55 protein-coding genes, 1 tRNA gene and 2 pseudogenes (2 of these 58 running past the window's edge) are annotated in these 54,442 nt (G+C 68.5%); 23 read left to right on the plus strand and 35 right to left on the minus strand.

The genetic code is table 11. From position 1 onward, the window contains the following. Positions 1–512: the 3' portion of an alpha/beta fold hydrolase gene (locus tag DFR50_RS08660; protein WP_113888804.1), read on the plus strand. The gene continues 304 nt to the left of window position 1, outside the view; only the last 512 of its 816 coding nucleotides appear in the window; its start codon lies off the left edge, out of view; it ends in the stop codon at positions 510–512. Positions 513–573: 61 nt separating this feature from the next. Here the strand turns inward: DFR50_RS08660 and DFR50_RS08665 are convergent, their stop codons facing one another. The 4 genes from DFR50_RS08665 to DFR50_RS08680 all read right to left on the minus strand — a co-directional run bounded on the left by DFR50_RS08665 (position 574) and on the right by DFR50_RS08680 (position 3,658). Next, positions 574–1,131 (minus strand): Uma2 family endonuclease, encoded by a 558-nt coding sequence (locus tag DFR50_RS08665; protein ID WP_113888805.1) that lies wholly within the window; start codon positions 1,129–1,131, stop codon positions 574–576. Positions 1,132–1,249: 118 nt separating this feature from the next. Beyond that, a complete protein-coding gene (locus DFR50_RS08670) occupies positions 1,250–2,746 on the minus strand; it encodes a CoA-acylating methylmalonate-semialdehyde dehydrogenase (RefSeq protein WP_113888806.1) in 1,497 nt (498 codons plus the stop codon). Between the two features lie 117 nt (positions 2,747–2,863). Beyond that, a complete protein-coding gene (locus tag DFR50_RS08675) occupies positions 2,864–3,379 on the minus strand; it encodes a GNAT family N-acetyltransferase (RefSeq protein WP_113888807.1) in 516 nt (171 codons plus the stop codon). Continuing rightward, complete coding sequence (locus DFR50_RS08680; protein WP_113888808.1) at positions 3,380–3,658, minus strand: type II toxin-antitoxin system TacA family antitoxin; 279 nt, start codon at positions 3,656–3,658, stop codon at positions 3,380–3,382. A gap of 47 nt (positions 3,659–3,705) precedes the next feature. Between DFR50_RS08680 and DFR50_RS08685 the strand changes: the two genes are divergently transcribed. Continuing rightward, entirely contained in the window at positions 3,706–4,587 is an 882-nt protein-coding gene (locus DFR50_RS08685) for a LysR family transcriptional regulator (RefSeq protein WP_113888809.1), read from the plus strand. Positions 4,588–4,687: 100 nt separating this feature from the next. On the opposite strand, the gene DFR50_RS31995 is transcribed toward DFR50_RS08685, so the two are convergent. Then, on the minus strand, positions 4,688–4,942 hold the full coding sequence (locus DFR50_RS31995) for a hypothetical protein (protein WP_170153113.1): 255 nt from the start codon (positions 4,940–4,942) through the stop codon (positions 4,688–4,690). On the opposite strand from DFR50_RS31995, the gene DFR50_RS33295 reads away from it, so the two are divergent. Next, the gene (locus DFR50_RS33295; RefSeq protein WP_281015948.1) at positions 4,929–5,222 is read left to right on the plus strand and encodes a PIN domain-containing protein; all 294 of its coding nucleotides are present in this window, start codon (positions 4,929–4,931) and stop codon (positions 5,220–5,222) included. The genes DFR50_RS31995 and DFR50_RS33295 overlap by 14 nt on opposite strands. Positions 5,223–5,305: 83 nt before the next feature. Here the strand turns inward: DFR50_RS33295 and DFR50_RS08695 are convergent, their stop codons facing one another. Both DFR50_RS08695 and DFR50_RS08700 read right to left on the minus strand, forming a co-directional pair. Next, a complete protein-coding gene (locus DFR50_RS08695) occupies positions 5,306–5,974 on the minus strand; it encodes a hypothetical protein (RefSeq protein ID WP_113888811.1) in 669 nt (222 codons plus the stop codon). An 8-nt stretch (positions 5,975–5,982) separates the two neighbouring features. Next, positions 5,983–6,702, minus strand: a complete 720-nt coding sequence (locus DFR50_RS08700; RefSeq protein WP_113888812.1) for a YggS family pyridoxal phosphate-dependent enzyme — start codon at positions 6,700–6,702, stop codon at positions 5,983–5,985. A gap of 204 nt (positions 6,703–6,906) precedes the next feature. On the opposite strand from DFR50_RS08700, the gene rpmB reads away from it, so the two are divergent. Beyond that, on the plus strand, positions 6,907–7,215 hold the full coding sequence (gene rpmB / locus DFR50_RS08705; protein WP_113888813.1) for a 50S ribosomal protein L28: 309 nt from the start codon (positions 6,907–6,909) through the stop codon (positions 7,213–7,215). A gap of 118 nt (positions 7,216–7,333) precedes the next feature. On the opposite strand, the gene eda is transcribed toward rpmB, so the two are convergent. Then, the gene (gene eda, locus DFR50_RS08710) at positions 7,334–7,981 is read right to left on the minus strand and encodes a bifunctional 4-hydroxy-2-oxoglutarate aldolase/2-dehydro-3-deoxy-phosphogluconate aldolase (RefSeq protein ID WP_113888814.1); all 648 of its coding nucleotides are present in this window, start codon (positions 7,979–7,981) and stop codon (positions 7,334–7,336) included. A 124-nt stretch (positions 7,982–8,105) separates the two neighbouring features. Between eda and DFR50_RS08715 the strand changes: the two genes are divergently transcribed. Next, the gene (locus tag DFR50_RS08715; RefSeq protein ID WP_245427477.1) at positions 8,106–9,884 is read left to right on the plus strand and encodes a cation:proton antiporter domain-containing protein; all 1,779 of its coding nucleotides are present in this window, start codon (positions 8,106–8,108) and stop codon (positions 9,882–9,884) included. 10 nt (positions 9,885–9,894) lie between these two features. Here DFR50_RS08715 and DFR50_RS08720 read toward each other — a convergent pair whose 3' ends face one another. Together DFR50_RS08720 and DFR50_RS08725 are read right to left on the minus strand one after the other, a co-directional pair. Beyond that, entirely contained in the window at positions 9,895–10,401 is a 507-nt protein-coding gene (locus DFR50_RS08720) for a disulfide bond formation protein B (protein WP_113888816.1), read from the minus strand. Next, positions 10,401–10,982 carry a YqaA family protein gene (locus DFR50_RS08725; protein ID WP_113888817.1) on the minus strand — a complete coding sequence of 194 codons (582 nt, stop codon included), beginning with the start codon at positions 10,980–10,982 and terminating at the stop codon, positions 10,401–10,403. The genes DFR50_RS08720 and DFR50_RS08725 overlap by 1 nt, the downstream gene beginning before the upstream one ends. A gap of 160 nt (positions 10,983–11,142) precedes the next feature. Here DFR50_RS08725 and DFR50_RS08730 point away from each other — a divergent pair. Then, positions 11,143–11,227: transfer RNA gene (locus DFR50_RS08730), tRNA-Leu, on the plus strand. Between the two features lie 127 nt (positions 11,228–11,354). Further along, a pseudogene (locus DFR50_RS08735) lies at positions 11,355–11,540 on the plus strand (IS3 family transposase); the annotation flags it as partial. A 37-nt stretch (positions 11,541–11,577) separates the two neighbouring features. Here the strand turns inward: DFR50_RS08735 and DFR50_RS08740 are convergent. The 6 genes from DFR50_RS08740 to DFR50_RS08765 form a co-directional block, all read right to left on the minus strand. Next, positions 11,578–13,044, minus strand: coding sequence for an amidohydrolase family protein (locus tag DFR50_RS08740; RefSeq protein WP_113888818.1), 1,467 nt, complete (start codon positions 13,042–13,044; stop codon positions 11,578–11,580). 108 nt (positions 13,045–13,152) lie between these two features. Then, positions 13,153–14,688, minus strand: coding sequence for a sugar ABC transporter ATP-binding protein (locus tag DFR50_RS08745; RefSeq protein ID WP_113888819.1), 1,536 nt, complete (start codon positions 14,686–14,688; stop codon positions 13,153–13,155). Next, positions 14,685–15,767: an NHL repeat-containing protein gene (locus tag DFR50_RS08750; protein ID WP_113888820.1), complete on the minus strand. Its 1,083-nt coding sequence runs from the start codon at positions 15,765–15,767 to the stop codon at positions 14,685–14,687. The genes DFR50_RS08745 and DFR50_RS08750 overlap by 4 nt, the downstream gene beginning before the upstream one ends. After that, complete coding sequence (locus DFR50_RS08755) at positions 15,767–17,965, minus strand: ABC transporter permease (protein ID WP_113888821.1); 2,199 nt, start codon at positions 17,963–17,965, stop codon at positions 15,767–15,769. The genes DFR50_RS08750 and DFR50_RS08755 overlap by 1 nt, the downstream gene beginning before the upstream one ends. A 48-nt stretch (positions 17,966–18,013) precedes the next feature. Then, complete coding sequence (locus tag DFR50_RS08760; protein WP_113888822.1) at positions 18,014–19,021, minus strand: sugar ABC transporter substrate-binding protein; 1,008 nt, start codon at positions 19,019–19,021, stop codon at positions 18,014–18,016. Positions 19,022–19,059: 38 nt separating this feature from the next. Further along, entirely contained in the window at positions 19,060–20,067 is a 1,008-nt protein-coding gene (locus DFR50_RS08765) for an ABC transporter permease (protein ID WP_113888823.1), read from the minus strand. A 102-nt stretch (positions 20,068–20,169) separates the two neighbouring features. On the opposite strand from DFR50_RS08765, the gene DFR50_RS08770 reads away from it, so the two are divergent. The 3 genes from DFR50_RS08770 (at position 20,170) to DFR50_RS08780 (ending at position 22,749) form a co-directional block, all read left to right on the plus strand. Next, positions 20,170–21,165, plus strand: a complete 996-nt coding sequence (locus DFR50_RS08770; RefSeq protein WP_113888824.1) for a fumarylacetoacetate hydrolase family protein — start codon at positions 20,170–20,172, stop codon at positions 21,163–21,165. Positions 21,166–21,194: 29 nt separating this feature from the next. Then, positions 21,195–21,971 carry a cyclase family protein gene (locus tag DFR50_RS08775; RefSeq protein ID WP_113888825.1) on the plus strand — a complete coding sequence of 259 codons (777 nt, stop codon included), beginning with the start codon at positions 21,195–21,197 and terminating at the stop codon, positions 21,969–21,971. Positions 21,972–22,071: 100 nt separating this feature from the next. Continuing rightward, positions 22,072–22,749, plus strand: coding sequence for a GntR family transcriptional regulator (locus DFR50_RS08780; RefSeq protein ID WP_113888826.1), 678 nt, complete (start codon positions 22,072–22,074; stop codon positions 22,747–22,749). A gap of 250 nt (positions 22,750–22,999) precedes the next feature. Here the strand turns inward: DFR50_RS08780 and DFR50_RS08785 are convergent, their stop codons facing one another. Next, on the minus strand, positions 23,000–23,578 hold the full coding sequence (locus DFR50_RS08785; protein WP_113888827.1) for a TetR/AcrR family transcriptional regulator: 579 nt from the start codon (positions 23,576–23,578) through the stop codon (positions 23,000–23,002). 122 nt (positions 23,579–23,700) lie between these two features. After that, positions 23,701–24,000, minus strand: a complete 300-nt coding sequence (locus DFR50_RS32855; protein ID WP_245427480.1) for a helix-turn-helix domain-containing protein — start codon at positions 23,998–24,000, stop codon at positions 23,701–23,703. Between the two features lie 237 nt (positions 24,001–24,237). Between DFR50_RS32855 and DFR50_RS32860 the strand changes: the two genes are divergently transcribed. The 4 genes from DFR50_RS32860 (at position 24,238) to DFR50_RS08800 (ending at position 28,736) form a co-directional block, all read left to right on the plus strand. Further along, on the plus strand, positions 24,238–24,501 hold the full coding sequence (locus tag DFR50_RS32860; protein WP_245427493.1) for a hypothetical protein: 264 nt from the start codon (positions 24,238–24,240) through the stop codon (positions 24,499–24,501). 76 nt (positions 24,502–24,577) lie between these two features. Beyond that, positions 24,578–24,826: an LPS translocon maturation chaperone LptM gene (gene lptM, locus DFR50_RS31310; RefSeq protein ID WP_147262704.1), complete on the plus strand. Its 249-nt coding sequence runs from the start codon at positions 24,578–24,580 to the stop codon at positions 24,824–24,826. A gap of 6 nt (positions 24,827–24,832) precedes the next feature. Beyond that, positions 24,833–26,104: a diaminopimelate decarboxylase gene (gene lysA, locus DFR50_RS08795; RefSeq protein WP_113888828.1), complete on the plus strand. Its 1,272-nt coding sequence runs from the start codon at positions 24,833–24,835 to the stop codon at positions 26,102–26,104. 34 nt (positions 26,105–26,138) lie between these two features. Then, on the plus strand, positions 26,139–28,736 hold the full coding sequence (locus tag DFR50_RS08800) for a TIGR02302 family protein (RefSeq protein WP_170153117.1): 2,598 nt from the start codon (positions 26,139–26,141) through the stop codon (positions 28,734–28,736). Positions 28,737–28,915: 179 nt separating this feature from the next. Here the strand turns inward: DFR50_RS08800 and DFR50_RS08805 are convergent, their stop codons facing one another. Then, positions 28,916–29,914, minus strand: coding sequence for an adenosine kinase (locus DFR50_RS08805; protein ID WP_113888830.1), 999 nt, complete (start codon positions 29,912–29,914; stop codon positions 28,916–28,918). Between the two features lie 332 nt (positions 29,915–30,246). On the opposite strand from DFR50_RS08805, the gene DFR50_RS08810 reads away from it, so the two are divergent. Together DFR50_RS08810 and DFR50_RS08815 are read left to right on the plus strand one after the other, a co-directional pair. Continuing rightward, positions 30,247–31,725: an ATPase domain-containing protein gene (locus DFR50_RS08810; RefSeq protein WP_113888831.1), complete on the plus strand. Its 1,479-nt coding sequence runs from the start codon at positions 30,247–30,249 to the stop codon at positions 31,723–31,725. A gap of 15 nt (positions 31,726–31,740) precedes the next feature. Beyond that, positions 31,741–33,807, plus strand: coding sequence for a hybrid sensor histidine kinase/response regulator (locus DFR50_RS08815; protein WP_113888832.1), 2,067 nt, complete (start codon positions 31,741–31,743; stop codon positions 33,805–33,807). Positions 33,808–33,899: 92 nt separating this feature from the next. Here DFR50_RS08815 and DFR50_RS08820 read toward each other — a convergent pair whose 3' ends face one another. The 3 genes from DFR50_RS08820 to kce all read right to left on the minus strand — a co-directional run bounded on the left by DFR50_RS08820 (position 33,900) and on the right by kce (position 37,666). After that, entirely contained in the window at positions 33,900–34,775 is an 876-nt protein-coding gene (locus DFR50_RS08820; RefSeq protein ID WP_113888937.1) for a LysR family transcriptional regulator, read from the minus strand. A 599-nt stretch (positions 34,776–35,374) separates the two neighbouring features. Continuing rightward, a complete protein-coding gene (locus DFR50_RS08830) occupies positions 35,375–36,697 on the minus strand; it encodes an MFS transporter (RefSeq protein ID WP_245427519.1) in 1,323 nt (440 codons plus the stop codon). A 30-nt stretch (positions 36,698–36,727) separates the two neighbouring features. Continuing rightward, on the minus strand, positions 36,728–37,666 hold the full coding sequence (kce, locus tag DFR50_RS08835; protein WP_113888834.1) for a 3,5-dioxohexanoate:acetyl-CoA acetone transferase: 939 nt from the start codon (positions 37,664–37,666) through the stop codon (positions 36,728–36,730). A gap of 307 nt (positions 37,667–37,973) precedes the next feature. Between kce and DFR50_RS08840 the strand changes: the two genes are divergently transcribed. Continuing rightward, on the plus strand, positions 37,974–39,083 hold the full coding sequence (locus tag DFR50_RS08840) for an AraC family transcriptional regulator (RefSeq protein WP_113888835.1): 1,110 nt from the start codon (positions 37,974–37,976) through the stop codon (positions 39,081–39,083). 14 nt (positions 39,084–39,097) lie between these two features. Here the strand turns inward: DFR50_RS08840 and DFR50_RS08845 are convergent, their stop codons facing one another. The 6 genes from DFR50_RS08845 to DFR50_RS08870 all read right to left on the minus strand — a co-directional run bounded on the left by DFR50_RS08845 (position 39,098) and on the right by DFR50_RS08870 (position 44,575). Continuing rightward, positions 39,098–40,429: an efflux RND transporter periplasmic adaptor subunit gene (locus DFR50_RS08845; protein WP_113888836.1), complete on the minus strand. Its 1,332-nt coding sequence runs from the start codon at positions 40,427–40,429 to the stop codon at positions 39,098–39,100. Beyond that, positions 40,430–40,642, minus strand: a complete 213-nt coding sequence (locus DFR50_RS08850) for a DUF1656 domain-containing protein (protein WP_113888837.1) — start codon at positions 40,640–40,642, stop codon at positions 40,430–40,432. Positions 40,643–40,644: 2 nt separating this feature from the next. Then, entirely contained in the window at positions 40,645–42,663 is a 2,019-nt protein-coding gene (locus tag DFR50_RS08855; RefSeq protein ID WP_113888838.1) for an FUSC family protein, read from the minus strand. Between the two features lie 56 nt (positions 42,664–42,719). Continuing rightward, positions 42,720–43,139: a GlcG/HbpS family heme-binding protein gene (locus DFR50_RS08860; protein ID WP_113888839.1), complete on the minus strand. Its 420-nt coding sequence runs from the start codon at positions 43,137–43,139 to the stop codon at positions 42,720–42,722. Positions 43,140–43,205: 66 nt separating this feature from the next. Further along, positions 43,206–43,895 (minus strand): transaldolase family protein, encoded by a 690-nt coding sequence (locus DFR50_RS08865; protein WP_113888840.1) that lies wholly within the window; start codon positions 43,893–43,895, stop codon positions 43,206–43,208. Positions 43,896–44,014: 119 nt separating this feature from the next. Next, positions 44,015–44,575, minus strand: a complete 561-nt coding sequence (locus tag DFR50_RS08870; protein ID WP_245427496.1) for a hypothetical protein — start codon at positions 44,573–44,575, stop codon at positions 44,015–44,017. 183 nt (positions 44,576–44,758) lie between these two features. On the opposite strand from DFR50_RS08870, the gene DFR50_RS08875 reads away from it, so the two are divergent. Both DFR50_RS08875 and DFR50_RS08880 read left to right on the plus strand, forming a co-directional pair. Continuing rightward, positions 44,759–45,298, plus strand: coding sequence for a hypothetical protein (locus DFR50_RS08875; protein ID WP_113888841.1), 540 nt, complete (start codon positions 44,759–44,761; stop codon positions 45,296–45,298). Further along, the gene (locus DFR50_RS08880) at positions 45,295–45,882 is read left to right on the plus strand and encodes an RES family NAD+ phosphorylase (protein WP_113888842.1); all 588 of its coding nucleotides are present in this window, start codon (positions 45,295–45,297) and stop codon (positions 45,880–45,882) included. The genes DFR50_RS08875 and DFR50_RS08880 overlap by 4 nt, the downstream gene beginning before the upstream one ends. 127 nt (positions 45,883–46,009) lie before the next feature. Here the strand turns inward: DFR50_RS08880 and DFR50_RS08885 are convergent, their stop codons facing one another. The 4 genes from DFR50_RS08885 to DFR50_RS08900 form a co-directional block, all read right to left on the minus strand. Next, positions 46,010–46,564 (minus strand): Smr/MutS family protein, encoded by a 555-nt coding sequence (locus tag DFR50_RS08885; RefSeq protein WP_113888843.1) that lies wholly within the window; start codon positions 46,562–46,564, stop codon positions 46,010–46,012. Then, a complete protein-coding gene (locus DFR50_RS08890; protein ID WP_113888844.1) occupies positions 46,561–47,598 on the minus strand; it encodes an MltA domain-containing protein in 1,038 nt (345 codons plus the stop codon). Before DFR50_RS08890 ends, DFR50_RS08885 begins: the two co-directional genes overlap by 4 nt. After that, on the minus strand, positions 47,595–48,287 hold the full coding sequence (locus DFR50_RS08895; RefSeq protein WP_113888845.1) for a Tim44/TimA family putative adaptor protein: 693 nt from the start codon (positions 48,285–48,287) through the stop codon (positions 47,595–47,597). Before DFR50_RS08895 ends, DFR50_RS08890 begins: the two co-directional genes overlap by 4 nt. A 289-nt stretch (positions 48,288–48,576) precedes the next feature. Continuing rightward, positions 48,577–48,834 (minus strand): type II toxin-antitoxin system ParD family antitoxin, encoded by a 258-nt coding sequence (locus DFR50_RS08900; RefSeq protein WP_113888846.1) that lies wholly within the window; start codon positions 48,832–48,834, stop codon positions 48,577–48,579. A 153-nt stretch (positions 48,835–48,987) separates the two neighbouring features. On the opposite strand from DFR50_RS08900, the gene DFR50_RS08905 reads away from it, so the two are divergent. After that, on the plus strand, positions 48,988–49,974 hold the full coding sequence (locus tag DFR50_RS08905) for an NAD(P)H-dependent glycerol-3-phosphate dehydrogenase (protein WP_281015949.1): 987 nt from the start codon (positions 48,988–48,990) through the stop codon (positions 49,972–49,974). A gap of 16 nt (positions 49,975–49,990) precedes the next feature. On the opposite strand, the gene DFR50_RS08910 is transcribed toward DFR50_RS08905, so the two are convergent. Then, entirely contained in the window at positions 49,991–50,917 is a 927-nt protein-coding gene (locus DFR50_RS08910; RefSeq protein ID WP_113888848.1) for a LysR family transcriptional regulator, read from the minus strand. A gap of 128 nt (positions 50,918–51,045) precedes the next feature. Here DFR50_RS08910 and DFR50_RS08915 point away from each other — a divergent pair, with 128 nt between their 5' ends. The 3 genes and pseudogenes from DFR50_RS08915 to DFR50_RS32870 all read left to right on the plus strand — a co-directional run bounded on the left by DFR50_RS08915 (position 51,046) and on the right by DFR50_RS32870 (position 52,783). Further along, a complete protein-coding gene (locus DFR50_RS08915; protein WP_113888849.1) occupies positions 51,046–51,597 on the plus strand; it encodes a carboxymuconolactone decarboxylase family protein in 552 nt (183 codons plus the stop codon). Positions 51,598–51,705: 108 nt separating this feature from the next. Next, positions 51,706–52,164, plus strand: a pseudogene (locus tag DFR50_RS32865) (nuclear transport factor 2 family protein); the annotation flags it as partial. A 46-nt stretch (positions 52,165–52,210) separates the two neighbouring features. Continuing rightward, entirely contained in the window at positions 52,211–52,783 is a 573-nt protein-coding gene (locus DFR50_RS32870) for a pyridoxamine 5'-phosphate oxidase family protein (protein ID WP_342634547.1), read from the plus strand. A gap of 154 nt (positions 52,784–52,937) precedes the next feature. On the opposite strand, the gene DFR50_RS08925 is transcribed toward DFR50_RS32870, so the two are convergent. Together DFR50_RS08925 and DFR50_RS08930 are read right to left on the minus strand one after the other, a co-directional pair. Continuing rightward, positions 52,938–53,735, minus strand: a complete 798-nt coding sequence (locus DFR50_RS08925; RefSeq protein ID WP_113888850.1) for a molybdopterin-binding protein — start codon at positions 53,733–53,735, stop codon at positions 52,938–52,940. Next, on the minus strand, positions 53,713–54,442 hold the 3' portion of the coding sequence (locus DFR50_RS08930) for a cytochrome b/b6 domain-containing protein (protein ID WP_113888851.1). The gene runs 152 nt beyond the window's last position; only the last 730 of its 882 coding nucleotides appear in the window; its start codon lies beyond the right edge, outside the window; its stop codon occupies positions 53,713–53,715. Before DFR50_RS08930 ends, DFR50_RS08925 begins: the two co-directional genes overlap by 23 nt.

Below are 54,442 nucleotides of genomic sequence, written 5' to 3' on the forward strand. Positions count from 1 at the left end.
GACATGTCGCGCTGGAGATGGCGCCCGATCTGCCGCTCGCAAAAGGCTTCGTCATCTACGGCACGCCGCCGCTGGCGTTTCCGCCCGCCATGGACGAGGCCTTCCTGCCGAACCCGGCGATGGGCGCCGGCTTCGCCGCGACCATCGACCGCGACCAGGCGGCGGCCTATGTCGCCGCGTTCTTCGCGCCCGGCTTTTCCGACGTTCCGGGGAGCTTCCTCGAGGACGCACTGCGCACCGACGGGCGCGCCCGCTCCGGGCTCGCGGCGAGCATCGCCCCGGACGGCTACCGTGACGAGGTCGTCGTGGTTCGCGAGCTGAAAGCGCCGCTCGCCATCCTGCACGGCGAACGGGAGCAACTGGTGAGCGGCGCCTATCTCGCCGCGCTCGACGCGCCGACGCTGTGGCGCGGCGCGGTCCAGATCGTTCCAGGAGCGGGCCATGCGCCGCATTGGGAGAGGCCGGACGCCTTCGATGCGCTGGTGACGGCGTTCGTCGCGGAGACGGCGTGAGGACGGCGGGAGGGGCGGCGTCTCGCCGCCCCTCCCGCCCGGGCGCGGACGCGGCGTCGGTCTACGCGGACGGCGGCGGAAACATCGCCTCGACCGCGACCTCGAAGCCGGGCGGGTCGAGCTTCGCGACGCCGTCCGTCAGTTCCCGCGTCTCGATCGCGTCGCCGGTCCCGCGCTTGTGGTGGATGACCACGCGGCGCTCGGGGTCGAGGATCAGGTAGTGTTCCACGCTCGGCAGCGAGAAGTAGCCGCTGAGCTTCGGGCCATGGTCGATCGAGGCCGTAGACGGCGAGAGGACTTCGACGACGATGACGGGATCGTCGATCGCCAGCGCGTCAATCGGCGGCGTCCGGCCGCAAGACACCGACGCGTCGGGCTGAAAGGTCGATTTCGCGCTGGTGCGAACGGCCACCCCGTCCGGGTAGGCTCGACAAGGAAGTTTCGCTCGTCGAATGGCCGTACGCAGGGCCGCGTAGACCTCGCCCTTCGTTGCGCCGTGCAGGACCCGTTCTGGCGACATCATCACCGGAACGCCGTCAAAGAGCTCCCAGCGGCCGTCCATGCCCTCCGCCCAAAGCAGAAATTCGTCGGCGTTGAGGTGCTTGAGCGCCGTCGCCATTGGCCTCTCCCGATCGGATAGCCGAAGACCAGCCGCATTATACGCATCCTGCGTCGCGCAGCAAAAAGGCGGCGTGAATGGCTCCACGCCGCCCTGTCCAGCGTTTGGCGCTCCTGCCTCACCCCATCGTCGGGATCGAGAACTGCGCGCCGTCCTTGATGCCGGACGGCCAGCGCGCCGTCACCGTCTTGGTGCGGGTGTAGAAGCGGATCGAATCCGGCCCGTGCTGGTTCAGGTCGCCGAAGCCCGAGCGCTTCCAGCCGCCGAAGGTGTAGTAGGCGACCGGCACCGGGATCGGCACGTTGACGCCGACCATGCCGACCTTGACCTTGCTGGCGAAATCGCGCGCCGCGTCGCCGTCGCGGGTGAAGATGGCGACGCCGTTGCCGTATTCGTGGTCGTTGCACAAGGACAGCGCCTCCGAATAGTCGTGCGCCCGCACCACCGACAGCACCGGCCCGAAGATTTCCTCCTTGTAGATGCGCATGTCTCTGGTGACGTGGTCGAACAGGCAGCCGCCCATGTAGAAGCCGTTCTCGTAGCCCTGCATGCGGAAGCCACGGCCGTCGACGACGAGCTTCGCGCCCTCGTTGACGCCGAGATCGACGTAGCCCTTGATCTTCTCGAGCGCAGCCGCCGTGACGACCGGGCCGAAATCGGCGCTGGCGTCGGTCGACGGTCCGATCTTCAGCGCTTCGACGCGCGGGATCAGGCGCCGGACGAGCTCGTCGGCCGTCTTCTGGCCGACCGGCACGGCGACCGAAATCGCCATGCAGCGCTCGCCGGCCGAGCCGTAGCCGGCCCCGATCAGCGCGTCGACCGTCTGGTCCATGTCTGCGTCGGGCATCACCACCATGTGGTTCTTGGCGCCGCCGAAGCACTGCACCCGTTTGCCGGAGGCGGTTCCGCGCGAATAGATGTAGTGGGCGATCGGGGTCGAGCCGACGAAGCCGATCGCCTGGATGTCGGGATCGTCGAGAATGGCGTCGACCGCCTCCTTGTCGCCGTTGACCACGTTGAGGATGCCGGGCGGGCCGCCGGCCTCGATGAACAATTCGCCGAGCTTCATCGGCACGCCGGGGTCGCGCTCCGAGGGCTTCAAAATGAAGGCGTTGCCGCAGGCGATCGCGGGGGCGAGCTTCCACAGCGGGATCATCGCCGGGAAGTTGAACGGGGTGATGCCGGCGACGACGCCGAGCGGCTGGCGCAGCGAATAGATGTCGATGCCGGGGCCGGCCCCATCGGTGTATTCGCCTTTCATCAGGTGGGGAACGCCGAGCGCGAACTCCACCACCTCTACGCCGCGCTGGATGTCGCCCTTGGCGTCGGCGATCGTCTTGCCGTGCTCGCGGGCGAGAATCTCTGCGAGCGCCTCGTTGTCGCGCGCGATCAGGTCGAGGAACTTCATCAGCACGCGGGCGCGGCGCTGCGGGTTGGTGGCGCCCCAGGCGGGCTGCGCCGCGGCGGCGTTCTCGACCGCGGCGCGGACTTCGGCCTTGGAAGCCAGCGCGACCCGCCCGCGCACCGTGCCGTCCATCGGCTGAAACACCTCGGCCGTGCGGCCCGACTTGCCGGCGACGTGCTGGCCGCCGATGAAATGCCCATATTCGATCATGTTCCACTCCCTGTGCGATTGCGCGGTTGCCGGTCTTATGCCGTAGGATTCTGCGCACAACAATCGCAGAGATCGCGCATCGGATGTGCAAGAATGGGCTAAGGCGATGGCGGGCGATCAGGCGCGTGCCTGCAATCGACGCCGGATATCGGCCATACGCGCGATCATCGCTCCCCGGGGATCGAAAGGCAGATCGAAGAAGCCCCAGCGCGCATAGAATCCTCGAATAGTCTCGTTGAGCGGATGGGCGATGACCGCAGTGCTGCCGACGTGCTCGGACGCCTTCAGAGCTGTCGTCAAGGCGAACAGGAGGAGCGAGATTGCATGCCCCTGACTTTGCCAATCCCGGTCGACCGCGAGTTGTCCAAGGAGCGTCACGGGGATCGGGTCAGGCTGGTTGCGCTGGTGAGCCCTCGGCAGGAAGGCGCGTTCGATTTGGGCCGAACTGAGGGTCACGTAGCCGACGATCCGGCCGGAGACGTCGTCTTCGATCACAGTGACGCGCGACGCTCCCGTGGCTTGATTGTTCCACGCATGACGCCTGAACCATTCGTTCAAGGCATGGTGACCGCAGTCGAATCGGTTACGGTCGTCGCCCCTGGCCAGGGGACGCGGCGCCGAAACCGGCGACATCTACCGTTCCCATGTCGGTTTTCTTTGGAACAGATCCACGAGACCGGGGACATCTTCGGCGGGCCGATTCAACCAGGCCTCGAACGCCTCCCACGATTCGGCGGGAATCGTGATGGTCGACCGGTTGAGGACCTCCATCTCGGCCGCCTCGATCGCGGCGCGGCGGACGAAATCGCTGATGGTCGTGTGCGAATCGGCGGCTGCGGCGTCCAAAAGCTCGCGTTCGCCGGAACTGACTCGGACGCTGAGGACGGAGGCGGATGCGCGCGCTTTCACCATGCGTATGACAATAGCATACGGAACGCTTGGTTCCCAAGGATCGCCCGATGGACTGGGACAACGTACGCGTCTTTCTCGCCGTCGCCCGCGCCGGGCAGTTCGTCGCCGCGGCGAAGCGCCTCAGGCTCGATCACGCCACCGTCAGCCGGCGGATCGCGGCGCTGGAGGCGGCGTTGGGGGCGAAGCTGCTCGACAGACGAACAACGGGCGCCGCGCTCACCGCCGCGGGCGAGCGCTTTCTGAGCGCCGCCGAGGAAATGGAGAGCGCCTTTCTGCACGCGCAGGGAGAGATTTCCGGGGTCGATCTCGAACTCGTCGGCGACGTCCGGATCGGCGCGCCCGACGGCTTTTCCACCTACTACCTCACCGGCGCGCTCAGGGACTTTTGCGACCGCCATCCGGGCGTGCGGCTGCAATTGTTGCCGCTGCCGCAACTGACCCCGCTGGCGCGGCGCGAAGTCGACGTGGTCGTCGGCCTCGACAAGCCGGAGGAGGGGCGGTTCGTCGCCCGCAAGCTGACGGACTACACGCTCGGCGTCTACGCCAGCGCCGCCTATCTCGCGCGCAACGGCCGGCCCGAAACGGTCGAAGCGTTGCGGCGCCATCGGCTGATCGGCTACGTCGCCGAGCACGCCTTCTCGACCGCGCTCGACTACGTGCGCGAACTGTTCGACGCCGCGCCGACGAGTTTCGAATGCGCGAGCACGGTGACGCAGCTCGAGGCGCTGCGCGCCGGCGTTGGCTTGTGCGTGGTGCACGACTTCATCGCCCGCCGCTTCGACGACCTCGTGCGAGTGCTGCCCGAGCGGCGGGCGATGCGCGCCTACTGGCTCGTGACCCACGAGGACACCCGCGGCCTCGGCCGCATCCGCGCCCTCGCCGAACACCTGGCCGAGGCGGTGGCGCGGGACAGGGGGCTGTTCCTGTGAGCGGCGGCCCGCGTGCGCGATTCCGGGTCGACGGGGTCGCGAAGCGCCGGCGTTGACGGCGCCCGCCCCCTCGGGCATCATGATGGCATACTCTCAAGCATCACGATGCCTCATGCGGACGACAATCACGCTCGAACCCGATGTCGAGACCCTGTTGCGCGAGGAGATGCGCCGACACGGCGGGTCGTTCAAGGATGTGCTGAACAACGCGTTGCGCGTCGGACTGCGCAGTCGCAACCGGCGCGACGAGGCCTTTGAGCCGCTCGTCTTCGACATGGGCGAGCCCCGGGTCGATCTCACCAAGGCCGCCTCCCTCGCCGCTGAACTGGAGGACGACGAGCGTGTCGGCCGGCATCGGCGCAGCCCCCGGACGCCAATACGCTTCTCTATTCCGCCAATCGTTCGAGCGAACGACACGCCGAGGCTCTCGAGGCCATGCGGCGAGGTTTCGAAGATACGCGCGGCGTCGGAAAGTTCTCGGACGCTTGCTGAAGGCCGCCGGCGCCGCCGGCAATCTGACCACCGATGCGCATCTCGCCGCCCTGGCGCTCGAACAGAACGCGACCCTCGTCAGCTTCGATCGCGATTTCGCGCGCTTTGAAGGTTTGCGCTGGACCCTCCCCAAGCCGGGTTGATGTCAGCGCGCCCTGCGCGAAGCGCAGGACCGCAGACTGCGGTTTGTCAGCGATCTCGACCGCCGGCGGCTCCGCGGCGCCCGTCACGCCTTGCTGGCGTTGCGGTCCAGAAGAAATTGCTTGAAGTCGCCCATGGTGGCGAACTTGTAGGCGCCCTCGTCGGTCTCCGCCTCGATCGTGCCGTCGGAGAAGATCATGTAGTTGGCGCCGCCCGAGGAATAGCGGCCGATCAAAGTCGGCGGCGGTTCGGGCGTCTCGATCGCCCGTTCGATCTCGTCCAGCGTCGGCAGATGGCCGGCGCGGTTCTCGTTCACCGGCTCGTCGTCGGGCGCCGGGCCTTCGACCGCTTGCGTTTCGGCGCCCGCTTCCGCCGCCCCTTCGTCGGGAGCGGCGCGCCGGTCGGGCGCGATCTCGTCTTCGTGCGCGGCCGCCGTGACCGCTCCGGCTTCCGGGTCCGGTTCCTGCGCCGCGGCCAGGCTGGCTTCGCCGGCCTGACGCGCCGCCGGCCCGGCGAGCCCGGCTGCGCTCGCGCTCGCGTTCGCGGCCTGCTCGCGCACGGCCTGCGTCAGCCGGCCGAGTTGCACCGCCACGACGCCGAGGGCGAGGACGACGACTGCGCCGACGGCGGCGACCGCTCCCGAGAAGACATAGAGGAGCCCCGGGCCGGTCGGAAGAAGATCCAGGCCCATGTAGGCGCTGGCCGCGCCGGCGGCCAGCAGGACGAGAGCGAGCAGGAAAACCAGGACGCCCATGAAACCCTTCAGCTCTTGCTATGCGCCCGCGCGCCGAAAATCGCGCTGCCGACCCGGACGGCGGTCGCGCCGAGTTGCACCGCGAGCGGCCAATCCGCGCTCATCCCCATTGATAATTCCTTAAGGCCGTTGCGCTTGGCGATCACGCCGAGCAGCGCGAAATGCGGCGAGGCCTGCTCGCCGGCCGGCGGGATCGCCATCAGGCCGTCGATCGTCAGCCCGTACGCGTCGCGGCAGAGCGCGAGGAAGGCGTCCGCGTCCTGCGGCAGGACGCCCGCCTTCTGCGGCTCGGCGCCGGTGTTGACCTCGACGTAGAGCCGGGGATGCTTGCCGGTTCGCTGGATCTCGTGGGCGAGGGCGGCGGCGATCTTCTCCCGGTCCACCGTCTCGATCACGTCGAAATGCTCGACCGCCTCGCGCGCTTTGTTGCTCTGCAGCGGCCCGATCAGGTGCAATTCGATCGTCTTGCCGAGCGCGGCGGCGCGGGCGCGCAGGTCGCGCCATTTCGGGATCGCCTCCTGCACCCGGTTCTCGCCGAACACCGTCTGTCCGCCGACCGCGATCGTCGGCCAGACCTCGTCGGCGGAATAGGTTTTCGACACCGCGACCAGCTTGATCGCGTCGGGCGCGCGGTCGCAGTCGCTGGCGCGTTGCGCGATCGCCGCGCGCAAAGCCTCGAGGTTGGCGACCGCGTCGAGCGGATCGTCGGCGTCGGCGAGGTCGGTCAAGCGTCGTCTCCTGTCTCACGCGCCCGCGCCCTTGCCAGAAGTTCGGCGGTCGCACAACTTGACGCGGAAAATCCGTTCCCCTATAGACCCGCGACCCAATAAGCCAGGGGCCGGACAGGCTGGCGGGACGCTTCCGAGCGAGGCGGCCCGTATTCTTGTTTGTCCGCGCTCCAAGTTGAAATTTTACGCGAAGGATTCCGCGCGATGTCACGCCGCTGCGAGCTGACGGGCAAGGCCGTCCAATACGGCAACAAGGTCAGCCACTCCAACCGCAAGACGCGCACCCGCTTCTTGCCCAACCTCGTCCAGGTGACGCTGCTGTCGGAATCGCTCGAGCGGGCGGTGCGCATGCGCGTCACCGCGGCGGCGCTGCGTTCGGTCGAGCACCGCGGCGGCCTCGACAACTTCCTCGCCAAGGCGCGCGACGCCGAACTCTCCGACGGCGCGTTGAGCCTCAAGCGCGAAGTCGAGAAGAAGCGCGCCGAAGCCGCGCCGGAAGCCAAGGCGGCGTAAAGCCCGTTTGTAGGGCGGGGTCGTCGACCCCGCCTTTGCGCCCTGCAGGCTGCGAGGGTCTCGCCTTCGGGCGAAGCAATCCCGTGGATCGGCCGCGGGCGCGGTCGTCGACCGCGCCCTACAGGCGCCGCAGCCCCGCCGCCTCGCGGGCCAGCGCCTCCACCCTCGCGAAGTCGCCCGCCGCCAGCGCCTCCTTCGGCAGCATCCACGAGCCGCCGACGCAGGCGACGTTGGGCAGCTTCAGGTAGTCCGCCGCCTTCACGAGATCGATGCCGCCGGTCGGGCAGAAGCGCAGGTCGGGCAGCGGCGCGGCGAGCGCGGCGAGCAGCCGCGCGCCCCCGACCGCCTCCGCCGGAAACAGCTTCAGCGTGCGAAATCCGAGTTCGCGCAGCGCCATCGCCTCCGAAGCGGTCGCGCAGCCGGGCAGGAACGGGACGGGCGCCGCCGCGGCGGCCTCGGCCAGATCGGTCGTCGCCCCCGGGCTCACCAGAAAGCGCGCCCCCGCCGCGACCGCGTCATCGATCTGGTCGGGCGAGACGATCGTGCCCGCGCCGACGACCGCGCCCGGAACCTGATCGGCGATCGCCGCGATCGCCGCGAGCGCGCTCGGCGTGCGCAGGGTGACCTCGATCGCGGTGAGGCCGCCGGCGACCAGCGCCCGCGCCTGGGCGAGGCCATCCTCGACGCTGCGAACCGTCAGCACCGGAATGATCGGCGCGAGGGCCGTGATCGCGTCGGTTTCGGCGTCGCGTGAATAAAGCGTCATGGGGCTGCTCCCGGCTGTCCGCGCCTCGATACCGCATCGGCATAGCACGCCGGCGCGCCTCGCCGCGAGGCTCGCGCCGCCGCCCGAATCGACTAAACTTCGCGCGGCGCGAAAGGCGGACCCCTTGCACGAAACCGACGACCTTTCCCTGTACCGAGAGGCGCTGCTGTTCCTGGCGACGGCCGGCGTGGTCGCGCCGCTGTTCTTCCGCCTGCGGGTCAGCCCGGTGCTCGGCTATCTGCTCGCCGGGCTGGCGCTCGGGCCGTACGGCCTCGGCGCCCTGTTCCGCAAGGCGCCGTGGCTGGAGTTCTTCTCCATCAGCAACAGCGAGACGATCGACCGCATCGCCGGTTTCGGCGTGGTCGCGCTCCTGTTCACCATGGGGCTCGAACTGTCGCTCGAGCGCATCCGGCGCATGCGCCGCCTCGTGTTCGGTCTCGGCCTCGCCCAGGTCGTCGTCACCACGCTGGCGCTGACGGCGGCGGCCATGGGTCTCGGTCTCGCGCCGGCGGCGGCGCTGATCGTGGCGGCGGCGCTCAGCGTGTCGTCGACGGCGATCGTCATTCCGATGCTGATCGAGGGCCGGCGGCTCGGCGCCACGGTTGGGCGCGCGAGCTTCGCGGTGCTCCTGTTCCAGGATATCGCGGTCGCGCCGCTCCTGGTCATGGTCGCCGCCTTTTCCCGCGGGGCCGGGAGCGGCCTCGGCGTGCTGGTGGTCGAGACGCTGGTCCCGGCGGCGGCCGGGCTCGCGGCGCTGATCGTGTTCGGCCGGCTGGCGCTCAGGCCCTTCTTCCATTTCGTCGCCGAGACGAGGAGCCCCGAGTTCTTCATGGCGGCCTGCCTTCTGGTCGTGCTCGGCGACGGCCTGCTGGCGGCCGCGAGCCATCTGTCGATGGCGCTCGGCGCCTTCATCGCCGGGCTCCTGTTGGCCGAGACCGAGTATCGGCGCGAGATCGAGGTGACGATCGAGCCGTTCAAGGGCCTGCTGCTCGGGCTCTATTTCGTCTCGGTGGGGACCGGGATCGATCCGGCGCTGATTCTGGCCAGGCCGGGCGTCATCATCGGGATCGCGGCCGGGCTCGTCGCCGTCAAGGGACTCATTCTGTTCGGCCTCGCGCGCGGCTTCCGCCTGCCGTGGCGGGCGAGCGCGGAAATGGCCCTCCTGCTCGGGCCCGGCGGCGAGTTCGGCTTCGTGATGATCGGCGCGGCGCTCGCCGGCGGGATCGTCGACCGGACGCTCGCGACGACGCTGACGACCTCGGTCGCGGTCTCGATGCTGGCGATTCCCGCGCTCGCGCGGCTCGGCGCGCTGATCGACCCGCTGGCGCGCGGGCGGTCCGACGCGCCGCCCGAGGAGGCGCCGCCGGACTCCGACGCGGCGCGCGTCATCCTCGTCGGCTACGGCCGGGTCGGCGCGCTGATCGGCGACATGCTCGATGCGCACCGGGTCCCGTTCATCGCCGTCGACGCCGACCCCCGCGTCGTCGCCAGCGCGCGGGCGGCGGGAAAGCCGGTCTATTACGGCGACGCCTCGCGCGCCGATTACCTGCGGCGCTGCGGCGTGGAGACGGCGCGCGCGGTGGTGGTGACGATGGATTCGCCCAACGCCAACGAGACGGTGGTCGAGACGACGCGAAAGCTGCGCCCGGACGTGACGCTGGTCGCGCGCGCCCGCGACGCCGACCACGCCCACACGCTCTACGACCTCGGGGTCAGCGACGCCGTCCCGGAGACGATCGAGGCGAGCCTGCAACTCGCCGAGGCGACGCTGGTCGACATCGGCGTGCCGATGGGACTGGTGATCGCCTCGATCCACGAGAAGCGCGACGAGTACCGGAAGATCCTGGCCGCCGCCGGGGCGCCCGAGCGGCCGCGGTCGGTCCGCAAGTCCAAGCGCCGCTGACCGTCCCGCGTCAGCGCCCGAGTCTCGCCGCGAGCGCCGCGTAGAGCGCCAGTCCGAGGCTCGCCACGACGTCCCAGCCGGCGAGCGACAGCCCGAGGAGGCGCAGTTGCACCTCGTCGCAATTCACCACATGCACGGAATTCAGCGACGTCATCAGGTCGCCGGCGCTCACCGGGCCGGTCAGCGCGCCGGTGCAGGCGGTCGGTCCCGGCCACCAATGCTGCTCGACGCCGACGTGATAGAAGGCGAGCGCAACGTTGGCGAGAAAGACGAGCGCGATCAGCACGAACAGGGCGCGCGCGATCCCGGGACGCGACCGGCTGGCGCTGACGGCGGCGAGGGCCGCGAGCGGCGCGGCGGCGTAGAAGGCGTTTCGCTCGGCCAGGCACAGCTCGCACGGCGCATAGCCGAGGGCCTGGAAAGTCCATGCCGCGGCCAGCACCGCCAGCGATCCGGCCAACAACCAGAGCGCGCGCCCGGCTTGCGCGCGCGGCAGGATCAGTTCGGCGAGGCCCATCAGAAGACTTTCATGGCGATGAAGAATCCGGCGGCCGTCACCGCGACGAAGGCGGCGAGGACGGCGACGAAATTGCGCTCCATCGCGTTGCGCACCGGCTCGCCGAACCAGTTGAGCGCGCCCGCCACGAGAAAGAAGCGCGCGCCGCGCGTCACCGCGGAGAGCGCGACGAACAGCGGGAAATTGTAGGCGAGCAGGCCGCTGGTGATGGTGACGAGCTTGTAGGGGATCGGCGTCACCCCCTTGACCAGGATCACCAGCCAGCCCCACTGGGCGTAGGTCGCCTTGAGCGCGTCCATTTTGGCGCCGTAGCCGTAGAGCTGGACGAGCCAGGCCCCGAGGGTATCGTAGAGCAGCGCGCCGATCGCATAGCCGAGCATGCCGCCGGCGACCGAGGCGACGGTCGCGATCAGCGCGAAGCGCCACGCCCGGCTCGGATAGGCGAGCGCCATCGGCGCGAGCAGGATGTCGGGGGGCACGGGAAAGAACGAACTCTCGGCGAAGGCCACGGCCGCAAGCGCCGCTTCGGCGTGCCGGCTTTGCGCGAGCGCCTTGACGCGGGCGTAGAGCGTGTCGACCATGTCGGGATCCTCGCGGCGGCCGACCCTTACGCGGTTCCGGCGCGCCTGTCCATGCGACCCGGCAAGAGGGGAGGGCTCCGGCGTTGGCGCGACCGCCGAGCGCGGGAGGCGTTGACCCTCCGGCGCGCCGCAGTTTATATGGCCCGTCCGCTTCGTGCGGGCCCCTATGGCGGAACTGGTAGACGCGTCCGACTCAAAATCGGATTCCGCAAGGAGTGCTGGTTCGATTCCGGCTAGGGGCACCACCTTCTGAACCGCGCCGGGTATGCCGGAGGCTCCAACTTTTGAGAGGATGGAGCCAAGACGAGCAGGACGACGAAGACGTTTTCCCGAGCGCCGTCCTGCGCGGGAAGATCCGGCGCGTGTTCGACCTACAAGACCGAGATCATCCGTCGACGCGGCCCGTGGCGCAGCCGCGAAGCCGTCGAATACGCCACCCTCGAATGGGTCGGCTGGTTCAACAATCGACGCCTTCTCGAGCCGATCGGAAATATCCCTCCCGCCGAGGCTGAAGCCCGCCGCCATGCCCAGGCCGAGGGTCACGCCATCGCTGCGTGACGGTTCAATTGGAGAGCGCGTCAGTTCGCGAGGGGCTCTATTCCGGCCACACCGTCGACCTCCGGTCAAAAGCCCACAGGGCGGTCCAGAGGTTCTGGATCTTCTCCAGCGGAATGCGCTGAGCGTTCGCCATGACGTGTTCGGTCGAGGCGACAAGCCGCCTGCGCCAGTGCGGCCAATCGACTCCCAGCAGCGCGCCGTTTCGCTTCAGGGCGCGGCCGTGAACCCAGACGCTGTCGACATTGGACGGGTTGGCGTAGAAGACCACGGTCCCGACAGGGTCGATCACCGGCGCGGTGTTGATATCGCGGCCGCTGATCAGCGCGATGTCCGCCTTCTTGCCCGGCGTGAGACTACCCGTGACGCTGTCGAGCCCCGCCGCCCGCGCCCCGCCGATGGTCGCCATTTCGAGCGCGGAGCGCGTGGCGGGGCTGACGAGGCCCGGCATCCGGCCCTCCAACTCGTCGCGGGCATTGACGCGCGCCCGTTGAGCCTGGAGCTGCAGGCGCATCTGGGAGAACATGTCGCCGGCGATGTTGGACACGATGTCGATCCCGAGCGACGCCTTTCCGCCGAGCGAGGCGAACCGGTACCCGACCGGGTGCCCCATTCCCATCTGCATTTCCGTGTCGGGCGTCGCCGACACGCTGCATCCGAACTCGGCCAGCAACCGCAGCTCCTGATCGGTGAAGCCGCCGCCGTGAACGAACAGGCACTTCTCGTCGAGAAAGCGATCCTCGGCGAAATATCTCACCATGCGCGCGTCCTTGCACAGCGCGCCCATCGCCATGTGCATCGAGATGCGGTGGGGATCCAGCAGACGGATGCGCGACAGTTCCGAACGCACCTCGTCGTAGGGCTTGAACTCGTATTCGTTGGTGGCGACGCCGAACCGCACGCGGCCGTCCTTGTGGAAGTAACGATCGCGAACACGCTCGCCGTCGTCGAAACGCCAGTCTTCGACATCGCTGAACATCTCGCCGATCAATTCGCCGACCTCGATCGGCGCCCCGATCTGATGCTTGGCGTTCCGGAACATGCCGTAGCAGAAGACGCCGCCGACGCCCGACTCGAAGATGCCGCGCACCGCCTCGTCGGCGTGGTCCGGAGAGTTGATGATGTGGCAATGGTCGACGACCGAGGTGATGCCGCCGTTCACCGCCTCCAGACAGCCGACGTAGTTGCCGAGGAAGACGTCTTCGGGCCGATAGAAGGCGGCGAAGATGGAGCGCATGTTGATGACGTAGTCGCACAGACTCCAGTCGACGGCGACCGTCCGCAACTGCGTCTGCCAGGTGTGCCGGTGCGTGTCGACGAACCCGGGAATCGCGATCATCGACTCCGCGTCGACGAGCTCGACCGCCCCGGTATCGACGGAGATCGTCGGCGCCACCGCCGCGATCGTCTCGCCTTCGATCAGGATGTCTCCCTTGCCGAAGTCGCCGATCCTGGGGTCCATCGAAAGGATAGAGGCTCCGCGAATCAGTATCCTATTTTCTGTCATTTGAGACCCTTGAGCATGTAGGAGCAGGAACGGGCGGTCCCGACGCGGCCCGCGCTCGCGACGCAGGACGCGCCCTCGCGCTTCGGCCGGACGGATCTCGAAGACGTCTCACGCCACCGCCGCATTCATGATCTTGTCCTGGGACGCTTCGTGGACTGGAAATTCCTCGACGATCTGGCCCTGACGCGCCACCAGCACGCGATCGGAAATGCTCAGGATCTCTGGAAGATAGGACGAGATGACCACCACCGCGATTCCGTCCGAGGCGAGGCTTCGAATGAAGTCGTGGATCTCGGTGATGCTGCCGACATCGACGCCGCGAGTCGGCTCGTCGAAGAAGACGATCTTCGGCTTCTGACAGAGCGACTTCGCGATGACGACCTTCTGCTGGTTTCCGCCCGACAGCTCAACCAGCCGCGATCGGGGGTCCAGCATCCGCACGTTCATTCGCTCGACCCAGGGATTGGCGACGCGCGCCGCGTCGCGGCCCGTGGCCGGCGACCAGAGGCGCCGCGCCTTTGCAAGCCAGCCGATGTGTATGTTGCGATACGGCGCCATCGTCTCGAAGAAGCCGTCGAGCTTGCGGTCCTCGGTGACGTAGACGATGCCGTCGGCGACCGCCTGCTCGGGGGTGCGGTAGCGGACCGGGCGGCCCTCGAGCAGAACGCGTCCGCCATTCGTCATGTCGCGCTTGAGCACGCCGGACACGACCTTGGCGGCTTCGGTTCGACCTGCGCCGATGAGGCCGGCGATCCCCGTCACTTCTCCTGCCCGGACCGAGAACGACATGGATCGCACCATGCCCCCCATGCGCAGGTTTTCCACCCGGAGGACGACCGGCAGCTTTTTCTCGCCCTTCCGCATCTGCTGAAAGCGGTCGCGCGAATTGAGCTGGGTCGCGTAATACGTGTCGTTGATCGTCCGGCCGACCATGTGGCGGATGATGGTCTCGCGCGTGAAGCCCGAGGCGTCGCCCGTGACGATCGGCTCGCCGTCGCGCAGCACCATCACGCGGTCTGCAATCGTCAGCGTCTCCTCGAGCGCATGCGAGATGTAGATGACCGATACGCCGTTCGCGCGGAGACTGCGCAGGAGCCGGAAGAAATTCCTCTTCTCAGCCGGAGTCAGCGTGGCGGTCGGCTCGTCGAAGATGATCAGGCGGACGTCGTTGTGGACCGCCCGCGCGATTTCGACCATCTGGCGCTGGGCCGTTCCGAGGCTCGAGACGAGCGCCGTCGGATCGACGTTGAAGTTGAGCGCCCGCAGTGTCGCCTGCGTGGTCTTGTAGAGCGTCTTCAGGCGATTGACGAGGCGCTCCTGCCCCAGCACGACGTTCTGCGCGACGGTCATCGAGGGAACGAGGCTCGACTCCTGATAGACCATGACGATCCGGTCCGCGAGCGCATCCGCCGGACGCGCGTAGTTCAGCTCCTTGCCGTCGAGCCACATCTGACCCGAGGTTAGGCGCACCGCGCCCGCGATCGCCTTGCAGAGGGTCGACTTTCCGGCGCCGTTCTCGCCGAGCAACCCGAAGATCTCGCCAGCGCGGATGTCGACGTCGATGTTGCGGATGGCGTGGACGCCGCCGTAGACCTTGCTCGCGTTGCGGACCTTCAGCCGGACGACGTCCGAGACGACGTTCATCGCAGATCTCCTGTGGACTCTTCGTCGTGGCGAAGAAGCTTGCCGTTGCCCTTCGATGTCAGGAAGACGGCGCCCGCCGCGGTCGCGACGCCTGTCACGCCGTGCCGCTTGCCGTCGACCCGACTGTGCAGGGAAGCGGCCGGCGAAAGCTCCTCGTCCAGCCGGATCACGAGCCCATAGGATCGCGCCGGAGCCCAAGGCTTGCGGACGCCGTACTGCTTGACGCCGCCGAGCTGCGTAGGCTCGTGCGGATGATCGGTCGCAGCGAGCGCGGGAGCGATCCAGAATTCCTCGTCGACCTCGCGCATCATGCGCTCGGACAATCGGCGGTCGGCGAGCACGAAGTCCACGAGTTGCGTGCGGGCGGCGAAGCAGCAAAGCCAGAAGCCGCCCCCGGCGGCGGCGCAGAGCCTGCCGGGGTAGGCCGGAATGTCGTCGTAGCCGAAACGCGGGTCGCCAAGCGCGCGGACGCGATGCGCCCAGCTCTCCGCAACAAGGACGTCGCCGTTCGGCAGCGCCGCCACGCCCTGCGGCCATGCGAGGGCGCCTGCGACGAGCCTGTCGCGGCCGGAGACGAGGTCGATCTCCACCACCCGACCGGCTCGGTTGCCCTGGAAGAGATCACGCCGCCAATGCGCCAGCGGGTTGCGGTGCGACCCTTCCGCGACGAGCATTCGGTCGCCGGCGACGGCGATCGCCGTGACGCAGGTGAAAGCCTGGCTCGCGGCCTCGCGCAGCACGCGGCCGTCGCGGCCGCCGCCGACGAAGACGATGCGATCGCCGTCGACCGCGACCGCGAGCCCGCCGTCGGGCAGCGCCGCCAGCGCCCCGCCCACGCCGTCGAGAACGGCGACCGTCGACTGGAGGGGCGCAAACCATTGGCCGGTCACCCGCACGATCCGGGCGCCGCTCGACACGACGGGATCGCCGCTCACGATCGCCACGTCGTCGGGACTTTCGAGACCGCGCGCGATCAGGCGGCAGAGGTCGAGGTCCTGGTTCGGGCGCAGCACCCCGTCGAAGACCGGAGCGGACTGTTGCTCGCCTCCGAAGAACAGGCGCCGGAAAATCGCCGCCATCAGCGGATCTCCTCGAGCTGACGGGGCGATTCCTCGCGCTGGTAGAGGAAGTTCGGGCTCTTCCACACGTCGCCGTCGCGGTCGACGACCACCCGCCCGATGCGGTTGTTGAAGATCCCCGCGAGGTAGAGATACGGGCCATATTGCCGAGCCGACGTCACCGCCGAATAGTTCTGGCCACGCCCGGCGGGATCCCAGAGCATCCGCTTGATCTCGCCGGCCTCCGTGAGCAGGAAGGCGCCGCCGGCGTTGAAATTCGGGGTCGGCCACTCGTCACGAGGGAGGCTGCGGACAATCCGGTAGCGCGCGGCCTTTTCCGACGCCATCAAGTCGAAGCTCGGCGTCCTGGCGCCGACCGCGGCGACCCAATAGCCGTCGGGAGCCTTGCTGATGTTCGCCGGATAGACCGGCAGATTCTCGATCACGGTCTCGGTCCGCCCGGCTTTCTGTCCGGAGAGCCAAAGGCGCGAGATGCGGCAAAGCCAGGTTTCCGAGAAAAGCAGCGACTGGCCGTCCGAGGCGACGCAGACGCCGCTCGGATAGACGAGATGGTTGATCAGCGTGCGGGTGCGCCCGGTCGCCGGGTCGTAGACGAGGATGCGGCCGTTCGGGCGGGCTTCGACGGCGTCATTGATCCAGGCATGAACCTCGTGCCTGTAGGACGCCTCCGAGATGTAGACCTTCTCGTCTGGTCCCACCGAAAGATTGACGAGGGCGGCGAGGCGGCTGTCGTCGCGGAATCGGAACGGGGTGCGGTTGGTCTCGTCCGAAAGGCGGTGGACGACCCGGTCGTCGCCGATCGCGACCAAGCCGACACCCGCCACGAGCGCGAGCAGCCGTCCGTCGGCGGCCCACGCCAGCCCGCGAACCTGTCCGCCGGTTCGCGCATAGGCCTCGCGAGCGCCGTAGTTGTGGCCGTAGTACCGCATGATGAGCCCGTTGGACGTCCCGGTGTAGACTCGGTCCTGCTGATCGAGCAGAACGTCTTCTGGATTGAACAGCCGCATCTCCCGGTCATCGAGGACGTAGTCTTCCTGACCGGCGAAATCCTCGCCCCTGAATCCGATCGGATAGGCGCCGCGCAGCCCGAAATTGACCGCGAAAGGCGAGCCGGATCCGGGATCGATCGCCGGCGGCGGCGGAAGCCTCAGCGCCGCGGGATCGATGTACAGGCGCGCCGCCAGCCGCGGCAGATTCTTCAGAAGCTTGCGGTCGACCGCCACGGCGAGCAGCATGAGCGCGCCCATCACCAGCGAGTTGACGCCCGAGACCACGCCCGCGCGCACCAGCCCGTTGTTGATGAGGAAAATCGTCAAGGCGCCGATCATCGCGCGCGCCGCCGATCCGCGGCCGCCCATGAGGCTGACGCCTCCGAGCACCACCGCGGTCAAGGCGTCGACCTCGAGCCCAACGCCGACGTCTCGGCCCGCGTTCATGAATCGGGCCGCGTAGAACAGCCCGCCGGTCGCTGAAAGGGCGCCGGAGATCACGTAGGTCGAGAAGACGAGCCAGTTCACCGGCAGGCCGGCGTGACGCGCCGCCAGACGCCCCGCGCCGACCGCGGCGATGTGCCATCCAAACCTCGTGCGGCTCCGAACGAGATGGACGACGACGGCGATCAGCCCCAGAACGACCAGATTGATCGGCACGCCGAGCAGGGACCCGCCGCCGATGTAGTCCCAGAGCGGGGACGCCGGATCCCCGGCGGAAAGATCTGCTGCGTATTGGTAGGTGACGAGCTCGTAGATCGAACGGAAGACGATCAGCATCGCCATGGTCGTCAGCAGCGCGCGCGCCCGCAGGAAGCCGATCAGGGCGCCGTTGACCGCGCCGAGCAGACAACCGGCGAGAGGCGTGAGGACGAGACAGGCCCAAACCGGAAGGCCGACGACCGAAACGAGGAAGAGCGAAAGGAAATTCGCCAGGGCGAAGATCGATCCGACGCTCAGATCGACCCCGCCGCCGATCAGCACGATCGCCATGGCGAGCGCAACAAATCCGAACTCCGCAAACTCCCGGCCGGTGGAAGTGAGACTGCCCAGGGTCAGGAAGTTCGGCACGAGCGCGCCGCTGACCGCGATCAGGACGACCAGCAGCGTGAAGGGGACGAGCGTCTCGAACCAGCGTTTGGCCATCGCTTCCGACAGCTGCTGCCGAGGCGCCCAGATACGCTCGAATGCGGACAGGCCAGTTGACATGATGGTCCCCCGAGCCGCGGGAGCGGCCTCGCTCCCGCGGGGAAAAAACTAGCGCCAGCAGAGGCCGTCGCCGGCGTTGTCGCGCGTGATCACTTCGAAGGGACTGTAGGCGGCGAGCTTGAAGGTCCCCGGCGGCTGCTTCATCTGCAGCAGGTACTTGATCGTCAGCATGGCGTCGCGACCCTGCTTCTCGTTGTCGACGCTCCAGTACTTGGTCAGAATGCCGTCCTTGACCGCATCGCAGATCATCTGCGGGTTCTCGCCGGTCGAGTAGGTGGACACTTTGTCGCTCAGGCCGGCCGCCTTGACGGCCTGCCCCGCGCCCATCGTCATCGGGCCCCAGTGGCCGAGGATCGCGCACAGGTCGGGATTCTGCTGCAAGACCGCGGCGGTGATTTCGCGCGCCTTGTTCGGATCCCACATCGCCGCCTGATCGGAGACGATCTTGATCTCGGGATGCTGGGAGAACACCTCCTTGGCCCCTTCCATCTCGAGGATGGACACGTCGGACGTCAGCTCGCCCTGAATGATGGCCACCTTCCCGGACTTGCCGGAGTCCTTCCCGCAGGTCTTGACGATGTCCTCGGCCATGCCGCGCGCCAGGTTCTTCCAATCCCCGCCCACGAAGGCGTCGGTCTTCTGGTTGGAGACCATGTTGAGCTGCACGACGTAGATGCCGGCGTCCTGGGCCTGCTTGAGCTGTCGGGCGAGAAGCTGGACGTTGGGGTTGTGGACGACGAGCACGTCCGGCTTCTCGGCGATCAGAGCCGTCACCGCCTGAGTCATGGCCGCGGTGCTCCAGTTGGGATCGCGGACGATCAGCTCCATTCCGAGATCGGACGCCTCGCCCTTCATCTCCTTCGTCCAACCGTCGGTCAACGGCAAGCCGAGCGCCTGTGGAACCCAGGCGATACGCTTGCCTTTGGTCGCCGAGGTGTAGGAATTGTAGAGTTCGTCGGAGCTCTTTAGCTTCGAGTCCGCCGACGCCGGCAGGCTCGCCAGACCCGCCATCAGACAGGCGAGCGCCACGACCGAACAGACTTTTCTGTTTCGCATTGGTTCCTCCCGGATTTTACGCCGCTCTTTTCATGATGTTAGAGCGTATCTCCCTGCTTTGCCGTCTCTTCGTCGACGGGGTGCAGGAAACGGTCGAGCAGAATCGCAACAACAAGCACAAGACCCTTGATCACCCCCTGGACGCTCGTATTGACGTTCAGAATGATCATTCCGTTGGTCAGAATGCCGATGAGCAGGGCGCCGGCGACGACGCTGAGCATGCCGCCCCGTCCGCCCGCGAGGCTGACGCCGCCGAGAACGACGACGAGGACGACGTCGAAGATCAGCGTCGAGTGGGTGATCTGCATGTCGATCGCGGCGGATGCGGCCGTGAACACGAATCCGGCGAGCAGAGCCGTCAGCGCCGCGATCATGTACTGAATGACGATCATGCCCCTGACCGGCGCGCCCGAATTGCGGGCCGCGGCGAAATTGTCTCCCTGAGCGTAGGTCAGGTGCCCGAAGGTCGTGGCGGTGAGAAGCAGGTGGAGAACCGCGACCACGCCCAGGAAGAGCAGCGCCGGCAACGGGACGCCGAACACCTTGGCTCCCGCCAGCGCGAGAAAGGCGGCGTGTTTGGCTGGAAGATAGAGGACCGCGCTGTTGAGAAAAAACGCGCGGCTCGCTCCGAAGAAGAGCAATCCGGAAGCCAGGGTGGCAAACAGCGCCGGCACCTCGAAGAAGGCGATCACGACGCCATTGACGCCTCCCATCAGCAGGGCGACCGCCACCACGATCGGAATGGCGGCGCTCATGGGCAGGCCGTTCGCCAGCAGTTGAACGAAGCAGGCGCCGACGACCGCCAGTTCCGACACCATCGAGAGATCGACCCCGCGGCCGATCACCACCACGGCCATCCCACAGCCCAGGATGCCGACCAGAGACATGTTGAAGACGAGCACCGACAGATTGCCGGGCGTCAGAAACCTCTGAAGCGTCAGCGCAAAAACGCCGAAGATGACCGCGGATACGAGGAAGACGACGGCTTCCTGAGAGCGCAGTGCGTGCAACCTGACCCTGCCGAGCTCCGCCGCAGCGAGCGTCATCCGCCTGTCCTCCCCCTACCAGGATGCGATCCTGTACAAACCGCTTGATTGTCGATAATTCATATGATCATATATCATCGGAGCGCGCAATAGGGAGGAGTCATGCGACTGGCGACATTTTTTGCGGATTTTGCGGATAACGTGGCGAGGGTCGGCGCCGTCGACGGCGGCGGCGCGCGCGTCTTCGACCTCGCGGCCGCGGCGACGCGCGCGAGCGCCGACGCGTCCGCCTTCGCCTCCATGCTGAGCCTGATCGACGCCGACGACGCCGGCCTCGACCTTGCCCGGACCCTGCTCGAGAAGCGCGGGGGCGAGGCCGATCTTTGGCGGCCGCTCGCGGAGGTGGTCCTGCTCGCGCCTCTGCCCGAGCCGCGCCAGATGCGCGACGGCATGTCGTTCGCCACCCACATTCTTCAGTCGGCCCGCGGCGCGAGGGCGCTGCAGGCGTTGAAGGCTGACGGCGTCGAAGCGTTCGAGGCCGCCATGGCGGCGCCGCTGGGCGACCTTCCCGCCGTGTATCGGCGGATCCCGATCTACTACATCACCAATCGTCAGACCGTCGTCGGCCCCGGCGCGACCGTGCGCTGGCCGCGCTACAGCAAGGTGATGGACTACGAGCTGGAAATCGCGGCGATCACCAAGCGCACGCGCGCGAACATTCCCGCGGCCGAAGCGTCCCGACACATCTTCGGCTATACGATCTTCAACGACTTCTCCGCCCGCGACCGGCAGACAATCGAGATGGAGGGACGCCTGGGCCCGGCCAAGGGCAAGAGCTTCGACGGTTCGAACGCCATGGGTCCATGGATCGTCACCGCCGACGAACTCGGCGACCCGCAGACCCTGAAGGTCGACGTGAAAGTCAACGGCGAGACGCGCTCGACCGGCGATACGGGCGCGATGCTGTTTTCCTTCGCCGAGTTCATCGCCGACGCGGCCCAGGACGAGACGATCCGCGCCGGCGAAGTCTTCGGCTCCGGCACGGTCGGCAATTGCTGCGGGCTCGAGATCGGCCGGTTCCTGCAAAGCGGCGACGAAATCGTTCTCGGCGTCGACCGGATCGGCGTCCTGCAAAACACAGTGATCGCGCAAGCGTGAACGACTGAGATCGAGAAAGAGAGATTGCCATGGCCCGCCGCCTGATCGACTTGTCGGTTCCCCTGCAAAACACCGTCTACGCCGACCCGCCCGGGCTCGGGCCGAGCATCGAATACATCGACCATGAGCAGAGCGCCGGCGAAATTCTCAAGTTCTTTCCCGGCCTCGCGAAAGAGGACCTGCCGGACGGCAAGGGGTGGGCGGTCGAGCGCATCCAGCTCTCCACTCACAACGGGACCCATATGGACGCCCCCTGGCACTACCATCCGACGATGAACGAAGGCGAACGCGCCGCCACCATCGACGAAATTCCGCTCGACTGGTGCCTGCAGCCGGGGGTGAAACTCGACTTCCGCCATTTCGAGGACGGCTATGTCGCGACCGCGGCCGACGTCGAGGCCGAACTCGCGCGGATCGGCCACACGCTCAAGCCGCTCGACATTGTCGTTGTGAACACGAGCGCCGGCGCCAAATACGGGCGGCCGGACTATGTCCCCTCGGGCTGCGGCATGGGCGCGGAAGCGACGCTCTACCTGCTCTCCAGGGGCGTTCGCGTCACCGGCATCGACGGCTGGAGCTGGGACGCGCCCTTTGTCCATACCGCAAGGAAATATGCCGCCACGCACGACGCGTCGCTGATCTGGGAGGGGCACAAGGCCGGGCGCCACGTCGGCTATTGCCATATCGAGAAGCTGCACAATCTCGAAGCCTTGCCGGCCGACGGATTCACGATCTCCTGCTTCCCGACCAAGATCGAGCGCGCTTCCGCGGGCTGGACCCGGGTCGTCGCGATCCTGGAGGACTAGTCAAGGCGGCGGCCGCGCGCGACCATGATTGGCGTCGCAATCGCCCGCGCACAGGCGGGTCGTGGGCGACGGCTGCGCAACATAGCTGATGGGTTGAGACTTGACCGTCGAAGAAGCCGACACCCTGGCCGAGCAGGCCGCGCAGCGGATCGAGGCCGACATTCTCGGCGGCGTGCTCGCCCCGGACAGCCGCCTCGGCATCGCGGAGACGTCGGCGCGCTACGGCGTCGGCGCGACGCCGTTGCGGGAGGCGTTGTCGCGTCTCTCCGCCCGAGGCCTCGTCAACGCGATCGGCAAGCGCGGCTTCCGGGTGCAGTCGATCTCGCGCGAGGACCTCGCTGACATCGTCCTCGTGCGCAGCGTGCTCGAGCGCCAGGCGATCCGTCTCAGCATCGCGGCCGGCGACGGCGCCTGGGAGGGCGCGATCGTCGGCGCGCTGCATCAGCTCAAGCGTTACATCGCCGAGAATCCCAGGGGATTCGGCGAGGGCGAGCCGGCCTTCGACGCTCTGCACAAGCAGTTTCACGCATCGCTGCTCGGCGCGTGCGGCTCCCCGCGGTTGCTCGCCGCCTTCTCCCGTCTTTACGACGAGGCCTATCGCTATCGCCGTCTGATGATGGCGACCTTCAAGAGCCACAGCGATTTCGTGAGAGGTCACGAGATCCTGGCCGAGGCGGCGATCGACCGCGCGACCGAGCGCGCCGAGGCTCTGGTCGAGGCGCATATCGCCTCCACTCTGGCGCTGGTGTATCCGGACAGCGCCGGCCACGACGCGTGAGCGCGACGGGTTCCGCGCCGAGGGGCGCCGCTTTCCGGGCCTGAGCAATCGGAAGCCGGCCGTGGCCGGCCTGCCGCCGCGCCTGAATCTGTCGGAAGGAGGGTTCGCCGCCGCTCGGCCGGAGCATGATGAAATCCGGGGGAGACACCGCCGTCATTGCGAGCGAAGCGAAGCAATCCCCGCCAGGGACTGCGGCGCCGGGGGTCGCTTCGCCTTCGGCTCGCAAGGACGGACGTCAATTCATCCTGCGTTAGGCCCCGGCGCGCTGGGTGTGGCGCGAGAGAATTTCGACCAGGAGCCCGGGCAGAGCCCCTTCCGAATCCGCTTCGGGCGCGACCTTGACCAGACCGAACTGCTCGAGATCGGCCATGCCGTGCACCGCCCCGAAAATGATCGCGACGATCTGCGCCGGGTCGCCCTCCCGGAGTTCGCCGGCCCGCTGCGCGTCCTCGACGAGGTCCGCCACCGTCATGAACGCCTGACGCGCCTCCGTTCCCACCGGGTTGTCGCTACGGCTCTCCTCGAGCAGCAGCCGGTATCGGGCCGGAAAGCGTCTCGCGAACTGGTAGTATTGGCCGACGACGAGACTGAGCGCGGCGAGCGGCGTCGCCGCCTGAATGCGCGCCGTGTCGACCGCGGTGCGCATCTGCTGGATGATGTGCCTGACCATGGCGTCGAGAAGCGCCCGCTTGTCGGTAAAATGCCGGTATGGCGCCGATTGCGAGATTCCCGCCGCGTCGCCGACCGCTCTCAGCGTGACCGCGCTCGGCCCCCCCGAATCGAGCAGGTTGGCGGCGGCGGCGATGATGCGTTCTTTGGTCGACAACATACGCCATGAAAATCATATCGAGTTAACGTCGTCAACCCCAGCCGTCAAGAATGTTGCTTGCCGTAAACCAGGGCGGTCGGACAAATCGACGCGGTCCGTCAATTGCAGGGAAACCCTCGACTCTACTCGTCGTTGCTGGCGTTGAGGTTCTCCAGTGCGATGGTCTCGGCCTTGCGGCCTTCACGCAGGCGCACGCCGACGCCGCCGCCGTTTTCGGGGATGAAATCGGCCCCCGCCGATTCGAGGGCGGAAACGATGCGCGAAGAGGTGTCTGGCCGGCCGCTGAGGCCGCCGGTCTTCGATTCGATTCGCTTGATCGTCGGAATCGACAGTCCCGAAGCCTTGGCCAATTCGGTCTGCGACCATCCGAGCAGCGCCCTCGCGGCCTTGATCTGCTGGGTCGTCACGCGCGGCGCCGCCAAAGAGACCTCCTCATGTCCCGATTCGACTGGACCGTCGCGCGAACTATCGCACGCCGACGGATCGTGCGCGAGTCGCCGAGGCCGCCAGCCGGAAACGCAATCCCGGACTGCCGGTTCCGTTCGCCGCCTCGCCCCGGGAAACCGGGCGCGCCGCGCCGGCGTCGCCGGGGAACACGCGAGGCCGCTTCCCGGTTGGTCCGCTGACGAGGTTTCAGCCCGTCTGATGGAGAGACCGTGATGATCAAGCCTGTCGCCCTGACCTTCGCCGCCGCCCTCGCGCTCGCGGCCCCCGGCCTCGCGCAAACGCCGCCCGCCGCGCGCGATTCGGATTCGCCCGCGTCGCAGGGCGCGGGAGCGGACCGGACGCGCGGAGCGCCGGCGCCCGGCCCCACGGCGCCGCAAACGATGGGACAGGTTCCGCACAAGCGACAGCCGGATCCCCTGTCGCGCAACCGCAACGATTGCAACAAGACGAACTGCGTCGACAACGGCGGCGGCTGAGGCGCCGCCCCGCGGGGGGCCTCGCATCGCCGCCGCGATCGGGTATAAGGACGCGTCCTCGCCGGAGTCGCGTCCCTTGCCCGCCCGTTCGCCGTCTTCCGCCCGCCGCGCGCTGGCGCTGTCCGTCCTCGCCGCCGTGGCGCTCGCGGCCTGCGGGCGCATCGGGCCGCTCGAACCGCCGCCGGACGCGAGCGCGCAGGCCAAACCGGAGATGCCGAAGCCGGGCGAGGTGAGCAGCGACACCCTCAACCCCCAGATGAAGCCGAAAATCCCGCCGATCACGCCGCCCAATCGGCCTTTCTTTCTCGACTTCCTGCTGAAATAAGGGCGCATGCGTCACTTCGCCTATCGAGACGGCGTGCTCAGCGCCGAACAGGTCCCGTTGCCCGAGATCGCCCGGGCGGTCGGCACGCCGTTCTATTGCTATTCGAGCGCCACCATCGAGCGGCATTTCCGGGTGTTCTGCGACGCCTTCGCCGGGCAGGACGCGCTCGTCGCCTATGCGATGAAGGCGAACTCGAACCAGGCGGTCCTCAAGACCCTGGCCGGGCTCGGCGCCGGGATGGACGTCGTCAGCGGGGGCGAACTGAGACGGGCGCGCGCCGCCGGCGTGCCTTCGGAAAAGATCGTCTTCTCCGGGGTCGGCAAGACCCGGGCCGAAATGACTCTCGCGCTCGACGAGCGCATCCTGTGCTTCAACATCGAATCCGAGCCCGAACTCGAGGCCCTGTCCGAGGTCGCGGCGGCGCGCGGCGAGCGGGCGCCGATCGCGATCCGGGTCAACCCGGACGTCGACGCCAGGACGCACGCCAAGATCTCGACCGGCAAGTCGGAGAACAAGTTCGGCGTGCCGATCTCGCGCGCCCGCGAGGTGTTCGCGCGCGCCCGGACGCTTCCCGGCGTCGAAGTACACGGCGTCGACATGCACATCGGCTCGCAGATCACGGATCTGACGCCGTTCGACGACGCGTTCGCGCTGCTCGCCGATTTCGTCGGGACCCTGCGCGCCGACGGTCATCGAATCGACCACGTCGATCTCGGCGGCGGGCTCGGCATTCCCTACCGCGCCGACAACGATCCGCCTCCGTTCCCCGACGACTACGCCGCCATCGTGGCGCGCCATACGCGGGCGCTCGGCTGCCGGGTGATTCTCGAGCCCGGACGGCTGATCGTCGGCAACGCCGGCGTGCTGGTCGCCTCGGTGATTTTCGTCAAGACGGGCGAGGGCAAGAGCTTCGTCATCGTCGACGCGGCGATGAACGACCTCATCCGCCCGACGCTCTACGACGCCTATCACGACATTTTGCCCGTTCGCGCGCCTGCCCCGCGCGCGGGGCGGATGATCCGCGCCGACGTGGTGGGACCGGTGTGCGAGAGCGGCGACTACCTCGCGCTCGACCGCGACATCCCGGAGGTCGCCGCAGGCGACCTGATCGCGGTGATGACGGCGGGCGCCTACGGCGCGGTGCAGGCCGGAACCTACAATACCCGCCCGCTCGCGCCCGAGGTTCTGGTCAAGGGCGCGGAATTCGCAGTCGTCCGGCCGCGGCCGAGCTACGAGGAAATGATCGCGCTCGACAAACTTCCGCCTTGGTTGGCGTAAGACTTGCTTCCTCTCTCGAACGATCGGGACGAGCTTGGCCGAGGCGCATGACGACAAAAGCGACGCGGAACTGAACGGCCGGCTCGACGGCCTGTCGCGCCGCGCCGGGCGCGCGCTGCTCGTGGAGCGGGCGTGGCCCCCGGTGGTGGCGGGCGTGGGCGTCGCGATCCTGTTCCTCGCCGTCTCGTGGCTCGGCGTCTGGCTGGTCGCTCCGCGCGCGCTGCGCATCGGCGGGGTGATGCTGTTCGCGCTCGGCCTCGTCTTCGCCCTGTGGCCGCTCTTCAGACTCCGCTGGCCGGGCGCGCGCGACATCGCGGCGAGGCTCGACCGGGATTCGGGGGCGGCGCACCGGCCGGCGACCTCGCTCGGCGATTCGCTCGCCAACGGCGACGATCCGGCGACGCGCGCCCTGTGGGCGGCGCATCAGGCCCGGCTTCGTCGCGCGGTCGAGGCGGTGCGGGTGGCGCCGCCGGCGCCCGGGCTCGCCGAGCACGACCCCTACGCTCTGCGCTTCGGCGTCGCGATGATGGCTTTCGCCGCGGCGGTGGTGGCGGGGCCGGAACTCGCCGGACGCCTCGCCGCCGCCTTCGACTGGCGCGACGGAGCGGCGCCGGCCGCCGCCGCCGGAAGCCGGATCGACGCCTGGATCGATCCTCCGCCCTATGCCGGCCGCCCGCCGGTGGTGATCGACGTCGCTTCGGGCGCGGCGCAGACGCTGACGGCGTTCGAAGGGTCGGTCCTCGTCGTGCGGGGGGAGCCGGGCGTCGTCGAGACCAAGGTCGAGGGAGCGATCGACCCGGTCGAGGGGGAGGCGAAACCGGCGGCGCAATCGGGGGTGAAGCCGCCGTCCGAGCGGCGCTGGACGATCCGCGGCCAGGGCAGGGCGACGATCTGGCGCGGCGGGTCCAGGGCGGCCGACGTCGCATTCTCGGTCATCGCGGCCGGCGCGCCCACCATCGCGCTGACGAGCGAGCCCGAGAGCAATCTCAGCGGCTCGATGACGCTCGCCTACCGGATCGAGGAGCGCTACGGCGTGACCGGCGCGCGCGCCGATTTCGCGCTGCCGCGCGATCCGACGAAGCCCGCGCCGCGCAGCCTCGCCGAACCGCCCCAGGCCGGCCTCGAGACGCCGAACTCCGCCAACGGCGCCGGCGAGGCCCGCTCCACGCTGGACCTCTCCGAACACCCCTGGGCCGGCGCGCGCGTAACGATGACGCTCGGCGCGACCAGCGTCTCCGGCAAGACGGGCAGGAGCGCGCCGGTGGAGGTGACCCTGCCGCAACGGCCGTTCCACAATCCGCTGGCCCGCGCGCTGGTCGAGGAGCGGCGCGACCTGATCCTCGATCCCGACTTCGCGCCGCGGCGGGTCGAGGCCGCGCTGACCGGGCTTTCGGTCGCGCCGGAACTGTTCGACACGCCGGCCGGCGTCTATCTCGGCCTGAAACAGGCGAGCAACGCGCTCGACGCCGCGCATACCGACGCCGATCTCCTCGGCGTCGCCCAGTTGCTGTGGACCATGGCGCTCCAGATCGAGGACGGCGACATGACGGCGGCGCAGCGCGACCTGCGCGCGGCCGAGCAGGCGCTGCGCGAGGCGCTCAAGCGCGGCGCGAGCGACGACGAGATCAGGAAGCTGACGCAGGCCCTGCGCGAGGCGGCGCAGCGCTTCGCCGCCGAAATGGCGATGAAGGCGGAAAAGAACGGCGACCAGAGCGCGCAGGACTCGAACCGGCAGGCGCAAAGCCTCGACAAGCTGATGGACCGCCTCGAACAGGCCGCGCGCGAGGGCGCGCGCGAGCAAGCCGAGGCGATGCTCGATCAGATGCAGTCCATGTTCGAGAACATGCAGAGCGCCGAGAACGACCAGGAGAGCGCGGCCGAGCGCGCGCTGCAGAAGCAGATCGACGAACTCGGCAAGCTGATGCGGGATCAGCAGGCGCTGCGCGACGACACGTTCCGCAGCGACCAGCGCGACGAGGAGCGGCGGCGCAAGGCGCGCCCGGCGCCGAACCCCGGCGCGCAAGCGGCGCCCGGCGACGACGGCCAGGCGGAGGCCGAAGAGGACGACGGCGCCAGCCGGTCCGACAAGGAGGCGAGCCCGGGCGACCAGGAACTCGCGGGGCGGCAGAAGGCGCTCGGCGACCGGCTGGCCGAGATGCAGCGCATGCTGAAGAGTCTCGGCGCCAAGGGCGAGAAGGGATTCGACGCCGCCGAAGGCGCCATGCAGGAGGCCGAGGGCGACCTCCAGGGCGGACAGGGACAGGGCGGCGAGCCGACTCCGCGCGGGTCCAGATCAGGCAAAGGCGCCGCGGTCGACGCCCAGGGGCGGGCGATCGAGGCGCTGCGCGAGGGCGCCCAGGGGCTGCAGCAGCAGATGAACGGCTCGGGCCAGGGCGGGCAGGGCCGCTATCAGGCGCGGCGGATGCGCCCGGGCGAGCAGCAGGGCGAGGATCCGCTCGGGCGCGGGCGCCGCCAGGGCGACATCGGCCGCAACGAGGGGCCGCTGCGCGACATGGGCAGCGTCGCCGAACGCGCCCGCAAGGTGATGGACGAACTGCGCCGCCGTCTCGCCGACCCCAATCGCTCCGAGGACGAACGCGACTACCTCGAACGGCTGATGAAGCGCGACTGAGGGAAAGGGCGAACCCCGACCACCGCGAATCTCGAGTCGGGACGAAGAGCCCTCATCCGGCGCTTCGCGCCGCCTTCCCCTCAGGGGGAAGGGCTGGCGCCCCTCTCCCTCAGGGAGAGGGTGTCGGCCGAAGGCCGACGGGTGAGGGGTCGCCGGCGCCTTGCACGAAGATCTCGCCTCTACAGCGTCAGCCCGTGCTCCGCCGCCAGCGCCGCGAGCGGGACTTGCGGGCGCGCGCCGAGGTGCTGGATGATCTCGGCCGCGGCCAGCGCGCCGAGGCGGCCGCAGGCGGTCATGTCGAGGTTCCGCGCCAGGCCGGCCAGGAACCCGGCGGCGAACATGTCGCCCGCGCCGGTGGTGTCGACCAGCTTCTTGATCGGGAAAGCCGGCGCTTCCCACGTACCCTCGCCCTCGATCACGATGCAGCCCTTCGCCGACCGGGTCACGACGCCGAGCACCCCCTCGGCGCGCAGCGCGTCGAGCGCCTCCTCGAAATGCGGCGTCTCGTAGAGCGAGAGCAGCTCGTCGGTGTTGGCGAAGATGGTGTCGACCGTCTTCGAGCGCATGAGCTCGATGAACTCGCCGCGGAAGCGGTCGACGCAGAAGGAATCGGACAGGGTCAGCGCGACCCGGCGCCCGGCCGCGTGAGCGATCGTTCCCGCCTTCTGGAAGGCGGACTTGGCCGCCGGCCGGTCCCACATGTAGCCTTCGAGATAGACGACCTTCGCCGCGCGGACCAGGTCCTCGTCGACGTCGGCCGGCGCGAGGTAGGTGCTGGCGCCGAGATAGGTGTTCATGGTGCGCTCGCCGTCGGGCGTGACATAGACGAAGCAGCGCCCCGTCGCCGGCCCGTGCCCGGCCGGGCTCGTGTCGAACCGGACGCCGGTCGAGCGGATGTCGGCAATGAAGGCGTCCCCGAGCGGGTCGGACTTGACCTTGCCGATATAGGCGGCCGCGACGCCGAGCGAGGCGACCCCGACGATGGTGTTGGCGGCCGAGCCGCCCGACACGACGATCGGATCGACCCGGGCGGCGTAGAGCGCCTCGGCGCGGTCCTCGTCGATCAGGGTCATCGCCCCTTTCGCCATGTCCTGCGCCTCGAGATAGGCGTCGTCGGCGTGGGCGAGAATGTCGACCAGCGAATTGCCCAGGCCCAGAACCTCGATCGTCGTCGTCATCGCCCCTCGCGTCAAAGCGCCTGCATCCGCGCGCTTTCGCACTGCCGGCGGGCGCGGTCAATTCCCGCCGCGCCGAGCGCGCCGCATCGGGCGGGGCGGGCGACGGGCGAACCGGCGGCCTCGGCGACCCGGGCGCCCAAGAGGCCAAGGCTGCAGGGCGCAGTCCGCCCGAACCACGGGGGCGTCGCCGCGCCCGATCGAACGGTCCGGCGGGCGACGGAAACGCCGCTCCGAAACCTTTGACCCGTCCGGGGGTTGGGCCGTAAACCAGACGACGCCTGGCTCCTCGTCGTGGGCGGCCGGCAGGCAGAGACGATCAGCAGGAACCGATCATGCCGTTCATTCCCGACAAGGACCAGATCGCCCACACCGGCCTGCCCGGACTCGACGAGGTGCTGGCCGGCGGCCTGGCGGCTGGGCACGTCTATCTGCTCGAAGGAAGTCCAGGAACCGGCAAAACGACGATCGCATTGCGCTTTATTCTCGAGGGAGCAAGGCTCGGCGAGCGAGGCCTCTATATCGTCTTGTCGGAGACCGAGCAGGAATTGCGGGAGACGGCCGCTTCGCATGGTTGGACGATCGACGCCAATACCCAGATTTTTGAAGCGGTTCCCCCCGAGAGTCTGCTCGATGAAGAGCAGCAGCAAACGCTGCTGTATTCCTCGGAGCTGGAGCTCGGCGAGACAATCCGCTCGATCTTCGCGGCGTTTGAAAAGATCAACGCCGATAGAGTTGTGCTGGACAGTCTTTCAGAAATTCGCCTGCTCGCGCAGAATTCGCTTCGTTATCGGCGCCAGTTGCTTGCGATCAAACACTATTTTGCGCGCCGCAAAACGACCGTGCTTTTGCTCGACGATCTGACTTCCGACAGCAACGACAAGACTGTTCACAGTGTCGCCCACGGCGTCATCCAGCTCGAGGACGTGCCGACCAACTACGGCGGCGGGCGTCGGCGGCTTCGGGTGCCAAAATTCCGCGGCCGTTCCTTTCGTCTCGGCTACCATGACTATGCGATCAGGACGGGCGGGGTCGCGGTGTTTCCCCGGCTGGTCGCCGCCGAGCACCGCACTCGATTCGACCGTTCGCAAATCTCGAGCGGCCTCGCCGAACTGGACGCGCTTCTGGGCGGCGGGGTGGAAAAGGGATCGAGCATGCTCGTTCTCGGCCCCGCCGGCGCGGGCAAGAGCACGTTCGCCATCCAGTTCCTGGCGAATGCCGTCCAGCGCGGCGAGAAGGCGGCCATGTTCGTGTTCGACGAGGAACTCGGCCTGCTGTTCGATCGCATGAAAAAACTGGGCGTCGATCTGGAACGGATGCAGGCCGACGGGTCTTTAATCATCCAGCAGGTGGACGCCGCGGAGATGTCGCCCGGAGAATTCTCATGGCTCGTTCGTTCGTTGGTCGACAGCATACAGGCGAAGACAGTCCTGGTGGATAGCCTGAACGGCTACGCAGCGGCAATGCCTGACGAAAGGGCGCTGATCCTCCACGTGCACGAGTTGCTGCAATATCTGAATCGGCAGGGCGCGAATACGTTTCTGACAGTTGCGCAGCATGGGATCGTAGGTGCGATGACAGCCCCCGTGGACATTACCTATCTTGCCGATACGGTCATCCTGCTTCGCTATTTCGAGGCTCAGGGCCACCTCCGGCGCGCTGTCTCGGTCATCAAGAAGCGAATGGGAGGCCACGAGAAGACGATCAGGGAGTTCAGCATCACCGAGAACGGCCTCAGCCTCGGCGACCCGATCACGCGGTTCGAAGGCATCCTGAGAGGCTACCCGTCGGGGGAGGCTCCTTCCGCAATTTGACCAAGCGAACTCATCATGGCGAACCTCGATCCGCACAACGTCTGCGCCCTGATCTTTGCTCCGCACGGCCGCGACTCCGGCATCGCTCAGGCGCTGCTGCGGCAATCGGACATCGAGTCGTCGATCTGTCCGGACTTTGCCGCCTTCGAGCGGGCGCTTGGCGAAACGGTCAGCTTCGTCGTCGCCACAGAGGAAGCCTTGCAGTCCTGCGATCTGGGAATCGTCACGGCGCGCCTGAGAAACCAGCCGCCGTGGTCCGACCTGCCAATCGTCGTGCTGACGCAACGCCGGTTCGACGCCGAGCCGGGTCCCGGCACGGAGCGACTGGCGAACATCCTGGGCAATCTCACATTCCTAGAGCGGCCATTTCGGGCGGCGACGTTCAAGAGCGTCGCCCGCACCGCCTACAAGGCGCGTCAAAGGCAGTTCGAAGCGCGGACGCGAATCGAGGAATTGCGCGAGGGCGAGGAACGGCTGCGAATGGCGCTGATCGCCGGTCGGCTCGGATCGTGGGAGTTGCGTCTGCCGGGGCGCGCGCTCATCGCCGGCGAGAGTTGCAGAGCCGTCCTGGGACTCGAATCCGAGGGGCCGCTTTCGGCCGACGATCTGCTGGCGGTCGTCGATCGCGACGATCGAGGACGCGTCGCGCAGGCGTTCCGCGCCGCCATCGAAACCGGGGACGACCTGGCGATCGAATATCGGCGCGTATCGGGCGAGCGTCACCATTGGGCGGAATTGCGGGCCCGGCTGGCGCGCGACCGTAACGGGGGTTCGCGGCTGGTCGGCGTCGCGTCCGACATCACCGTTCGAAAACAAGCGGAAACCGTGCTTCGGCAGGTCAACGAAACGCTCGAGCGACGCGTTTCCGAGCGGACGGCGCAACTCGAGCAGGCGCACGCGGCCGTGGTCGCCGAGATGGAGCAGCGCCGGCGCGCCGAAGCGCAGTTGCGGCAATCCCAGAAGATGGAGGCCATCGGTCAACTGACTGGCGGACTGGCGCATGATTTCAACAATCTGCTGACGGCGATCATGAGCAACCTGGAGCTGCTGCAAAAGAAGTGTTCGGGCGACGATCCGACCTTCCGGCGCCTCGTCGAGGGGGCGATGCAGGGAGCGCGGCGCGGGGCTTCCGTCACCCAGCGGTTGCTGGCTTTTGCCCGCCAGCAGACCCTCGAGCTCGAGCCGCGGAATCTGCGTGAGCTGATCCAGGGAATGACCGATCTGATCGAACGCTCGATCGGCCCGCAAATCGAGCTGCGACTCGACTATCCGCCGACGCCGCCGGTCGCCCTCGTCGACGCGAACCAGATCGAACTCGCAGTGCTCAACCTCGTGCTCAACGCGCGGGACGCCATGCCCGGAGGCGGCGTGCTGACGATCAGCGTGTCGGAGCCGACAGCCGAAAGCGGCGATGAACTGGCGGCCGGGCGCTACGTTCGACTGACGGTCAGCGACACCGGGCACGGGATGAGCGCGGAGACGCTCGCCAAGGCTGTCGATCCGTTCTTTTCCACCAAGGGGGTCGGCAAAGGCACCGGCCTCGGCCTGTCGATGGTGCATGGCCTGGCCGTTCAGCTCAAGGGCGCGTTGAGAATTTTCAGCGAAGTCGACCGCGGGACGAGAGCCGAGCTTTGGCTTCCCGAAAGCAGCGCCGCCGGCAGGACGGCGACGCCCTGCGTGTCCGGCGAGGAGCGGACGGAATCGGACAAAATCCGCATACTGGTCGTCGATGACGACTCGTTGATCGCGAGCAGCACGGCCGACATGCTGATGGATCTCGGCCACTCCGTGATCGAGGCTGGTTCCGGGGCTCAGGCGCTCGACATCTTGGAAGGCGACGAGGACATCGATCTCCTGTTCACCGACTACTCCATGCCGAAAATGAATGGAGTCGAGCTCGCAAAGGCGGCGTTGGGGGTACGGCCGCGTCTCGCGGTCGTCATGGCCACCGGGTACGCGGATCTGCCGGAGTTTTCCCAACTCTCGTTCGGGCGGATCAACAAGCCGTATCTCCAGTCTCAACTCGCGGCGGAAATCGCCCGGGCGCTCAATGCGCAGCGCGGGCGCGTCCGAGAAGCGTGAAATCCTCGGTCGAGCGCTCGGCGCGGTCGGGCGTGGGCGACGCGCCCGATGCCGCACCGCGACGACAGCGGCCCAGCCGCCTGCCCGCCTGATCACGCCGCCTTCAGTCGCCCCCGTCCGACGAAGCTGTCGCGGATGTGGCGCGCAAGGCCCTGCGCAATCGGGCTCATCTGGGCGTGCGGCAGATGCAGGTTGATCGCGAAAGTCGAGAGGTCCGGCAAGCCCGACTCCGTCGTCAGAATGTCGAGCCCCGGCGGAACCGTAGCGGCGAGCGAAGCCGTCACGGCGAGGTCCGTCAGCACGGTCGCCGTGATCGCCTCCGAGCTGCCGGTGCCGAACACCAGCCGCCAGGCGAGTCCCGCGCGACGCATGGCGTCGAACACGACCGGGCGAAACGCGCAGGTGTCGCTCACGATCGAGAGCGGCAGCGGACGCTTCAGATAGGCTTCGCCCCCCTTGCCACCGACCCAGACGAGGCGTTCGATCGCGAGGCATTCGCCCTCGGAAGGGCCAGCGGGCTCCTCGATGATCGCGAGATCGATTTCGCCGGCGGCCAGGGCCTGCGCAAGCAATGGCGAGGTCAGGCACACCAGCGCAACATCCACTTGTGGATATTCCTGGGCATAGGTTTTCAGGATCGGCGGCAGGTAAGTCGTGAGGAGATCACAGGGCATGCCGAGCCTGACTTCGCCGGTGAAGGCAGGCGTGGTGATCTCGGCCCAGATCTCGTCATTGAGCGCCAGCAGGCGGCGCGCCTTACCGAGCAGCCGCTCGCCGGCGTTGGTCAGCGCCAGCCCGCGCCGGTCGCGTTCGAACAGGGGGCAAGCGAAAGCGTCTTCAAGGCGCTTGATCTGCTGGCTCACGGCGCCCTGGGTCAGGTGCAGCGCGTTGGCCGCCGCGGTCATGCTGCTCGTTTCGGCGACCGTGACGAAGCTGCGGATCAGGGCGGTGTCGAGGTTGCGGGTCATGGTCATTCATTACCGATTGCAATGTCGGGTATCATAGACATTCGATTTCCTAATGCAAGCTGCGCGCCTAACGTGGCGGTCGAACTTCACCGGAGGCGACCATGTCCTTGCTTGCTCGTCAGTCGACCGCGCCAACGATCCAACCGGCTCGCGGGCCCTCGCGCAACCTCGTTGCATTCCTGCTCGAGCTACACGGCGAATGGCGCGTGCGACGCCACATCGCCAGCGCTCAGATGCTCGATTGCGCTTCGCTGCGCGACATCGGCCTCACGCCGAGCGGCGTCGAGAGCGCGATCCGCCATGGCCGGAGGATGTAGCTTTGGTTTCGACCGTCGGACAGGACTGTCGCGTCGCGTTCGGCTCGACCCGCAGGCGTCCGGGCGGCGAATGCGACCTCATGGGATCGTGCCGCAACGGTCGTGCTCGGCCTGCGCGCCGTCCCGAGGGGTTGGAGGCGCGATCGAAACCCGCCTTCGCGCCGCCCCGGGGTCTGGATGTCCAGGCGACGGCCCGAGGAGCTCGACTGTCTTGATGTCAGCCCCATCGAGCGTTCGCGGGCGGCGTCGAAACGGCGCGCCGCCCGCGCCGGCATGGGCAACTCAAGCCGGCTTTTCAACGGCTGGAAACGCGTGCGCATTGGCGTGAAACGCCCGTGCGAGCAGCGGGATGAGCGCCAGGCCGATCACGGCCGTGACCACGATCACGCCGAAGGCCGACAGGCTGGTGCCGGTGGATTTCTCGACCAGGCCGAAAATATAGGGTCCCGCAAAACCGCCGAGCAAACCGATCGTGTTGATCATCGCGAGGCCGGAGGCGGCCTGGACGCCATGGAGACGCTTCATCGACACCGCCCAGTAGATCGGCAGAATGCCGCCGCCGAAGAAGGCGGTGATCACGAACAGCGCGATCCGAACGGCCGGCGTCGGGATGACCATGAACACCGCAGCGCTGATCGCGAAGCCCGCCGTCAGCACCGCCAGAAAGACGAAGTCGTTGCTGACGTGACGATGAATGCGGGGCAGGATCAGGATGCCGAGGAGGAAACCGAATCCGACCGAACTCGACAGCAAGCCGACGATGAACGGGCTCGAGGCATGCATTTGGCCGACCATCGCCGGGGCGAAGAAGTACAGGCCGACGAAGCCCACCTGGTTGAAGAAGTAGACCAGGCCCATCAGAAGCGTCGTCGGTTGCTTCAATGCGGTCAGCCACGCGCCCTTGACATGATGCGGGCTCGCGCCGCCGGCCGCATAGCTTTCCAGGACGTCGGCCTCGCCCGGGGTCAGCCAGGACGCGGCTTTCGGGCGATCCGGGAACACGAAGAACAGGATCACGCCGAGCACGATGGTCGGGAGGCCCTCGAGCAGGAACATCCACTGCCAACCGGCGAGGCCCAGGAGGCCGTCGAGCTGCAACAAGGCGCCGCCGAGAATGCTGCCGACGATCAGCCCCATCGAGGGCGCGGTATAGATCCACCCGACTGCGACGGATCGGTCTTTTTGCGCGAACCAAAGCGTGGTCACGTACATGAGGGCCGGAAACAGTCCCGCTTCCGCGATTCCCAGCAGGACCCGAAGCGCTATGAACGACCAGTCGCCTTGCACGAACATCATCGCCGCCGACAGGGCGCCCCAGGTGATCGCGATCCGCGCGATCCACGTGCGAGGACCGACGCGATAGGTCATGAGGTTGCTCGGCACTTCGAGGAGCGCGTATCCCCAGAAGAAGATTCCAGCGCCGAGGCCGTAGGTTTCGGGGCCGATTCCGAGTTGATGCTGAAGCGCGGACTTGGCCATGCCGACATTCGTCCGGTCGATGAACGACAGGAAGTAGATCGCGCACATCAGCGGCAGCAACCGCTGCATCGCTTTGAGAGTCGCGAGGCGATGCGCCTCGTCCTGACCCGCTCTCGGTCTTTCCATACTCACCGTTTTTTCCTCCCAGTTGGCTATTCAGAAGTGAACTTGATCCGATCCCTTCAATCCGAGCCGCGCTCGCGCCTCGTCGGGCGTGGCGACTTCAAGTGAAAGCTCTTCGAGAATTCTGCGTATCTTTCTGACCTGCTCCGCGCTGGTCTTCGCCTTGACTCCCTTTTCCAGGTAGATGCTGTCCTCGAGTCCGACCCGGACATTGCCGCCCATGATCGCCGCCATGGTGACGAACGGAAGTTGATGGCGCCCGGCCCCGAGGACGGAGAATTCATAGTTCTCACGTCCGAACAATCGGTCGGCCGTCGTCCTCATCACGGTCAGGTTTTCAGGGTCCGTCCCGAGGCCGCCGAGGATTCCGAAGATCGCCTGGATAAAGAAGGGCGGCTTGACGAGGCCCTGATCGGCAAAATACGCGAGATTGTAGAGTTGTCCGACGTCGTAGCACTCGAATTCGAAACGCGTGCCGTCCTCGCCGAGTTCAAGTAAAATTTGCCTGATCTCCTTGAAGGTATTTCGGAAGACTCGGTCTTCCATGCCTGCCAGGTATTGCTCCTCCCAGTCGTAGCGCCAGTTTGAAATTCGTGATGCGACGTCGTGGATCGAAAAGTTCATTGAGCCCATGTTCAGCGAGCACATCTCCGGCTTGGCCTGCATTGGAAAGGCAAGCCGCTCCGTCATCGACATCTTCGTGCTCCCGCCCGTCGTGATGTTGATGACGGCGTCGCTGGCGGCGGCGATGACGGGAACGAACTGACGATAAATCTCGGGACTGGGCGTCGGGCGACCGTCAGCGGGATCGCGCGCGTGCAGGTGAATGATCGCCGCTCCGGCCGCGGCGGCCTCGATCGCCTGCGCGGCGATCTGCTCCGGGGTCAGCGGAAGGTGCTCGGACATCGACGGAACATGGGTCGCGCCGGTGATCGCGCAGGAAATGATCACTTTGCGGTTTGAGCTCTTCATGTGTGGCGGGCCTGTCAATTTTGCGATACATCGCCTGCGGTCGTCGAAGGCCGGATGGCGCGACTGTGTTGGCGCGCTTCGGCTCGCAAAGGCCGGGGCGCCGTTACGGCAAGGGAACGGGCGGTCAGCAGCCGACCTGTCACGGCGGACCTGGATCAGTCCGGAATGCGGCTGACATCAGGAGGGAGAGGCGTCCACCAAGTTCGTCCCGGCAGGTTGTCTTGTCTGGACGCTAGTTTCGTCCTGTTGAGAAGCCAAGGTTGCTTTCGGACAGAACTGGTGTGCTTGGAGGACATTCGGAGGAGCCATGGCCGCGCGACGCCCCCTGACCGGTGAGAAACTCTATGCGCCGTTCAAATTGGCCGCGCTGGTCGAGACTCTGCGAGAGCAGGGAATCGCGGCCGAGGAGTGCCTGCGCGGCACCGGAGTCCGAGCCGAAGACCTCACGGACCCGACGGTGAGAACGTCAGTCCGGCAGTACGCTCAGGCCTGCCGGAACGCTCTGCGGCTTTCGGCCGACGCCAGCACGCCCTTTCGGGTCGGCTCGCGGCTGCACCTCTACGCCTACGGGATGTACGGCTATGCGTTGATGTCAGGGCTTTCGCTCCGGGATTACTTCAGGCTCGGCGTCAAATACCATCTCCTGGCTGCGCCCATGCTCACGATCGAATGGCGGGAGTTTCCGGATGCGGCCATGTGGACGTTTCCCGACGAATTTACCTTTGCGCCCTCGGCGGAGCTGCGCCGTTTCCTGATCGAGCAGCAGTACACCCAGCAGGTTATCCATCTTCAGGACGTCGCCGGGCACGACGTGCGGCCGCTGAAGGCCTGCTTTTCCTATCCCGCGCCGCCCCACGCCGCGATTTATGAGGACTATCTTTGCTGCCGGTGCGTTTTCGACCAATCGCGCAGCGAATTGCACTACGATAGGGCGATTCTCGACGAGAGACCGCCGCTCGCCCATCCGCTGACCTCGGCCATGTTTCAGGAAACCTGCGAAGGCCTCATCGACAAGGCCCGGGCTTCGGCCGGACTATCGGGCCAGATCTACGAGATCCTGATCAGGCGGCCCGGCCATTTTCCCGGCATGGAGGACGTCGCCCGGACGCTCAACATGACGTCTCGAACCCTGCGACGCCGCCTGAAGGAAGAGGAATTGTCATTCTCCGAGATTCTGGACGACGTCTATCGTTCGTTGGCCGTCGAATATCTGAAGACGACGCACATGAGCGTGGACGACATCGGCATGCTGGTGGGGTTCAACGACGTCGCGAATTTTCGCAAGGCTTTCCGACGCTGGACCGGGCAGACCCCGTCCGAAATCCGGCGGGAGACCGCCCGGGAATGGACCAGCCCGGTTCGGTTCTCGAGGCGGACGCCGGAGTCGGAAGCCGTTCGCGGGCTTTCGAGCGACTGACGTCCGCCTGCGGCTTACGGACGCTCGCGATGGCGACGGCCCTGGCTTCCGCGGCGGCGCAGCGTCTCCGGCGCGCGCGGCGGCGGCTGCACGGCCGTTGGCCGTCCCTCGATGTCGAGCGTGCGGTCGAAGGCTTCTTCGGAAGCAATTTCCGTGGCTTCCTCTCGCGCGACGCTCGCCGGCGGCGTCGGGCGGGCGGATGACCCGCCGGCTTCCCCGTGATTGATGGCGCCGGCCGGCGGCGGGGCGCCGGGCCCGCTCGTCGCGCCCGCGGCGATCGCCAGCGCGGGCAGGATGGCGGCCGCGCTGGCATCCGCGGCCGCGAGCGAGGTCGACGCGACCGCAGGCGTCGGCGGGCCGGCGACGGGGACAGGCGCGATCGGGGAAGCGCCCGCGCCGGGAGCGCTGGCAATCCCGGATCTCGTCGCATCCGCTGCCCGCGCCGGCGAGGGATCGATCGCGACAGTCGCAGTCGTGCCCGCCACGAGCCGCAGGTCGGCGGGGACGGCGTCGAGATGGATGCGGACCGGGACTCGCTGGGCGAGCCGGACGAAGGCGAAGATCGGGTTGACCGTCGCGAGGCCCAGGCCGGAGGGCGCGGCGTTCGGCACGCTGATGCCGCGCGCCAGGCTTTCGACATGGCCCCGGAGGTCCCGAGGATCGCTCATCAGCTTGACCGTCGCCGCGTCGCCGTCGTGGATCGTAGCGAGAAAGGTCTCCTCGAAATAGGCGTCGACCCAGAACGAATCGGCGTCGATCAGAGACACCTCGCGCTGCCCGACATTGGCGTAGTCGCCCGTGCGCGCCAGAAGGTTGGTGACGTAGCCGTTCACCGGCGACACGACGCGCGTGCGCGCGAGATCGAGCCGGGCGTTGTCGAGCTCGGCGAGCGCGATCTGCAATTGCGCGTTGGCGCTCAGCGACTTGGCGGCGTAGATCTGCTGCTCCTCGAGGGTCACGGCGAGATCGTTCAGCTTTTGCCGACGCGTCCACTCGGCCGCGGCGTTCTGCGCCACCGCCTTCGCCTGGTCGACCTGAGCCTCGGCTCGCCGCGCCGCGATCGCGTAGCTCGACGGGTCGATCTGGAACAGGAGGTCGCCCTTGCGAACGAGCTGATTGTCGCGCGTCGGCAGCGCGACAATCTGCCCTGCGACCTGGGGATCGATCGTGACGATGTAGGCGCGCACGGTTCCGTCGCGCGTCCAGGGCGATCCCATATAGGCGCGCCACGCGAACCAGGCGAGCGCGGCCGCGATCGCCACGGCGGCGAGCGTGGCGAACGCGCGCAGCGCGCCGCGCGGCCATGACCGCGCGGCGACGCCCGCGTCTGTTCCGGCGCTCGCCATTCAGCCGCCCTCCCGCGCCAGCCAGAGGGTGAGGCTGGACACGAGAATGACGTAGACGGCGAATTCGAACAGCGCCGGATGCCAAACCCGCCGCAAGACGCCGAGACGGTCCGTCGCCCGGCGCAGGATCAGGAAGGCGAGGGCGGCGGCCACGAGAATGGGCGCCGCCGGCGCGACAAAGACGCCGAGGAGATCGACCTCGCTGAAACGCATGCTCAGCCCCGCTCCTCGTAGAACTCCGGATGCGCCGTCAGTTCCTCGGTCATGGCGAGGATGGCGGCGCGCAGCGTCAGCGCGATCCTCGCGTCGCCGCCGTCGACCGTCAATGCGCGATCGAGCGCCGCGAGGCCATCGAGCGCCGCGGCGACGCGCCCCGCGGCGATCGGTTCGAGCGCGGCGTCAAGCGCCGTGTCGGACAGGAATTGCGGTGCGGCGCCGCGCAGGCGGATGATTCGCGATCCCACCGTCAGCGTCGAGGCCATGCAGGCGCGCTCGATCGGCGCGGCCTCGTCCGGCAACGCCTTGATCCGCGCGGCGGCGCGGCCTTCCCATGCTCGCAGCGTCCGCGGCCCGCGCCCTCGCGCCAGCCGCCGCAGATCGGAAAGCCCGAAGCGCAGGAGCCGGCGCGTCCGGGCCGCAGGGGTGAGCGGCGGGACGATCAGGATCATGACCGCGCCGGCCGCGATGCCGGCGAGAATGGCGAGCACGGTATTGCCGAATTGCGCCGCGTCGTAGGCCATGACGTTCTTGAGCGAGGCGAGCGGCATGATGAAGACTGTGACCGAAGTCAGGACTTTCGGCTGAATTGGCCAGGCCGCCAGGACGCCGAGCGGCACGAACAGGAGTCCGAGCGCAAGGCAGAGACCGGGGAATCCCGCGACGCCCGGCAGAATTCCGAAGACGAGGATCGCGGAGAGGACGGCGCTCAGCGCGCAGCCGACGAACATCGACGCCGCAGCCGAGTAGGCCTGGTCGCCCTGCAGCGGGAAGATCACCACGGCCACGGTTGCAAAGGTGATGGCGACCGGCCCGCTCGGCCATGCGGTCACCACCCAGAACAGCATGACGAGGCCGATGGTTGCGAACGCCCTCGCCGCGATGATGGTCGGAGGCAGCCAATCGGGCGGGTAGAGCGCGGCCCGGGCGTCCGGGCGACGCGTTCGCTCGGGATCGACGATCAGGGTCAGGCCGTTCAGGGCCTGCGCCATGCCGAGCAGGCCTTGCGCGGCGGCGTCCGCAAGCAGTTGCGACGAAGGGGAATCCGGCGCGATGCGCGCCACGGCGCCGGCCCGCGCGCGGCAGGCGTCGCGCAGGCCCGGCGCCTCGCCGATGGCCTCGTCCGCCGTGGGGCGCAAGTCATCGAGGATCCGGACGACCGACTGCGCCCCTCGATCGTCCCCCGTCCCGGAGGAACGGGCCAGATGCACAGCCAGCGTCCGCCAGGCGGTCATCGTCGCGATCAATCCGTCGACCGCGGACTGCAGAATGCGCGACCGGTAGCGCAGGTCGGAGGCTTCGCCCATGGCGGTGTCGATCAAGGGATCGAGGGCGATCACCCGGCGCATGATTTCGCGCCGCGCCGCGCGGGTCGCCGGTCCGTCGGGCTCGCGCGCCGACACCGAACCGACGAACCCGGAAAAGACCGCGGCGGCCACACTGGCGAAGTCGGCGCCCAGCCGCCGCCTGGCGCCGCCGAGATCGGTCAGGGCAAGCACGACCCCCGCGCTGACGATTCCGATCACGATCTCGACCACGCGGTTGCAGGCCAGGGTGGCGATCTCGTCGCTGAGGCCTCCGGTCGGCCCCATGACGTCGCCGCCGATCACCGCCGCAGTGAAGCCGGCGAGTCCCGCGCCATAGGCGGCGAAATTCCTGAGCAGCCCGGCGACGAAACCGCAGGCCGCGCCCCATGCCGCGAGGCCGATCAAAAAGCCGGCCCGGTTCTGCGGGAAGGCGGCGGCGAGGACGACGATCGCAATCCCGCCGGCCACGGTTCCCGCCAGCCGATACGAGCTCTTGCGCAAGGACGCGCCGAGTTGCGGCAGGCAGACCAGCCCGGCGGTCGTGGCCGCCCAGGACGGATCGCTCAGTTCCAGCGCGAAGGCGAGATAGAGCGAAAGGCAGATCGAGCCCCACAGCCGCAGGCCGTAAAGGAGCGGTCCGACCGCCCTCGCCGGGAGGCGAGCCGCGATCGGCGCTTGCGCGGCCTTGGCGACATGCTGCGCCTGGCTCATCGGCGCCTGGCCTCGACCCGGACCCGTCTTCCGGCCGGCGAGCGGCGGTTGCGGCGCTAGCTCCCGAGCCCCGCCTCGCCGATCGCCGCGAGCAGCGCCGCCTCGTCGTTGTCGGAGGTGTCGCCCGACGCGCCGGCCGCGCCGATCACCGCGCCGGCCGCGTCTCGGATCAGCACGCCGCCCGGAACGGGCACCAGCCCCGCGTCGAACACGCTCCCGAGCGCGGCGACGAAATGCGGCCGCTCGACCGCCATCTCGTGCAGCTTGCGCGAGCTGACCCCCATGCTGAGCGCGCCGTTCGCCTTGCCCCAGGCCACCTTCCAGCGCGCGAGGCTCGTCCCGTCCTCCACTGCGGCCGCGCGCAGCGCGCCCCGCTCGTCGAGCACGACGAAACCCATCGGCTTCAGGCCCTGCGCCCGCGCATAGGCGAGCGCCGCCGTCACGATCGATTGCGCTTGCTCGAGTTTCAGTCCCATGGTGTCCTCCTGTTGCCGGTCGCGTCGTTGCGGGCGCGCCCCTTTCCCAAAAAAAGACGCGCGCGCTCACCGGCTTTCGGCGGCGACCTCGAATGCCTCGACCGCCTGCCGGGCGAGGTCGTCGGCGAAGAAGGCGGCCGCGACCTTCGGGCTGAAGGTGAAGGTGTCGAGCCCCTGCTCGGCCAGCCGGACGACATCGCCCGGGTCGCGCAGCGACGCCACCAGAATGCGCATGGTCGACCCGTGGGCGCGCGCCGCCCGCGCCATGCCCGCGATCTCGCCGAAGCCGTCGTGACCGGCGTCGTTCATCCGGCCGAGGTAGGGGGCGGCGTAGTCGGCGCCGAGCGCGCTCGCGACCAGGGTCTGCGCCGCCGAATAGACCGCCGTCATGGTCAGCCGGACGCCGTCCCCCTTCAGGCGCGCCGCCGCCGCCACCCCCTCGACCGTGGTCGGCGCCTTGACCACGACTCGTCCGTCGATCGCGGCGAGAGCGCGGCCATGGTCGGCGTAACGGTCGCGCGTGCGTCCCCAGGTCTGCATGTGGATTTCCCCGGCGCCGAGGTCGAAGGCCGTGCGCGCCAGCGTCTCCAGCGCCGGGATCGCGCACGGCAAGCCCGCGGCCTCGAGCAGGACGGGATTGGTGGTGACGCCGTGAAAGAACCCGAGCGGCAGCCACTCGGCCCACGCGCCGCGATCGGCCGTGTCGAGGAGGAAGCGCAGGCCCGCGGCGGGCGACGAAGCTTTGGTCGAAGTCATGAAAGGCTCGTTTCCGGCGCGGGACGCCGCATTTTCGGCCTTCCTACGCCGATCGCCTCCTCATGGCCAGACCTCAGCGCCGCGGCCGGATCGCGTTCCCGCAGGGCGGCGGCGGCGGATCACACCGCCGGCGCGGGAACGCCGAGCGCCGCGGCGACCTCCGCCACCGTCGCCCGTTCCGCGTCGCTGACCTGCGTCCCGCCGAAGCCGAGAAAGCCGCCTTCGGGGGCGGCCTCGGCGACCGCCTTGGCGACGCCGGCGAGCCAGGTCTTGAACGGGACGGCGTCGGCGCCGCCCTTGGCGTCGAGGACCGCCGCCGTCGCCTTCAGGGCCTCGGTCGCCTTCGCCACCAGTTCGGCCGGCAGCTTCGCCCCGGCGATCGCGGCCCGGAACCCGTCCTGAGCCGCGACCCGCCCTTCGGACGTCTCGTAATCGGTCGCCACCGCCTTGACCAGGGCGTCCGCGTCCGGGTCGGACACCGCGGCGAGCAACGCCCGCGCGCTCGCCATGCTTTCTTTAATGAGGCCGATCAGCCCGCTCGGATCGGCCGAGGAGATCGCGACCGCGACGACGAGCGGGCTCTGCAGCAGCAGTTTCCACTCGTCCGCGGTGAAATCGGTCTTCGTCGCCATCTGCGCCTCCTCGAGGATCATCGGGACATGAGATTGAGCGGGGATCATGACAGTTTCGATTCGCGCTGTCCCGGTCTCATTGGCGCCAACGCCGGCGGTGAGCGCGCTTGACGGCGTCTGACCCTTCGCCACGCGATTTTCGACGAGCGCCGCCTTGACCACGTCCCGGATTGGCGGTTGTCAAAGTTGCTAAAATTGCGTCGTGGCGCTAGACTGCCGCCGGAGATCGACATGACGAACAAAGCCCGCACCTCAGCCCGCCGCAAGGCGACCCGGCCTTCTGGCGAAATCCTCGAAGGCGTTGGGGCAGGGCTTCGGAACCTGCCCGAATTCGAGGCGCCCGCGATCCATCAAGCCGCTTACGCGCTCGATGCGCGCGGCCTCGCCATCCTGAAAGGCGCGCTTGTCGCCCGCAGGGATCTCGAGGATGCGGGCGGCGCCTACGACCTCGGACAGGTCCGCATGCTCCTGCACGGAGTCTCCCGCCAGGCGATCGACAAGCGCGTGCGGGAAGGCTCGGTCCTGGCGGTCCCCGGCCCGAGCCATCATCGCAGTTACCCTGCGCTGCAATTCAACCGCGACGGCTCGATCGTGGCCGGACTCAAGGAGGTTCGGAAGGCCCTTCCCGTGGAATCGCCCTGGGCGGTCCTGAATTTCCTCGCCAATCCGGACGACCGTCTCGACGGCCGCAAGCCCATCGACGTCCTTCGCGCCGGCCATGTGGCCGAGGTGGTCGAAGCGGCCCGACTCTACGGCGAGCCCGGCGGGTGAGCGGTCCGCGACCGCCTCCGGACCTTCATCGCCGAAGCCCCGATCTTCTGGACGTCGCCACGGGTTCGACACTGCACCGGTTCTACACCGCCGCCTTCGATCCGATCCATTTCGACCGATCCGGGGCCGGCCGCTTCAACGCGGTGGACGCCAGTCATGGCGTCCTCTACTGCGCCATGAGCGTCGCCGGCGGCTTCGCGGAAACCTTCCTGCGGACGCCGGGGCGGACGCTGATCGATCCCGCCTTCCTGCGCAGGAAGGCTTACGTCCGGCTCGCTGTCGTCGCGCCCCTCCGGTTCGTCCGGCTCTACGGCCCCGGGATGGCGAAGATCGGCGCGACGGCGGAGGTCGCCCATGGCGGATTGCCGTACATCCTTCCGCAAAGCTGGGCGAAGGCGATCGCCGACCACCCGATCCGGCCTGATGGCCTCGTCTACCACGCCCGACACGACGACACCGAGCTTTGCTGCGCGATCTTCGACCGCGCCAGCGCATGCGTCATCGAAGACTCGCGCATCGTCGACCTTGATCAGGACTGGTTCTGGCGATTGGCGGAGCGGTACGGAATCGGAATGACGCCCTGATCAGACGTGAAGGATCCCGGGCGGCTCGATCGGGCGCCTTGTAACGGGGCGGGTGTCGGGCGTCGCTGTGGACGCGGCCCCCGCGGTCGCGCACCGTGAGCGCGGGTCGTCGCCGCCCAGGAAATCCTCAGTGGGCGCGGCGCAGGCGCACATAGAGCGCGCCCGAGCCGCCGTGGGCCCGCCCCGCCTCTTCGAAGCCGAGCACGATCGGGCGCAGGTCGGGGTCGCGCAGCCAATGGGGCGTGAGGCGCTTGAGCACCCCGCGCTCGTCGTCCCAGCGATCGAGTCCCCCGAGCGGGCCGCCCTTGCCGGTGACGACGATCACCAGCCGCGCCCCGCGCGATTGCGCCCGGCGCAGGAAGCCGCGCAACGCCTGATGCGCCTCGGCCTGGGTCATGCCGTGGAGGTCGAGCGCGTCGTCGATCGCCCCGCGTCCCCGGGCGAGGTCGCGCTTGAGTCGGCGCTCGAGCGGCGCGAGCGGCGGGGCGCGGAATTTGGCGGGCTTGGCTTCGGGAATGGCTGGCGGCGCGGGCGGCGCGGCCGGCTTCGGCTGGACGGGCTTGGCCGGCGCCGGCAGGATCGCGCCGCGCCGGCGCGAGACGCTGCGCGCGACCTCGGTCCAGAGCGCGATCTCCTCGTCGCTGAGGCGCCTCAGGCGATGGGGCGGGGCGCCCTCCGTCACGGCTCGTCTCCGGCCGGCAGGAACACGGTGAAGTCGCCGCTATGGCGAATCGCCCCGGCGCGCGCGCCGGCCGCGTCGCCGCCGCCGAAGAATAGGTCGGCGCGGGCGGGTCCGACAATCGCCGAGCCGGTGTCCTGCGCGATCGTCAGGCGCCGGAACGCGGTCGGCGTCGCGCTCCGCCACGGGATCTCGGCCTCGATCCAGAAGGGAAGGCCGTAGCTCCAGAGGGCCCGGTCGACGGCGATCGAACGCAGCGGCGTCAGCGGGACGCCCGCGCCCGCCACCGGCCCGAGCGAGGGGTCGAAATCGGCGACCAGCCGGAAGAACACGAACGAGCGATTGCGCCGCATGAGCCGCAACCCGGCCTGGCCTTCGCCGACGCCGGCCTCGCGCAACCAGGCCTTCAGGGCGGCGAGCGACATGTCGCGCTCGGCGATCGCGCCGGTCTCGATCAGAATGCGGCCGACCGACGTATAGGGCAGGCCGTTGCGGCCGTCGTAGGCCGCGCGCGCAACGCGTCCGTCCGGAAAGACGAACTGCGCCGATCCCTGCACCTGGATGAGAAAGGCCTCGACCGCGTCGACCACCCAGGCGATCGGGTCGCGCCGCTCGCGTTCGATTCTTTCCCGGTCGGAGTAGGGGACGCGCCGCCCGAGATCGGCCGGACGGGCGAGCAGCGGCCAGCGAAAGGTCTCCGTCTCGACAGGGGAAGCGGGGACCAGCGGCTCGTAATAGCCGGTCAGAAACCCGGCGCCGCCGGATTCCGCAGCAACGCGGTGCGGCCGGAACCAGGCTTCGAAGAAGGCGCGCGCCGCCGCGCCGCCGTCGACGGTCGCGGCCAGCGCCGCGCGCGCTGCGGCCGTCAGCGCGGCCGACGGCGGCCGCGCCGCCCGTCCCTCGGGTCGGGCGGCGGCGATCGCGCGGGCCGAGACGGCGAAACAGCGGAAGGCGTCGAGGGCGTCGCAGTCGGACAATCCGGCGAGGCCGGCGAAATCGATCCTGTCGAGCCGGGGCGCGGGCGCCGCCGCGCTCACCGCTCCGACTGGGTCGCGGTCAGGAGCCAGTTGGGGTCGCGCGAGCGCACGTCGCGCACGAACGTCCACAGGTCGATGTGGTCGGCGACGTCCATCGCCGAGCCTTCGACGATGTCCCCGGCCTTGTCGCGGGTGACGGAGGCAAGCTTGGAGCCGAAGCGGACGGCGATCTGCGCCATCGCGCCGGCGAGCTGGGCCGCGGCGATCCGCGCGTCGTCGATCGACACCACGGTCGTCGTCATCGTGTGGCCGGCGGCGGCGCGGGCCTTGATCGCGGCGTCGAAATTGGCGAACGCTTCCGGCGCCATCAGGCTCTGCAGGGTCGGCCGGTCGCCGGCGGCGAACGCCTGGACGACCATGTCGTAGGCGGCCCGCGCCCCGGACAGGAAGGTGTCGGCCTCGAAGCTGCGGTCGGCCGCGGCGATGGCCTCGAGGCCGGCGAACGCGTCCGGCGCCGCAACGGCCTGCCAGCGCTCGGCCGGCGACAGCGTCGGGGCGGGCGCAGCCGCCGCGGCCTGGGGCGGAGCGGCGACGGGGCCGGCGGGACCGGGAACGCGGCGCAGGGGGGCGAGCAGGCCGCCCGGCGGCCGCTCGCCGTCGTTGCGGGTGCCCAGAACGGAACGGAGCTTGAAGGCGACGAACAAAGCCACCAGCGCGAAGATGACGGTGGCGAAGTCGATGTCCGGCATCGGATGCGATCCTCGTAAAGCCCAGCCTGTCGGTGAAATGCTGGGGTCCATACCTACGCCTCGCCCGGCGATTTGGCTAGGCTGACCGCCGCATCGCGCGTGTGTTCGGTCCGATCCCCTCGGGCATGAACTGCAGCGCGCCGACCGTCTCAGAGATGCCGTTCCCAATCCTGCCGTCCATGCAGGACGCGTACGATCAACACGCCGCCGGCTCGGCCTGGGCCCGCCCCCACTTTGCGGCGCCCACAGATAGATGTCGATGATATCCTGATCGGCTCGGAGGGTCGTCCTATACACGACCGGACGCGACGTTGGCCGCTTGGGCGCGCGCCATCTCGAGAAGGTCGTCGAGGGATCGAGCGCTCACGCCGCTCTCCATTCCTTCGGTGATGAGCCGTTGCAATTCGGCCATCTTGTCCGTCCGCTCCTGGTCGCGCCGGATCAGGTCGCGCACGTAATCGCTCGCGCTGCTGTAGCGGCCGGCGCGGGTCTGCGCCTCGACCCAATCCCTCATCGGATCGGGCAGGGAAACGTTCATGGTCGCCATCTCGAAACCTCCAGGCGACGTATGGCGGCTTTTGCCAAATATTGTCAATCAGGGGCTCGGACCACGGTCTGACCGGCGCGCGGGCCTTGCGCGCGGCCTGCGATTGGCCTCATGCCTGCGAGCCGTCGGGACCGAAGGAAGGACGAACAGGCCGTGGCGAGCGAATCCGTTGTCGGCGTGGCGGGCGCCGGAGCCTGGGGGATGGCGCTCGCCAACGCCGCCGCCGCGGCGGGGTCGGAGGTCGTGCTCTGGGGCCGCGACCGCGCGGGCATGGCCGCGCTCGCGGCGACGAAAGCCAGCGACCGGCTGCCCGGCGTGCGCCTCGCGGACCGTGTCACGGCCACCGCCGACCTCGGGGCGCTCGGGCCGTGCGCGGCGATCCTGGTCGCGACGCCGGCCCAGGCGACGCGCGAGACGGCCGAACGGCTGGCGCCGCTCGCAGGCTCGGCGCCGCTGGTCGCCTGCGCCAAGGGAATCGAGCGCGGCTCGCACGCCTTCATGACCGAGGTGCTGCGCCAGGCGGCGCCGGGCCGCGCGGCTGCGATCCTGTCCGGCCCGTCGTTCGCCGCCGACGTCGCTGCGGGCCTGCCGACGGCGGTGACGCTGGCCGCGGCCGACGACGCGCTCGCCCGCAGCCTCTGCCGGCTGCTGCACGGGCCGAACCTGCGCCTCTACCATTCGACCGACGTCCGCGGCGTCGAGATTGGCGGGGCGGCCAAGAACGTGCTCGCGATCGCCTGCGGCGTCGCCGCCGGCCGCGGGCTCGGCGCGAGCGCAGTCGCGGCCCTGGTGGCTCGCGGCTTCGCTGAACTGCGCCGGTTCGGCGAAGCCTTTGGCGCGCGCAGCCAGACCCTGATGGGGCTTTCCGGGCTCGGCGATCTGGTGCTGACCTGCTCCTCGCCGCAGTCGCGCAACTTCGCTTTCGGCCTCGCGCTCGGCCGCGGCGAGAGCGTCGGGCGGGCTGGGGCCGGCCGGCTCGCCGAAGGCGCCTTCACCGCCCGCGCCCTGACGGAAATGGCCCGCGCGCGCGGCGTCGACATGCCGATCGCGACCTGCGTCGAGGCGCTGCTCGAGGGCGCGCTCGACGTCGAGGGCGCGGCGCGCGCGCTGCTGGGGCGACCGCAGCGGGGGGAGGAGTGAGCGGGCGCCCGGTTCGTCAGGGCGCGGCCCGGTTTTCCGCTTCGGCGATCGGAAGCGCCGCCCGAGTGACGCGGGCCTTCAGCCTCGGCGTCGCGAAGTCCAGAAACGCCCGCAGTTTGAGCGGCAGGAGCCGTTCGCCGGCGTGCACGAGGCTGACCGGCAGGGGCGCCGGCTCGAACGGTTCGAGCACGACGGCGAGCGCGCCCGAGCGCACGGCGTCCGCGATCTGATAGCTCAGCACGCGGGTGAGGCCGACCCCGGCGATCGCCGCGGCGATCGCGGCGTCCGCCGTCGTGACGACCAGCCGGGCGCGCGGCGCGACGGTCGCTTCTTTGAATGTCCAGACGCCCCCGGCGGTCAGAGTCTGGAAGGCGACGCAGGCGTGGGCCTCGAGTTCGGCCGGGTGGCGCGGGACGCCGCGTTCGGCGAGATAGGCCGGACTGGCGCAAACCACGTGACGGACCGTGCCGAGGTGGATCGCGATCAGCCTGCTGTCGGGAAGCGGGCCGATGCGCAGGGCGAGATCGACGTGATCCTCGAGCAGATCGACGAACTGGTCGCTGAACACGATCCGGATGTCGACATCCGGATAGGTCCGCAGGAAATCGATCGCGACCGGCGCCAGGTGCAGGCGGCCGAACACGATCGGCGCGGTGACGATCAGGTCGCCGCGGGGCGCGCGGAACTCGCCCGACGCGACGCGTTCCGCCTCCTCGACGTCGTCGAGGATGCGGCGACAGGCGGCGATATAGGCGAGGCCCGCATCGGTCGGCGTGACCTGGCGGCTCGATCGGTTGAACAGCCGCGTCCCCAGATGCGCCTCGAGCTCCGAAACCTTGCGGCTGACGGTCGCCAGCGGGACGTTGAGCCGTCGCCCGGCGGCGGAAAGACTGCCGGTCTCGACCACCGTCAAGAGGATCGACATGGCTTCGAGGCGATCCATGACGTTTTCAAATTTCGAAAGGATACCTTCCGATAATGCCATCTTTTTGATCAATATGGAAGGGCTTACCTTCGCGACATCGGCCCTCCGGACCGACTGACCCGCCGCTGGCTTCAGGAGCTTCGCCCATGTCCCGCTTTCCCGTTCCCGCCACGATCGCCGACGCCCCCGCCGCTTCGCGTCCGCTGCTCGAGGCCGTGAAGAAGCAACTCGGCGTCGCGCCGAACCTGTTCCGTCTCGTTTCCCTCAGCCCTGCCGCGCTCGAAGGCTATCTCGGGCTTTCCGGCGCCCTTTCCAAAGGCGCTCTGCCGGCCCAGACCCGGGAGCGCATCGCCCTGGCGGTCGCCGAGGCCAACGGCTGCGACTACTGTCTCTCCGCCCACGCCTATCTCGGCAAAAACCTCGCCAAACTCGACGATTCCGAGATCGCCGCCAATCGCCGCGGCCATTCCAACGACCCGAAAGCCGACGCCGCCGTGGCGTTCGCGGCCAAAGTCGTGCGCCAGCGCGGCCACATCGACGAAGAGGCTTTGAGGGCGGTGAGGCTCGCCGGCTACGACGACGCCCAGGTGATCGAGATCGTCCTGCATGTCGCCCTGAACACCTGGACCAACTATGTCAATTCCGTCGCGCAGACCGACATCGATTTTCCGGTCATCAGGGTTGGCGAGGCGGCGTGACCGCAAGGCGACCGCCCCTGGCGCCGTCGCGACGAACCGCCGAGGAAGACGGGCCCCCTGCCGTCGTCTTCCTCGGCGCGACTTTCCCAACCGAGCGAGACGATCGCCATGAGCCGCCCGCCTCTTCCCCCCTTCGATCTCGACTCGGCCGTGCTGAAGACGCGCATGGCCGAGGACGCCTGGAATTCGCGGGATCCTGCCCGTGTCGCTCTGGCCTATACGGCGGACAGCCGCTGGCGGAACCGCGCCGAATTCCTGCAAGGACGTCAGGCGATCGAGGCCTTCCTGACGCTGAAGTGGCGGAGGGAGCTCGACTATCGCCTGATCAAGGAGATCTGGGGCTTTCGCCTGAACCGGATCGCCGTGCGTTTCGCCTATGAATGGCGCGACGCGGAGAACGGCTGGTTTCGCGCTTACGGAAACGAGAACTGGGAATTCGACGCCGACGGGCTGATGCGCCGGCGCATCGCCAGCATCAACGACGCGCCGCTGGCGGAGCGGGATCGCCTGTTCCATTGGCCGCTCGGGCCGCGACCGGACGACCATCCGTCGCTCAGCGACCTCGGAAGAGCGCTTCTCGAGCGACGTCGCCTTCACGCCCGCCGTCAAGGCGGTGCAGTCGCGAAAAGGCTCGCGGGCGAGCTACGCCGCCGTCGAGGCGCGCGGCGGCTGGCCGACCCGCGTCACGGCCGAACTCGCGGACTTCATCGCCGGGCAGACCAGCGTGTTCCTGGCGACCGCGAGCCGCGACGGCCAGCCCTACGTCCAGCACCGCGGCGGACCGAAGGGTTTTCTGCGGGTCCTCGACGACACGACGCTCGGCTTCGTCGATTTCGTCGGCAACCGGCAGTACATCACGCTCGGCAATCTCGCCGAGAACCCGCGCGCGCAGCTCTTGCTGATCGACTACGCGACGCGCCGGCGGGTCAAGATCTGGGGCGAGGCGCGGGTCGTCGAAGGCGACGACGCGCTGATGGCGAAGCTGACGCCGCAGGGCTATCGGGCGAAGCCGGCGCAGGCGATTGTGTTCGCGGTCTCCGCCTGGGACGCCAATTGTCCGCAGCACATCCCGCTCAGGCTCGAGGCTTCCGACATCGCCGCCGCGCTCGCCGAACGCGACGACCGCATTCGCGCCCTCGAAGCCGAAGTCGCGGCCCTGCGCAGGGCGGCCGCCGCGCCGCGATGAAGGAAGGTCAAGCGATAGGCCGGCCCGCGACGGGCCGAGCGCGCCCCTGATCGCGCGCCATTGCAGGACCCGTCGCGCCCTCGCTGTCGCGCCCGCGACGCAAGCCCTGTCGATCCGCGCCGGCGCCTGTCGAATCGCGCCCTCCGCGCCCCGCTCAAATCCCGGCGTACCATTCGTAGCCGCGATCGGGCCAGAAGCCGCCCTTGCCGCGCCCGAACCGGTCGAGCCGGTCGGTCATCTCGATGCGCATCACGTACTTGGCCTGCTTGTAGCCGAGCTGGCGTTCGACCCGCAGCCTGAGCGGCGCGCCATGCCCGACCGATAGGGCCTCGTCGTTGAAGCGATGGGCCAGGATGGTCTGGGGATGGAAGGCGTCGATCAGGTCGATGCTTTCGTAATATTGGCCCGTGCCGTCGGCGGCGTGCTCGTACATGTCGGCGCAATGGAACACCGCGAAGCGCGCCGCCGGCAGGAGCGTGGCGCGCGTCAGGACGTCGGCGAGCGGAACGCCCTGCCACTTGCCGATTGCGCTCCAGCCCTCGACGCAGTCGTGACGGGTGATCTGGGTCCTCTGCGGCATGGCGACGAGATCGGCGAGCGACAGGTCGAGCGGCCTGACCACCAGCCCGTCGACGCGCAGCCGCCAGTCGGCGAACCCGGTTTCCCGCAAGGCCGCATAGGCGGGCGTGTCGGGCGCATGGGTGCCGTTGACCTTGAAGTCGGGCGACAGATCGGCTGCGGAGAATTCGCGCGCCAGCGTTCTCCCGCCGCCCAGCAGCCGCTGCATGCGGTAGGTCAGCCCCTCGGCCGAACCGAGAAGGTCCTGGAAGCTCGGGGCCTCCGAGAGCCGGTCGCAGCCGCCGAGCAGGGCCGCCCCCAGGCTGGCCGCGCCGAGGCCGAGAAACTGGCGCCGTCCGATACGCCGACTGTCAGCGGGCTGAATGCGGCTCATGATCGTCGTCCTCCGAAATCGCCAGTTTGCCGGTGATCATCGCGCGCACCCCGTTGATCGGCCCGGCGAGCAGCACCATGGTCAGGTGAACGAGCACGAACAGCAGCAGCAGCCCGGCGGTGATGAAATGGATGGTCCGGGCGGATTGCCGGCCGCCGAACAGCTCGACGAGCCAGGGCAGAGCTGCGTCCATGCCCGGCGACATGGTGAGCCCGGTCAGAATCATCAGCGGCAGCAGCGCGGCGACGACGCCGACATAGGCCAGTTTCTGCAGCGGGTTGTAGCGCCTCGCCGCCTCGCCCTTGGGGAACTTGAGCCGCAGGTGATCGCCGATGTCGGCCAGAATGGCGCTGGGCCGCAACTGGTCGCGGGTCGGCGCGAGTTCCCGCCGAAGATGACCGTTGATCAGCCCGAAGACGTAATAGGCCGTCAGATTGGCGACGAACAGCCAGGCGAAGAAGAAGTGCCACCGCCGCCCCAGGGCGAGGCTCCGCCAGCTCGGGATCGTCGCCCAGCGCGGAAAGGCCCGCTCGGTCGGATCGCCGTCGGCGTTGGGGACGAGGCCCAGCACGCCGGTCGTGTCGAGGGTCGCCGAACCCAGCCGTACGAAGCCACGCTCAGCGCCGTCCTTGTTCGTTTCGGCGCCGATTTCGAAGGCCGGCCGGTCCGAATCCGCGCCGAACTGACCCCAGTAGAGCGCGGGATGC

This window comes from Roseiarcus fermentans, assembly GCF_003315135.1.
GTDB lineage: Bacteria > Pseudomonadota > Alphaproteobacteria > Rhizobiales > Beijerinckiaceae > Roseiarcus > Roseiarcus fermentans.

What these genes read in the sequence shown, in the direction of transcription:
- DFR50_RS08840 (WP_113888835.1), top strand. Translation starts at nt 37,974, where the DNA reads ATGGCCGCGCGACGCCCCCTGACCGGTGAGAAACTCTATGCGCCGTTC.
- DFR50_RS08750 (WP_113888820.1), bottom strand. Translation starts at nt 15,767, where the DNA reads ATGGCGGCGATTTTCCGGCGCCTGTTCTTCGGAGGCGAGCAACAGTCC.
- eda (WP_113888814.1), bottom strand. Translation starts at nt 7,981, where the DNA reads ATGACGCTTTATTCACGCGACGCCGAAACCGACGCGATCACGGCCCTC.
- DFR50_RS08740 (WP_113888818.1), bottom strand. Translation starts at nt 13,044, where the DNA reads ATGACAGAAAATAGGATACTGATTCGCGGAGCCTCTATCCTTTCGATG.
- DFR50_RS08745 (WP_113888819.1), bottom strand. Translation starts at nt 14,688, where the DNA reads ATGAACGTCGTCTCGGACGTCGTCCGGCTGAAGGTCCGCAACGCGAGC.
- DFR50_RS08815 (WP_113888832.1), top strand. Translation starts at nt 31,741, where the DNA reads ATGGCGAACCTCGATCCGCACAACGTCTGCGCCCTGATCTTTGCTCCG.
- DFR50_RS08695 (WP_113888811.1), bottom strand. Translation starts at nt 5,974, where the DNA reads ATGGGCGTCCTGGTTTTCCTGCTCGCTCTCGTCCTGCTGGCCGCCGGC.
- DFR50_RS31995 (WP_170153113.1), bottom strand. Translation starts at nt 4,942, where the DNA reads ATGCCGGCCGACACGCTCGTCGTCCTCCAGTTCAGCGGCGAGGGAGGC.
- DFR50_RS08775 (WP_113888825.1), top strand. Translation starts at nt 21,195, where the DNA reads ATGGCCCGCCGCCTGATCGACTTGTCGGTTCCCCTGCAAAACACCGTC.
- DFR50_RS08875 (WP_113888841.1), top strand. Translation starts at nt 44,759, where the DNA reads ATGACGAACAAAGCCCGCACCTCAGCCCGCCGCAAGGCGACCCGGCCT.
- kce (WP_113888834.1), bottom strand. Translation starts at nt 37,666, where the DNA reads ATGAAGAGCTCAAACCGCAAAGTGATCATTTCCTGCGCGATCACCGGC.
- DFR50_RS08820 (WP_113888937.1), bottom strand. Translation starts at nt 34,775, where the DNA reads ATGACCCGCAACCTCGACACCGCCCTGATCCGCAGCTTCGTCACGGTC.
- DFR50_RS08910 (WP_113888848.1), bottom strand. Translation starts at nt 50,917, where the DNA reads ATGGATCGCCTCGAAGCCATGTCGATCCTCTTGACGGTGGTCGAGACC.
- DFR50_RS08865 (WP_113888840.1), bottom strand. Translation starts at nt 43,895, where the DNA reads ATGACTTCGACCAAAGCTTCGTCGCCCGCCGCGGGCCTGCGCTTCCTC.
- DFR50_RS08860 (WP_113888839.1), bottom strand. Translation starts at nt 43,139, where the DNA reads ATGGGACTGAAACTCGAGCAAGCGCAATCGATCGTGACGGCGGCGCTC.
- DFR50_RS08895 (WP_113888845.1), bottom strand. Translation starts at nt 48,287, where the DNA reads ATGCCGGACATCGACTTCGCCACCGTCATCTTCGCGCTGGTGGCTTTG.
- DFR50_RS08685 (WP_113888809.1), top strand. Translation starts at nt 3,706, where the DNA reads ATGGACTGGGACAACGTACGCGTCTTTCTCGCCGTCGCCCGCGCCGGG.
- DFR50_RS08725 (WP_113888817.1), bottom strand. Translation starts at nt 10,982, where the DNA reads ATGGTCGACACGCTCTACGCCCGCGTCAAGGCGCTCGCGCAAAGCCGG.
- DFR50_RS08665 (WP_113888805.1), bottom strand. Translation starts at nt 1,131, where the DNA reads ATGGCGACGGCGCTCAAGCACCTCAACGCCGACGAATTTCTGCTTTGG.
- DFR50_RS08805 (WP_113888830.1), bottom strand. Translation starts at nt 29,914, where the DNA reads ATGACGACGACGATCGAGGTTCTGGGCCTGGGCAATTCGCTGGTCGAC.
- DFR50_RS08785 (WP_113888827.1), bottom strand. Translation starts at nt 23,578, where the DNA reads ATGTTGTCGACCAAAGAACGCATCATCGCCGCCGCCGCCAACCTGCTC.
- DFR50_RS08850 (WP_113888837.1), bottom strand. Translation starts at nt 40,642, where the DNA reads ATGCGTTTCAGCGAGGTCGATCTCCTCGGCGTCTTTGTCGCGCCGGCG.
- DFR50_RS08870 (WP_245427496.1), bottom strand. Translation starts at nt 44,575, where the DNA reads ATGATCCCCGCTCAATCTCATGTCCCGATGATCCTCGAGGAGGCGCAG.
- DFR50_RS08755 (WP_113888821.1), bottom strand. Translation starts at nt 17,965, where the DNA reads ATGTCAACTGGCCTGTCCGCATTCGAGCGTATCTGGGCGCCTCGGCAG.
- DFR50_RS08915 (WP_113888849.1), top strand. Translation starts at nt 51,046, where the DNA reads ATGTCCCGCTTTCCCGTTCCCGCCACGATCGCCGACGCCCCCGCCGCT.
- DFR50_RS08680 (WP_113888808.1), bottom strand. Translation starts at nt 3,658, where the DNA reads ATGGTGAAAGCGCGCGCATCCGCCTCCGTCCTCAGCGTCCGAGTCAGT.
- DFR50_RS08855 (WP_113888838.1), bottom strand. Translation starts at nt 42,663, where the DNA reads ATGAGCCAGGCGCAGCATGTCGCCAAGGCCGCGCAAGCGCCGATCGCG.
- DFR50_RS08900 (WP_113888846.1), bottom strand. Translation starts at nt 48,834, where the DNA reads ATGGCGACCATGAACGTTTCCCTGCCCGATCCGATGAGGGATTGGGTC.
- DFR50_RS08810 (WP_113888831.1), top strand. Translation starts at nt 30,247, where the DNA reads ATGCCGTTCATTCCCGACAAGGACCAGATCGCCCACACCGGCCTGCCC.
- DFR50_RS32860 (WP_245427493.1), top strand. Translation starts at nt 24,238, where the DNA reads ATGATCAAGCCTGTCGCCCTGACCTTCGCCGCCGCCCTCGCGCTCGCG.
- DFR50_RS08845 (WP_113888836.1), bottom strand. Translation starts at nt 40,429, where the DNA reads ATGGCGAGCGCCGGAACAGACGCGGGCGTCGCCGCGCGGTCATGGCCG.
- DFR50_RS08765 (WP_113888823.1), bottom strand. Translation starts at nt 20,067, where the DNA reads ATGACGCTCGCTGCGGCGGAGCTCGGCAGGGTCAGGTTGCACGCACTG.
- DFR50_RS08670 (WP_113888806.1), bottom strand. Translation starts at nt 2,746, where the DNA reads ATGATCGAATATGGGCATTTCATCGGCGGCCAGCACGTCGCCGGCAAG.
- DFR50_RS08720 (WP_113888816.1), bottom strand. Translation starts at nt 10,401, where the DNA reads ATGGGCCTCGCCGAACTGATCCTGCCGCGCGCGCAAGCCGGGCGCGCG.
- DFR50_RS08770 (WP_113888824.1), top strand. Translation starts at nt 20,170, where the DNA reads ATGCGACTGGCGACATTTTTTGCGGATTTTGCGGATAACGTGGCGAGG.
- DFR50_RS08760 (WP_113888822.1), bottom strand. Translation starts at nt 19,021, where the DNA reads ATGCGAAACAGAAAAGTCTGTTCGGTCGTGGCGCTCGCCTGTCTGATG.
- lysA (WP_113888828.1), top strand. Translation starts at nt 24,833, where the DNA reads ATGCGTCACTTCGCCTATCGAGACGGCGTGCTCAGCGCCGAACAGGTC.
- DFR50_RS08925 (WP_113888850.1), bottom strand. Translation starts at nt 53,735, where the DNA reads ATGAGCCGCATTCAGCCCGCTGACAGTCGGCGTATCGGACGGCGCCAG.
- rpmB (WP_113888813.1), top strand. Translation starts at nt 6,907, where the DNA reads ATGTCACGCCGCTGCGAGCTGACGGGCAAGGCCGTCCAATACGGCAAC.
- DFR50_RS08675 (WP_113888807.1), bottom strand. Translation starts at nt 3,379, where the DNA reads ATGTCGCCGGTTTCGGCGCCGCGTCCCCTGGCCAGGGGCGACGACCGT.
- DFR50_RS08830 (WP_245427519.1), bottom strand. Translation starts at nt 36,697, where the DNA reads ATGGAAAGACCGAGAGCGGGTCAGGACGAGGCGCATCGCCTCGCGACT.